This is a genomic window from Pseudomonas sp. GW823-FHT02C02, from assembly GCF_058797635.1.
Map to the genome: position 1 here is coordinate 345078 of NZ_JBXAJV010000002.1, position 55980 is coordinate 401057.

Below are 55980 nucleotides of genomic sequence, written 5' to 3' on the forward strand. Positions count from 1 at the left end.
ATCGCTGGCCGCCGTCGGCCACTTGCTGGAAATCAAGCTCAAGGAATTCGGCGTCGAAGTCTCGGTGGATTCGATCCATCCGGGCCCGGTCATTACCCGTTACGAAATCCAGCCGGCCGCCGGCGTCAAAGTCAGCCGCATCTCCAACCTGGCGAAAGACTTGGCGCGATCCCTGGCCGTGACCAGCGTTCGTGTGGTGGAAGTGATTCCGGGCAAGACCACCGTCGGTATCGAGATTCCCAACGAGGACCGCCAGATCGTGCGTTTCTCCGAAGTGCTGTCGACCCCTGAGTACGACAACTTCAAGTCGCCGGTCACCCTGGCCCTGGGCCACGACATCGGCGGCAAGCCGGTCATCACTGACCTGGCGAAAATGCCGCACTTGTTGGTGGCCGGTACGACCGGTTCCGGTAAGTCGGTGGGTGTGAACGCGATGATCCTGTCGATCCTGTTCAAGTCCGGCCCGGAAGACGCCAAGCTGATCATGATCGACCCGAAAATGCTCGAGCTGTCGATCTACGAAGGCATTCCGCACCTGCTGTGCCCGGTCGTGACCGACATGAAGGACGCGGCCAACGCCTTGCGCTGGAGCGTGGCGGAGATGGAACGTCGCTACAAACTGATGGCGAAGATGGGCGTACGAAACCTGTCGGGCTTCAACGCCAAGGTCAAGGAAGCTCAGGACGCGGGCACGCCGCTGACCGATCCGTTGTACAAACGCGAAAGTATTCACGACGAAGCGCCGCTGCTGACCAAACTGCCGACCATCGTCGTGGTCGTCGACGAATTCGCCGACATGATGATGATCGTCGGCAAGAAGGTTGAAGAACTGATCGCCCGTATCGCTCAGAAGGCCCGTGCGGCCGGTATCCACTTGATCCTCGCGACCCAGCGTCCGTCGGTTGACGTGATCACCGGTCTGATCAAGGCCAACATCCCGACGCGCATGGCGTTCCAGGTATCGAGCAAGATCGACTCCCGGACGATCATCGACCAGGGCGGTGCCGAGCAACTGCTGGGCCACGGTGACATGCTCTACATGCCGCCGGGCACCAGCCTGCCGATCCGTGTTCACGGTGCGTTCGTGTCCGATGACGAGGTTCACCGGGTGGTTGAAGCCTGGAAACTGCGCGGTGCACCGGAATACAACGACGAGATCCTGGCCGGTGTTGAGGAGGCCGGTAGCGGTTTCGACGGTGGCAGTGGCGGTGGCGACGAAGACAGCGAATCCGATGCGCTTTACGACGAAGCGGTGCAGTTCGTCCTGGAAAGCCGTCGTGCGTCCATCTCTGCGGTTCAGCGCAAGCTGAAAATCGGCTACAACCGCGCCGCACGCATGATCGAAGCCATGGAAATGGCCGGGGTCGTGACGTCCATGAATACCAACGGTTCGCGTGAAGTCCTGGCGCCTGGCCCGGTACGCGACTGATTTGATTTTGAAAGGATGGCGCAGTGATGCGCCACCCGAACTCCCACGAATGTTATGAGGACTCCCATGCGTCTTATCCGCATGCTGTTGCTGCCGGTACTGGCTTTGACCACGCTCTCGGCCCACGCCGATGACAAGGACGTGGCGCGTCTGACCCAACTGCTGGAAAAATCCCAGACCCTGACAGCGCGCTTCTCTCAGCTGACGCTGGATGGCAGCGGCACCCAGTTGCAGGAAACGGCCGGGCAAATGTCCCTGCAGCGTCCTGGCCTGTTCTACTGGCATACCGACGCACCGCAAGAGCAATTGATGGTTTCCGATGGCAAGAAGGTGTCCCTGTGGGACCCGGACCTGGAACAGGTCACCATCAAGACCCTTGACCAGCGTCTGACCCAGACACCTGCGCTGCTGCTGTCCGGCGACGTGTCCAAGATCAGCCAGAGCTTTGACATCAGCGCCAAGGAAGCCGGCGGCGTGATCGACTTCACCTTGAAACCTAAAACCAAGGACACCCTGTTCGACAGCCTGCGCCTGTCGTTCCGCAATGGCCTGGTCAATGACATGCAACTGATCGACAGCGTCGGTCAGCGCACCAATATCCTGTTCACCGGCGTGAAGGCCAACGAGCCGATCCCGGCGTCCAAGTTCAAGTTCGACATTCCCAAGGGTGCCGACGTCATTCAAGAGTAAGACGCAAAACCTGTTGGAGCTGGCTTGTGTGGCGAGGGAGCTTGCTCCCGCTTGGGGCGCGAAGCGCCCCCCGAAATGGGACTGCTGCGCAGTCCAGCGGGAGCAAGCTCCCTCGCCACAGGATTTCGCCAGACTTGAGAACTGCGTAATAAAGCGAGGTTTCAACCGCACGTGATGGACCTGTTTCGCAGTGCCCCGATCGCTCAACCCTTGGCCGCCCGCTTGCGCGCAGCCAATCTGGACGAGTACGTCGGTCAGGAACACCTGCTGGCTCGCGGCAAGCCTTTGCGCGAAGCCCTGGAGCAGGGTGCCCTGCACTCGATGATTTTCTGGGGCCCGCCGGGCGTGGGCAAAACCACCCTGGCGCGGTTGCTCGCGGAAGTCTCGGATGCGCACTTTGAAACGGTCTCGGCGGTACTGGCGGGCGTGAAGGAAATCCGTCAGGCGGTGGAAATCGCCAAGCAGCAGGCTGGCCAGTACGGCAAGCGCACCATCCTGTTCGTCGATGAAGTGCATCGCTTCAACAAGTCGCAGCAGGATGCATTCCTGCCATACGTTGAAGACGGCACGCTGATTTTCATCGGCGCAACCACGGAAAACCCTTCCTTCGAACTCAATAACGCGTTGCTCTCCCGGGCACGCGTTTACGTGCTCAAAAGCCTCGACGAAGCGGCCCTGCGCAAACTGGTGCATCGGGCGCTGACCGAAGAGCGGGGCCTGGGCAAGCGACAGCTGACCCTCAGCAATGAAGGCTTCCAGATGCTCCTGTCGGCTGCCGATGGCGATGGCCGGCGGCTGCTAAACCTGCTGGAAAACGCCTCGGACCTGGCAGAAGACAACAGCGAGATCGGCGTCGATCTGCTGCAAAGTCTGCTCGGCGATACCCGCCGGCGTTTCGACAAGGGCGGCGAAGCGTTTTACGACCAGATTTCTGCGCTGCATAAATCGGTGCGCGGCTCCAATCCCGACGGCGCGCTGTACTGGTTCGCGCGGATGATCGACGGCGGTTGCGATCCGCTGTACCTGGCCCGGCGCGTGGTGCGCATGGCCAGCGAAGACATCGGCAACGCTGACCCGCGGGCCCTGAGCCTGTGCCTGGCGGCGTGGGAAGTGCAGGAGCGCCTCGGCAGCCCTGAAGGCGAGTTGGCGGTGGCCCAGGCCATCACTTATCTGGCTTGCGCGCCGAAAAGCAACGCGGTGTACATGGGGTTCAAGGCCGCCATGCGCAGCGCCACCGAACACGGTTCGTTGGAAGTGCCGCTGCACTTGCGCAACGCACCGACCAAGCTGATGAAGCAATTGGGTTACGGCGATGAATACCGTTATGCCCACGATGAGCCGGACGCCTATGCCGCTGGCGAAGACTATTTCCCGGAAGAACTCGAGCCGCAACCGTTCTATCAGCCCGTGCCTCGCGGCCTGGAGCTGAAGATCGGCGAAAAGCTCAATCACCTTGCACAACTTGACCGTCTAAGCCCCCGGCAGCGGAGAAAATAAGTGATTCCTTTGGTTATTGCGGTCTCCGTTGGCGGTGTCGCCGGGACTCTGTTGCGCTTTGCCACCGGTAATTGGGTCAACGCTAATTGGCCGCGGCACTTCTATACCGCGACGCTGGCCGTTAATATCGTCGGCTGTTTGCTGATCGGCGTTCTATACGGTCTGTTTTTGCTACGCCCGGAGGTGCCGATCGAGGTGCGCGCCGGGTTGATGGTCGGCTTCCTCGGGGGGCTGACGACTTTTTCATCCTTTTCACTGGATACGGTGCGCCTGCTCGAAACCGGGCAAATGCCGCTGGCCCTGGGCTATGCTGCCATCAGCGTATTCGGCGGGCTGCTCGCCACCTGGGCTGGCCTGTCCTTGACCAAACTTTGATAACGAGAGACCGACATGCTCGATTCCAAACTGTTACGTAGCAACCTTCAGGACGTAGCGGACCGCCTGGCATCCCGTGGCTACACGCTGGATGTTGCGCGCATCGAAGCGCTGGAAGAACAGCGCAAGACCGTCCAGACCCGCACCGAAGCACTGCAGGCTGAACGTAACGCGCGCTCCAAATCCATCGGCCAGGCAAAGCAGCGCGGCGAAGACATCGCGCCGTTGATGGCCGACGTCGAGCGTATGGCGAACGAATTGAGTGCCGGTAAAGTCGAGCTGGACGGGATCCAGACCGATCTGGATTCGATCCTGCTCGGCATCCCGAACCTGCCGCACGAATCCGTGCCAATCGGTGATGACGAAGACGGCAACGTCGAAGTGCGCCGCTGGGGTACCCCGACCGCGTTCGATTTCCCGGTCCAGGACCACGTGGCCCTGGGCGAGAAGTTCGGCTGGCTGGACTTCGAAACCGCCGCCAAGCTGTCCGGCGCCCGTTTCGCCCTGTTGCGCGGCCCGATCGCCCGTATGCATCGCGCCCTGGCGCAATTTATGATCAACCTGCACACCAGCGAACACGGTTACGAAGAGGCCTATACGCCTTATCTGGTCCAGGCCCCGGCGCTGCAAGGCACCGGTCAGCTGCCGAAGTTCGAAGAAGACCTGTTCAAGATCAGCCGCGAAGGCGAAGCCGATCTGTACCTGATCCCGACTGCTGAAGTGTCGCTGACCAACATCGTCGCCGGCGAGATCGTCGATTCGAAGCTGCTGCCGATCAAGTTCGTCGCCCACACGCCGTGCTTCCGCAGCGAAGCCGGTGCGTCGGGTCGCGATACCCGCGGGATGATCCGTCAGCACCAGTTCGACAAGGTCGAGATGGTCCAGATCGTTGAGCCGTCGACCTCGATGGACGCGCTGGAAGGTCTGACGGCCAACGCCGAGAAAGTCCTGCAACTGCTGGAACTGCCTTATCGCACGATTGCACTGTGCACCGGTGACATGGGCTTCAGCGCAGTCAAGACTTACGATCTTGAAGTGTGGATCCCGAGCCAGGACAAGTACCGCGAGATTTCGTCGTGCTCCAACTGCGGCGACTTCCAGGCCCGTCGTATGCAAGCGCGTTTCCGCAACCCGGAAACCGGCAAGCCTGAACTGGTTCACACCCTGAACGGTTCGGGTCTGGCAGTCGGTCGTACCCTGGTGGCGGTGCTGGAAAACTACCAGCAAGCCGACGGTTCGATCCGTGTGCCTGAAGTGCTGAAACCTTACATGGGTGGCCTCGAGGTCATCGGCTAAATGGACTATCTGCCGCTGTTCCATAACCTTCGCGGCAGTCGTGTGTTGGTCGTTGGTGGGGGGGAGATTGCCTTGCGCAAATCCCGCCTGCTGGCCGAAGCCGGTGCGCTGCTGCGGGTGGTCGCACCTGAAATCGAACCGCAACTGCGCGAGCTGGTTGTCGGCAGCGGCGGCGAGTGCCTGTTACGGGGCTACGTTGAAGCGGACCTGGACGGTTGCGGGCTGGTCATCGCCGCCACCGACGACGAACCGCTGAACGCGCAAGTTTCCGCTGATTCCCATCGGCGTTGCGTGCCGGTCAATGTGGTGGATGCGCCGGCTTTGTGCAGCGTGATCTTCCCGGCGATCGTCGACCGTTCTCCCTTGATCATTGCGGTGTCCAGCGGCGGCGATGCGCCGGTGCTGGCGCGGCTGATCCGCGCCAAACTGGAAACCTGGATTCCGTCCACCTACGGTCAACTGGCCGGTCTGGCGGCGCGTTTTCGCAGCCAGGTCAAACGCCTGTTCCCGGACGTGCAGCAGCGTCGGGCATTCTGGGAGGATGTGTTCCAGGGCCCGATTGCCGACCGGCAACTGGCCGGGCAGGGTGCTGAAGCCGAACGCCTGATGCTGGCGAAGATCAATGGCGAAGCGCCGGTCGCCACCGGTGAAGTGTATTTGGTGGGCGCGGGCCCCGGTGATCCTGACTTGCTGACCTTCCGTGCCTTGCGCCTGATGCAGCAAGCCGATGTGGTGCTCTACGACCGCCTGGTCGCCCCGGCGATTCTCGATCTGTGCCGTCGCGATGCCGAGCGGGTCTACGTCGGCAAGCGTCGCGCCGATCACGCGGTGCCGCAGGACCAGATCAATCAGCAATTGGTCGACCTGGCCAAGCAAGGCAAGCGGGTCGTGCGATTGAAGGGCGGTGATCCGTTCATCTTCGGTCGTGGCGGTGAAGAGATCGAAGAACTGGCGGCCCATGGCATCCCGTTCCAGGTCGTGCCGGGTATCACCGCCGCCAGCGGTTGCGCGGCATATGCCGGGATTCCGCTGACCCATCGCGATTACGCGCAGTCGGTGCGATTTGTCACCGGGCACTTGAAGGACGGTTCCACCGATTTGCCGTGGGCCGAGCTGGTTGCGCCGGCACAAACCCTGGTGTTTTACATGGGGCTGGTGGGCTTGCCGATCATCTGCGAGCAACTGATCAAGCACGGTCGCGGGGCGGACACCCCAGCGGCGCTGATTCAGCAGGGCACCACGGTCAATCAGCGGGTATTTACCGGCACGCTGGCTGATCTTCCTCGACTGGTGGCGGAGCATGAAGTGCATGCGCCGACGCTGGTGATCGTTGGGGAAGTGGTGCAATTGCGCGAGAAACTGGCCTGGTTTGAAGGGGCTCAGGCGCAAGTCTGATCGGACCGAGTCGGTCGAGCGCGACCCCGGCCCATCGCTGGCAGGCTAGCTTCCACAGGGGATTTGAGAACGACAAAAATCCAGTGTGGGAGCTAGCCTGCTAGCGATTGGGGGCCTCAAAAACGGCACAAACCTCAGGCCCTGCGCCAAACCCCTTTCCCGTTCAACCGCGCCCGATCATGGGTTGCTGTGAAATCCTGCGCCGGCCCTTTCGGCACAATCCCGGTCGGGTTGATGGTCTTGTGGCTGCCGTAGTAATGATTTTTGATGTGCTGAAAATCCACCGTCTCGGCAACGCCCGGCCATTGGTAAATCTCCCGCAGCCAGTTCGACAGATTCGGATAATCGGCAATCCGCCGCAGGTTGCACTTGAAGTGGCCGTGATACACCGCATCAAAGCGAATCAGCGTGGTGAACAGCCGAATATCCGCTTCGGTCAGGTACTCGCCGACCAGGTAACGGTTGGCGCCCAGCAGTTGCTCCAATCGATCCAGTTCGGCAAACACATCATCAAACGCTTCTTCATACGCCTGCTGTGACGTGGCAAACCCTGCGCGATAAACGCCGTTGTTCACGGCCGGATAAATCCGCTCATTCAACGCATCGATCTCGCCGCGCAGGGGGGCCGGGTAGAAATCCAGGTCATTGCCGGTCAGGTCATCGAAGGCGCCGTTGAACATGCGGATGATCTCCGCTGATTCATTATTGACGATGCGGTTTTGCTGTTTGTCCCAGAGCACCGGCACGGTGACGCGGCCGGTGTAGTCGGCGGTATCGGCGGTGTAGCGCTGGTGCATGAAATCGAAATGATCGAGTTTGTCGCCGGTCGAGCCCAGGTTCTGGTCGAAGGTCCAGCCGTTTTCCAACATCAACCAGCTGACCACCGAGACGTCGATCAGGTTTTCGAGGCCTTTGAGTTTGCGCAGGATCAGCGTGCGATGCGCCCACGGACAGGCGAGGGATACATAAAGGTGATAGCGGCCAGCTTCGGCTGCAAAGCCACCGACGCCCGTCGGGCCGGGCTTGCCGTCGGCGGTCAGCCAGTTGCGACGTTGCGCCTGTTCGCGCTGGAACGCGCCATCCTTGCTGCTTTCGTACCACTGGTCCTGCCAGCGACCTTCAACTAACAAACCCATGTTCAAGACTCCTCAATCAATAAGCGTTGGAGAGGAGTCTATTCATATAGGTTCGATTAAATAGCGCAAAGGTTCGTGGGTTATGATCGGTTAAATCGATCTGTCCCGAGCGTCCCAATACTGCTGCGCCGTTTCGAAGGCGTGTTCTCGGGTCTGACCGAGGCCACGCAATGCGAGGGCCATGGTCGAGATCAAGGCCATTTGCGGGTAGCTGTCGACCACGTCACCGCGCCAGACGGCTTTCAAATGTTCAGGATCGAGCGAGGCGGGTTTGACGTGGCGTTGACTCGACAACTGCGGCCATTCCTCGTCCCAGCTTTCGCCGCCGGTGGTGCCGTACAGGTGGCTGTCGGCATCCGGGTTGATCTCGATTTCGCCACCGTCGCCCTTGACCACAATCGCGGTGTCGCCGAGCAGGCCGCTGGCATCGCGATGCACCGCCTGGTAACCCGGGTGGAAAATGCTTTGCAGGCCGCAGCGAGCACCCAACGGGTTGAGAATGCGGGTGAGGGAGTGGATCGGCGAACGCAGGCCCAAGGTGTTGCGCAGGTCGATCATGCGCTGCAACTGCGGTGCCCAATCCTCCAGCGGCATAAACGCCAGGCCTCCGTTATCGAGCGCCGAGCCGACCTGTTGCCAGTCGCGGCACAACGGGATGTTCAACCCTTCCAGCAGTTGTTCGCTGTAGAGCCGGCCGGCCGTATGGGCGCCAGCGCCGTGCATGAAGATGCGCACGCCGTTTTGCGCCAGGCATTTGGCCGCCAGCAGGTACCACGGCAGGTGACGCTTCTTGCCGGCATACGTCGGCCAGTCCAGGTCTACCGCCAGGGCTGGCGGGTTCAACCGTTCGCGCAGGGCTTCGGTGAAACCGGCCATTTCCTCGGCGCTTTCTTCCTTGTGCCGCAACAGCATCAGGAACGCGCCGAGCTGGGTGTCCTCGACTTTGTCGTCGAGCACCATGCCCATGGCTTCACGCGCTTCGGCCCGGGTCAGGTCGCGGGCACCGCGCTTGCCTTTGCCGAGGATCCGCACGAACTGGGCGAATGGGTGTTCGGCTGGCGTTTCGAGGGTCAGCGCTGGAAAGTCAGTCATAAGCAATTCGTCGGTTTGGGCAGGCCCGCCAGTTTCGCGGCGAGTTTGGCAGGGGTGCCTTTGAACAGTCGGTTGAGGTGCAAGCTGTTGCCTTTTTCCGGGCCGAGCTTCAACGCGGTGTACTTGATCAGCGGACGGGTGGCCGGGGATAGCTGGAATTCGGCGTAGAAGTTGCGGAGCAATTCGAGGATTTCCCAGTGCTCCGGGCTCAACTGGATGTCTTCGGCGGCGGCGAGGGCGCTGGCCACCTCGCTCGACCAGTCACTCAGTTCGACCAGGAAACCGTCCTTGTCCAACTCGATGGCGCGTGCGCCGACTGTCAGGGAATTCATAGCCAACTGTTCACCTTGTCGTAGTGAATCGACAACTCGACGAAGGCGGGGTAATCAATGGCTTTGGCCGCGTCAGGAACCGCCAACGCACGGGCCTGGGCGTCTTCGGCCAGTACGAACAGTTTCAACGGGCGGGCATTCAGCGCGTTGAACGGCGCGGTGCCCGGTTGCAACGCATAGACGGCGTCGCCGGTCAGCAGCAACGCGTCGTTTGTGCCGATCACGCGCAGGCAACTGGTCAGGCGGTCATCGCCGAACGGGGAATGAGACAACACATGCAAAGTCGACATCAGAGGGTGATCACCTGGTCGTAACGGTCAATAAGTGCAGTGACTTCCTGGGTGGCCAGCACCCGGGCTTCTTCAAGCGACCGACCGTTGAGGTCCAGACCTCGTTCGGCAGCGCTGTGGCCACAGACATACAGGTCTTCCACACCGAACATCGGCAACGCTTGCAGGTTGGCGCTCAGGTCTTTTTGTTGCAGGGCCTTGGCGTCCTGTTTCGCAGCGAGCTGGAACACCCCGTCATCGAGAAACAGCAAGCCAATCGGCAGGTCGAACGCACCGCCAGCCAGCACGATGTCCAGCGCTTCCCGAGCGTTCGGCCCGGACCACGGGGCCTGGCGGCTGATAATCAACAAGGATTTAGCCATCTCACGCGCCTCCGAAACAGATCAGGCGGTCAGCGTCTTGCACCGCGTCATGCAACTGGCCGAGGCCGGACAATTCCCACGGCGCGCCCACGGCAACGGCGTCACGCTGATAGCGTCCGGCTTCCTCTGCGTTCAACACGCCACGGCGCAGGGCGGCGGCAATGCACACGACGCCATCCAGCTGATGCTCGGTGACAAAGGCGCGCCATTGCTTGGGCAGGTCCTGCTCATCCTGCGGCGTGACCACGCTGCCGGAGGCGTTGTAGACGCCGTCCTGATAGAAAAACAGCCGGACAATCTCATGCCCGCCGGCCAGCGCTGCCTGGGCAAACAGCAAGGCACGGCGCGAGGAGGGCGCATGGGCGGCGGAAAACAGCGCGATGGCGAACTTCATGACGGACTCGATCAGCAAAACTGCGGTCATGATAAAGCTTTATCGCGAGTGCGGCGAAGGGGGTTTACTCGTAGACCGAGTCGCGGCCATCGCGAGCAGGCTCGCTCCTGCAAGGTATTTGGTGGTGCATGACACTGAAATCCACCACAGAACCCTGCGGGAGCGAGCCTGCTCGCGATAGCGGTCTGTCAGGCGACATCAATGCGGGACGTGATAACCCGCTCAACGCGGCATATACCCCAACTGCCATCGCCGCGGAATCTTCAGCGACAGCAATCCAATCGCGCCCGCCAGCAACCCGCTGACAAACAACGCGTTGAGCCCAAGGTGGTGTTCCAGCACCGCGCCGAGCACTGCACCGGCAAACATCCCCGTCCAGGGAATCAACTGAACCCGCCAGCCATTACGCCGCTCACCGAGCATCCAGCGCCCCAGCCCACGCCCGAAGCGCGACAGGGCGCCGGTGACGTAAGTGAGGCCGACCGGCAAGCCGTTCACTTCCTCCACCGCCGCGTTGAGCATGCCCATGGCGATGATTGTTGCCAGCAGTGCCGGCAATTGTTCGTCAAAAGGCCAGGCCGCGGCGCCGCAGAGCAGCATTGCGATGCCCAGCAGCAAGGGCAGCGCCCGGCGGCCACCGAGGCGGCTGACGACAATGCCCAAGGCGTTGCCGACAATGAAGGTGGTCACGAGAATCAGCAGGCGCAGGGTCAGCCCGAGATCGCCGTCGCTGATGGCCACGGCGAGGCGGGTGGTGTTGCCGCTCATGAAGGAGACAAAGTCGCCGCTGGCCATGAAGCCGATGGCGTCAGTCATGCCGGCGAGCACCGAGAGCGCGGCCACCAGCACCATGCCGATGCGTCCGCGCCATTTCTGGATATGAAGATGGCCCGGGCTGGCGCGAGAAGTCGAGAGGGATGGCAACATCGGCGAAAGTCGTCCTCAGGCAGCGACCATCAGGGTCACTTGATCAATCCATGTAGTTCGCAATACTCCAGCCAGTCCATACCGGCCATCTCGGCCACTTCCTTGTGCACTTCAAGACGCTGAGAATCGTAGTCTTCAGGCGTCACGGCGGTCAATTGCAATGTCAGCTCCCAGGCAAACAGACCCAGGCGCTCGGCTTCGGCCTCGAAGGCCTCATGCAAGCGCTCGTCACGATATTGCGCCGCGGTCTCGCCTTTGGCCTGGGCCAACAGCGGGTTGAGGTTGTCGAGCTCATTGCGCAGCTCAGGACGCTCATCGAGAAACTTCTTCAGCGCTTTCTCGTGTTGCTGTTCGGTTGCCGCCATGGTCGCTCCTTGAGGCCCGGGTTTACGAAGATTGCTTCTTGCTGGCTTTGGCCGCAGCCGCCAGGCACTCGAGGGCAAACTGCTCGGGGTAGGTCATCTGGATCGGCGTGGTTTCGCCTTTGACGGTGCGTTCGCCGTCGAGGATGTAACGGATTCGTTTGTCGGTGACGCCAATGCGCTTGGCGATCCAGGACGGCGTCTGACCGATCTGGCTGATCAGCTTGTCAGCGTATTCGGCGGTCGGTTTGTAATACTCGGCGTTGGGTGTCATGACCTTTCCAGAAAATGAGCCCGGAAAAAACGGGCGATGCGACGTTAATGGCGCGACAGGGTGCGCGAATCGTCACGCGATGTCGCGGTATAAATGAAGTAAAGCAGAACGATACGCCGTGCCACGGTGATACAGTCCGCTTTTTCTTGATGAGCGAACACAATGCGAATTCTGATGGTGGCGCTGGCCGTGACGTTGCTGGCGGGATGCGCCGGCTCGGTGATGAACGATGCCCGCACCAAAGCCCCTTACAAAACCCTGAAATCGGACAAGCCGGAAAAAGTCGTCGCCCAGTGCGTGCAGTTTTCCTGGCAGGACGAGGCGGTGTTCGGTGTCGATGCCGGCGCGTATTTGCAGCCGGGAGAGAAGGGTGGGTCCACCGTTTACACGCGTTCTGCGGAGTCCTTTGTCGACGTGACCACCGATGCGTCAGGCACCGTGTTGAGTTACTACGCACAGCAAGATAACTTTGTGGCCAAGCGCCGCCTGGCGGCGCTGGCGACCTGCCTCTGACCTGAGGCGTTGACCCCCATCCCCTGTAGGAGTGAGCCTGCTCGCGATAGCGGCGGGTCAGTCGACATCAATGTTGGATGTCACTCCGCGATCGCGAGCAGGCTCACTCCTACAGTTGGATGGTGTGGATCATACGAGCAGGTTATGCGTCGTTGATCAGGCGCTTCTGGAAAAAGAAGCGCTTATGCCCCGGCGGGTAGTCGACAATCTGCCCCACCTCGCTGTAGCCCAGCTTCTTGTAGAACTCAGGCGCCTGGAAGTCGAAGGTGTCGAGCCAGACCCCGATGCATTCCTTCTCCCGCGCCACGTCTTCGGCCATCCGCATCAACTTCGAGCCTATGCCTTGTCCCCGACCCTGTTCCGGTACCGATAGCAACTCGATGTACAACCACTTATAAAAAACCCGACCATACAGACCGCCAAGAATCTCGTCATGCTCGTCGCGAATCAGCAAGGCAATGGGCTCCTGCTTCGAAACGCCGGCCTTTGAAGCGTTATAGGCGCGCAACGGCAGCAGGATCGCCTGCTCCTCGGCTTCGGTGGGGTTTTGCGACTGTTCGATACGCAGTTCCATCAGCTCAATCCTTATGGCCATGAGGGGCAACAGCCGCAAGCCTAACGCGACCCCCTGCGGTTGTTCCAGCCCCTTGAGTGGAACCCTCGCTCGCGCCCGGATGTCTAGCCTGAAGAGCGTCCTTCCGGAACGCGGCCAATGAGGATCACCCGTGAATATTTTTGAAGCCCTGCGTGAAAGTCACGACCGCCAGCGCACCTATGCCAAAGCGCTCATCAAGACCAGCGGCGACACCGCGGAGCGGGTCGAGGCTTACAAGCAGCTCAAGTCTGAACTCCAGGCCCACGAAACCGCCGAAGAGCGCCATTTCTACATCCCGCTGATGGCGTTCGACAATGGCGTCGATCTCAGCCGCCACGCCATCTCCGAACACCATGAGATGGACGAAATGATGGAAGAGCTGGATGAGACACAAATGTCCAGCCCGGCCTGGCTGGCGACCGCCAAGAAGCTGTCCGAGAAGGTTCATCATCACTTGGAAGAGGAAGAGCAGAAGTTCTTCCAGATGGCCGGCAAGCTGCTCGACGACAAGCAGAAAGAGGCCCTGGCCGGCCAATACGAAAAGGAATACAAGGCACAGCTTCCCTAGTCGGTACGATGCCCCGATTGCTACCTGGTGATGTAATCCTTTTGCTACACAGGACGTAGGACTTGGATCAGGGTACTGGTTTTATATCCAGTATTTGCGAGTGATCTGCGAAGGCGGGTTCATTCGGGGCTCAAATGGGCTGATGGACAAAAAAAACAGCGCCGTTAGGTTGGAGGCCTCTCCTCAGGAAGGAGAGTTCTCAAAATCAACGGAGTGAAAAAATGAACCAACCACAGACTCAACCTCAACTTCGACACGGTCGTGTCACCTCCCCCTCCAGCCGCGGTGCGGTCGCCGTAGAGCTGGGGTTGCTGAGTAGCTGGCAAGTCAACGAAATGGAAGGCGGCAAGAACTTCCCTTCGCTGACGGCGGGGCCCTTCGCGGCGCCGTATCAAACCGACAGCGACAGTGTCACGCCACCTGCCGACCGCTACATCCTCAGCGGTGGCAAGACGGATGCCCGAGACTGCATCAACTTCACCAACAAGGAAATGAGCGTCAGGCTCGGCCGCCCCTTCACCTGGCCCTTGTTGAACGTCGATCCGGGCCAGACCTTCAAGGTCACCTGGGAATACACCGCGCCCCATGTCACCCGTGGCTACAGCTGGTTCATCACCAAGGATGGCTGGAGCCCGGAACAGCGCATCGGCCGTGGGCAACTGGAGCCGACATCGTTCTTCGACGACTTCTACACCCAGGTCCCGTACTACAGCCATTCCGCCGAGATGAAAGCCAAGATCAACCACGAAGTGAAATTGCCGGGCAACAAGAAAGGCCATCACGTGATCGTGCTGATGTGGATCGTGGCCAACACCGGCAACGCCTTCTACCAAGCGTTTGACGTGGACTTCAAGTAAGCCCGCAGTGTTAATCCCCCCACACGTTCTGAAGGAATAGAACATGTCAAAATTCGACTTTACGTTATTGAAATCGCCACTCGCCGACGCCGCTTCGTTGATGCCGAGTATTGCCGGCAAAAAGATCCTCATGGGCTTCTGGCACAACTGGCCCGCCGGGCCGAGCGACGGTTATCAGCGTGGCCAGTTCGCCAACATCGCGCTGCAGGATGTGCCCAAGGATTACAACGTGGTGGCCGTGGCCTTCATGAAGGGCAACGGCATCCCGACCTTCAAGCCGTACAACTTGTCCGACGCCGAGTTCCGTCGCCAGGTCGGCGTGCTGAACAGTCAGGGCAGGGCGGTGCTGATTTCCCTCGGCGGCGCCGACGCGCACATCGAGTTGCACAAAGGTAACGAACAGCCGCTGGCCAACGAAATCATCCGTCTGGTGGAAACCTACGGCTTCGATGGGCTGGACATCGATCTTGAACAGAGCGCGATTGATTTCGCCGACAACAAGAGCGTCCTGCCTGCCGCGCTGAAGCTGGTCAAGGACCATTACGCCGGTGAAGGCAAACACTTCATCATCAGCATGGCGCCGGAGTTTCCGTACCTGACCACTGCCGGTAAGTACGTCGGTTATCTCCAGGCCCTGGAAGGCTATTACGACTTCATCGCCCCGCAGTATTACAACCAGGGCGGCGACGGAATCTGGGTGCCGGAAGCCAATAACGGCAATGGCGCGTGGATTGCGCAGAACAACGACGCGATGAAAGAGGACTTCCTGTTTTACCTGACCGAAAGCCTGGTGAGCGGCACTCGCGGGTTCACGAAGATCCCGGCGGACAAGTTCGTGATCGGCCTGCCTGCCAACGTCGACGCGGCGGCCACCGGTTACGTGATCAATCCGGCGGCAGTGGTGAATGCCTTCAAGCGTCTCGACGCCAAGGGGCTTTCGATCAAAGGCCTGATGACTTGGTCGGTGAATTGGGACAACGGGGTCAATAGAGACCACGTACCTTACAACTGGGAGTTCAGCCGTCGTTACGGGCCGTTGATCAATGGCAAGCAGCTCTCTTCACAGGAAGACAGCGCGATACCTGACGTCGTCAGCCAGCAGTAAAAAGAAGCCCGGCAGAGATGCCGGGCTTTTTGGTTTTCGCCTACCATGGGGACCTTCTGACGAAAAAAGGATGCGTTGTGATGGCGAACACAGCCGAGCGGGTCAACATCATCGAGTCCCAGGTGTTGTCCCACGACTGGTACTTGCTGAAGAAAATCACCTTCGACTATCTGCGTAACAACGGCGACTGGCAGCGCCAGACCCGCGAGGTGTATGACCGTGGCAATGGCGTGGCGATTCTGTTGTTCAACCGCGAGAAAAGAACCGTCGTCCTGACGCGTCAGTTTCGGTTGCCGGTGTTTGTCAACGGCCACGATGGTTTGCTGATCGAAGTGGCGGCGGGGCTGCTCGAAGGCGCGGCACCTGAAGAACGCATCCGCGCCGAAGCCGAAGAGGAAACCGGTTATCGCGTGCACCACGTGCAAAAGGTGTTCGAGGCCTACATGAGCCCAGGCTCGGTCACCGAAAAACTGCACTTCTTCATCGCTGAATATGACGCGGCGTCGAAAGTCAGCGAGGGTGGCGGGCTGGAAGAAGAAACCGAAGAACTGGAAGTGCTGGAGTGGACATTCGACGAGGCGCTCGAGGCGTTTTATCGCGGGGAGATCTGCGATGCGAAGACCATCATGCTGCTGCAGTATGCGGCGATGAAAAATATCTTCACCGCTACCTGAGACCTGAGTCCCGAGATCTGAACCCTTAACCCTGTGGCGAGCGAGCTTGCTCGCGCTGGGCTGCGAAGCGGCCCCAAAATACTGGCTTAGTCGGAGATTTTTGCCAGTGCTGCGCACTGGAGCGGGAGCAAGCTCCGTCGCCACAGAGATCGGGGGGGCAGTCGGCTTAAAACAGCTCGCCCGTCCGGCTAGCCCCGGACCACTCGCAACCTTCCAGCGTCAACAACCGTTCCTTTGCCTCAAGTCCGCCGGCAAACCCCGTTAACTTCCCCGACGCCCCAATCACCCGATGGCACGGCGCAACAATCGAAATCGGGTTCTTGCCATTCGCCGCGCCCACCGCCCGGACTGCGCTTGGATTGCCGATCTGCTCGGCGATCTCGCTGTAACTGCGCGTCTCGCCAAACGGAATGGTCAGCAGCGCCTGCCACACCTTCTTCTGAAAGTCCGTCCCGGCAAAATCCAGTTCCAGATCGAAGCTATTGCGCGTGCCGGAAAAGTATTCCTGCAACTGCTGAACGGCGCGTAGGAGGATCGGGTTATCCGGTGCCTCGCTCATCGGGCCAAGCCGAACCCGGTTCGGCTTGTCGTTTTCCCAGAGGATGGCGGCCAGTCTTGAATCTTTCGCAACCAGTTTCAGCTCGCCGACCGGGGACGCCAGAGTGGTGAAGGTGTAAGTCATGCCGGCGAACTCCTCAGAAGGGCTGAACAGAGGCCAAGCATACTGCCTCGGCGAGGAGGCGCAAAACGCAATCCCGGCCATACTTGCGTCTGCTTTGAAGCGTTTTCTCCGTTTTTAAACAGAGCCTAAAAACAAAAAGAGACCGACTCATGAAGTTCGAACCTTTTGCCAAATCGCTGATTGCGACCTCATTGGCGCTCAGTTGCCTCAGTGCTTACGCAGCCTCCGTGGCCCCGGTCGCGGCCGAAAACGGCATGGTTGTCACGGCCCAGCACCTGGCCTCCCATGTAGGCGTCGATGTGCTCAAGAACGGTGGCAACGCCGTCGATGCTGCTGTCGCCGTGGGTTATGCGCTGGCGGTGGTTTATCCCGCTGCGGGTAACCTGGGGGGCGGTGGATTCATGACCGTTCAACTGGCGGACGGGCGCAAGACTTTCCTCGATTTCCGCGAAAAAGCGCCGCTGGCCGCGACAGCAGACATGTACCTCGACAAAGAGGGCAACGTCGTGCCGGACCTGAGCACCCGTGGTCACTTGGCCGTTGGCGTGCCCGGCACCGTGTCCGGCATGGAACTGGCGCTGAAGAAATACGGGACCAAACCGCGCAAGGAAGTAATCGCCCCGGCGATCAAACTTGCCGAAGACGGTTTTGTGCTGGAGCAGGGCGATGTCGAATTGCTGGAATACGCCACCGACGTGTTCAAGAAGGACATCAAGGATTCCGGCGCGATCTTCCTCAGCAATGGCGAACCGATGCAGGTCGGGCAAAAACTGGTGCAGAAGGATCTGGCCAAGACCCTGCGGGAAATTTCCGAGAAGGGCGAAGACGGTTTCTACAAAGGTTGGGTGGCCGACGCCATCGTCACTTCCAGCCAGGCCAACAAGGGCATCATCACCCAGGCCGACCTCGACAAATACAAGACCCGCGAACTGGCGCCGATCGAGTGTGACTACCGCGGTTATCACGTGGTGTCGGCACCGCCGCCCAGCTCCGGTGGTGTGGTGATCTGCGAGATCATGAACATTCTCGAAGGCTACCCGATGAAGGATCTGGGCTACCACTCGGCCCAGGGCATGCATTACCAGATCGAAGCGATGCGCCATGCCTATGTGGACCGCAACAGCTACCTCGGCGACCCGGATTTCGTTAAAAACCCGATCGAGCACCTGCTGGACAAGAACTACGCGACCAAAATCCGCGCGGCGATCAATCCGCAAAAAGCCGGCGTGTCTCGCGAGCTCAAACCCGGCGTAGCGCCCCATGAAGGCAGCAACACCACGCATTACTCCATCGTCGATAAATGGGGCAACGCGGTGTCAGTGACCTACACCCTCAACGACTGGTTCGGTGCCGGTGTGATGGCCAGCAAAACCGGGGTCATCCTCAACGACGAAATGGACGACTTCACCTCGAAAATCGGCGTGCCCAACATGTACGGCCTGGTGCAAGGCGAAGCCAACGCCATTGCGCCCGGCAAGGCACCGCTGTCGTCCATGAGCCCGACCATCGTCACCAAGGACGGCAAAGTGGTCATGGTTGTCGGCACCCCCGGCGGCAGTCGCATCATCACCGCCACCTTGCTGACCATGCTCAACGTGATCGACTACGGCATGAACATCCAGGAAGCGGTCGATGCGCCCCGTTTCCACCAGCAATGGCTGCCGGAAGAGACCAACCTGGAGACCTTCACCACCAGTCCGGACACGGTGAAGATGCTTGAGAGCTGGGGCCACAAGTTTGCCGGGCCGCAGGATCCCAACCATTTGGCGGCGATCCTGGTGGGCGCGCCTTCGCTGGAAGGCAAACCGGTGGGCAAGAACCGCTTCTATGGGGCCAACGACCCGCGCAGGAATACGGGGTTGTCGCTCGGCTACTAAGCCGTAAGTCCATGGCCACCCTCAAGCTGCGAGGGTGGCCCGGCCGACAAGGTTATTCGTCGGGCTTGGTGACGAGGTTATCCGCCTCGTCCACCTGATACGGCACATGCGCTTCCACGCCATCCCTGCCGGTCTGCGCCACGACATTCTTGAATCGCTTGCCGTTCCAGCATCGGAAAATCAACGTCGCATTCTCGCCTCCGGTCAACGTTGAACCCAGGCTGCCAATCAGCTTGCTGCGGGCGCCGCCCACCAGAATGCTGTTTTTGCCCGCCGTCAAAACGCTTTTATCGCCGCCCATCAACGTACAGTCATCGCCCGCCGTCAGCTTGCTGCGATCACCGGCCGTGAGGTGGCTATTGCTGCCCGCCAACAGCTTGCTGCGGTCGCCGGCGATTTGGGTGCTGTCCTTGCCGGCTATCAATTTGCTGCGATCACCCGCCGTCTGGACGCTGCCGGCGCCCGCGATGAGGGTGCTGCGATAACCCGCGGTCTGTGAGCTGTCCTTGCCGGCAATCAACATGCTTTTGTGCCCGGCAATTTGCGTGCTGTCGGGACCGGCGATCAATGAGCTTTGATAACTGGCGATCTGGTTGCTGCCGTATCCGGCGGTCAGGGTGCTGTGCATGCCGGAGGTCAGGCTGCTGCCATAACCGGCGGTCAATACACTGCGCAATCCGCTGATCAATGTGCTGCCGTATCCAGCCGTGAGGAAGCTGCGGATGCCGCTGGTCAGGCTACTGCCGTAGCCGGCGATCAAGGAACTGTCCTGGCCCGCCGTTTCGGTGCTGCCATAACCGGCGGTAAGGGAGCTGCTGTCCTGAGCGGTGAGGGTGCTGCCGTAACCCGCCGTCAGCGTGCTGTCGTAACCGGCGGTTTGCGTGCTGCCGTAACCGGCGATCAACGAACTTTCGTAGCCGGCGGTTTCGGTGCTGCCATAACCCGCGGTGAGGGAGCTGTTGTCCTGAGCGGTGAGGGTGCTGCCATAACCTGCCGTCAGCGTGCTCTCGTAGCCAGCGGTTTGCGTGCTGCCGTATCCGGCGATCAGCGAACTGTTGCTACCGGCGGTTCCCGTACTGCCGTAGCCGGCGGTGAGAACACTGCTTTCCCGTGCGGTTTGCGTACTGCCATAACCAGCGGTCAGAGTGCTTTTGTAACCCGCCGTCTGGGTGCTGCCGTAGCCGGCCGTGAGTGAACTGTTTTCCCGAGCGGTGAGGGTGCTGCCGTAACCTGCCGTCAGCGTGCTGTCGTGGCCGGCGGTTTGCGTGCTGCCGTAGCCGGCGATCAGCGAACTCTCATGCCCGGCGGTTTCCGTGGTCCCGTAACCGGCCGTGAGAGAACTGCCGTCCTGCGCGGTGAGGGTGCTGCCATAGCCGGCGGTCAGACTGCTGTCATAACCGGCGGTCTGAGTGCTGCCGTAGCCAGCGATAAGCGAACTGTCGCCGCCGGCGGTTTCCGTACTGCCGTAACCGGCGGTAAGGGAGCTGCTTTCCTGAGCGGTGAGGGTGCTGCCGTAACCCGCCGTCAGACTGCTTTCATAGCCTGCGGTCTGGGTCGTGCCATAACCGGCGATCAGGGAACTGGCGTACCCGGCGGTTCCGGTGCTGCCATAGCCTGCCGTCAGGGAACTGCTTTCCTGGGCAGTCTGAGTGCTGCCGTAGCCGGCGGTCAGCGTGCTCTCATAACCGGCCGTTTGCGTACTGCCGTATCCGGCGATCAGCGAACTGTCGTGCCCGGCCGTTGCGGTGCTGCCGTAGCCTGCGGTGAGCGAACTGCTTTCCTGTGCGGTCTGGGTGGTGCCATACCCGGCGGTTAGCGTGCTTTCATGACCGGCAGTTTGTGTACTGCCGTAACCGGCAATCAACGTACTGTCCGATCCCGCCGTGGCGGTGCTGCCGTACCCGGCCGTGAGGGAACTGTTTTCCTGAGCGGTTTGGGTGCTGCCATACCCGGCGGTCAGGGTGCTTTCGTGGCCGGCTGTTTGGGTGCTGCCGTAACCGGCGATCAAGGCGCTATCCGATCCGGCTGTTTCGGTGCTGCCGTAGCCGGCGGTGAGGGCGCTGCCCTCTTGGGCGGTTTGAGTGCTGCCATAGCCTGCGGACAGCGAGCTGTCGCTTCCCGCCGTTTCGGTACTGCCGTAACCGGCGGTGAGGGTGCTGCCGTCCTGGGCGGTCTGGCTGCTGCCGTAATCGGCGGTCAGTGTGCTTTTCTGCCCGGCGATCTGGGTGCTGCCGTACCCGGCGATCAGCGAGCTGTCATCGCCAGCCATTTCCGTACTGCCATACCCGGCGGTCAATGAGCTGCTGTCGGCGGCGGTCAGGGTGCTGCCGTAACCGGCAATCAATGAGCTCTGACCGCCGGCTGTTTCCGTACTGCCGTAACCCGCCAGCAGATAACTTTGATGCCCACCCGTGAGCGTACTGCCGTACACAGCAGTTTCGAAAGTTTGCGAGGCGTCGGTTTTAGCGCCGATGCCGAAAGGACTGTAACCCTGTGCTCGCCGACTTTCGAATTCGCGACTGGAAGTTTTATTTGGTGATTCAAGTGGGGTGTCGATTAAAGGGATGTTTGCTGATTGATAGTGTTCAATGTGCGCTGCAATGTAATTGATCGAACTGTCTTGAGTGCCCGTGTGAACAACTTCCGCCTCCGGGAACTTGATCATGCCGTCTTCATCAAGTTTTATAATGTGACCAATGTGAACTTCGCACACAACCCATTTGGCATCGGCTCGCAAACTCAGTTGAGTAGAGGAACCTTCTCCCCACAATAAGCCGACCAGGCCGTTCTCGAGTTTCTTGCTGGGCTTCCAGTGCTTGCACACCACCAGGCCGGCGTCCGGCCAGACTTGGCCGGCATGGTCCGACATGTCGTTGGCGCAAGTGCGCAAGACAAGGACTTTGTTGTCACTCATATCATATGTGCTCAATGAATATAACGGCATCAGCGGGAATCAGGATTGTAAGTACCCATAGCGTTCAAATAGAACGGTCAGGTATTACTTACACGTCACTGGCTGAAATCCATTAAGAGCCAGTGGCAAAGCCGCAGTCCTGTCATTAAACAGGTCGCAGTCCCTGGCGAAACTTCTCGATATCGAAGATTCACCCTAAAGCAATGACTCGGGTATGACCACACTTATTGTGCTTTGGAAGTGTTTAATGTTGTTCGTTACAATAGATAAAGTAATACCGTAATAGTTGATGTGGTTTAATGAATTTTCAATTCAGCTTAGCGGTGTTGGGGCGGGCTGTGTCCGACTGGATAAATTCGCGGACAGGCAGCGATTTCAAGCTATTCCATCGTAGGTGTTTTACGGCATTATCGACGGTACGCACTCTTTGCTCGGCCCCAGGGAGCAGGTGGCGTACCCCTTAATCTGAAGGACTACTTTAAGGCCTGAGCCCATGACCACTGCATTGCTGATCATCGACGTCCAGCACGCCTTGTGCACTGGCGAGTACGAATGTTTTGAGATCAAACGCGTCATCGAGAATATAAACGGCCTGAGTGCCAAGGCCAGGGAGGCAGGGATTCCGGTCATCCTCATCCAGCACGAAGAAAAGGGCGACCAGCTGCAACATGGTTCTGAAGGCTGGCAACTGGCCGAAAGCCTGAAGACTTCACCGCAAGACCGTCGGGTGCGAAAAACCAACCGAGATTCGTTCTACCAGACCCACTTACAAGCCCTACTGCAAGATTTTGGCTCCGACCGCCTGATCATCTGCGGGCTTCAAACCGACTATTGCGTCAACGCCACCGTCCGCCAGGCCCTGAACCTGAGCTATGACGTGGTGCTCGCCGCCGACGCGCATTCCACCGTCGACAACGGCAACCTCGCCGCCGAAGACATCATCGCCCAGCACAACGCGGAGTTGGCGCACTTGACGGGGCCCGTGGCACGGATCGACGTCATCCCGGCCAGCGAGATAGCGATTAAGAACTGAAAATATCGATTAGCTCATTCAGGAACGCACTCACCAGATCCCGCTGCCGCGCCGAATGCCGAACCGCCGCATGAAACCCCACCTCATAACGCAGCAGCTCGGGATTCAGCGGATGCAACTGCCCCAGCTGTTCATGCTTCGCCGCATAGTGCTGCGGCAAAAAGCCTAAATGCTGCCCCGACAGAATGAGCAGCGCCGCGCCGTCCATGCTGTCGGTGAGCACGGTCAGGCGTTCGATCGAGGTGGGTGCAGGCATTTCCGGCAAGGGGTGACTGGGCCATACCCAGTCGTAATCGCGGACGTCATCCCGGGTCAGATCCCCCACGTGCTCAAACAGCGGGTGAGCCGGGGCGCAGTAGGCGATCTGGGTTTCCTGGAACAAGGGGAAGTAATCGATGTTGGGCAAGCGGTGCCAGAAGTAACCGATCGCCAGATCGATATGGCTATTGATGATTTTCTCTTCCAGCAGCGACGAAGACAGTTCCGTGAAGTGGAAATACAGGCCTTCATGACGAGCCCTTAAACGCGCGATGGCCAGGGCGATTTTCTTGTTGGCAACAGGATCGATCTGGCCGAGCAAACCGATATTGATGTTGCCCGACACTTTGCGATTGATGTGCTGGACCTCAACCCGGAAACCTTCGGCTGCCGCCAGCAATCGGCGGGCCGCTTCGACAAACTGACCGCCCTTGGGCGTCACCGAAAATCCGCCGCGACCGCGCTCGCACAGTCGAAATCCCACCCGCGCTTCCAGCGTCGCCAATTGCGCACTGATGGTCGGTTGAGTGGTGTTGAGCGCAGTTTGCGCGGCCGAGATGCCGCCCGCTTCAACGACGGTCAAAAAGACCCGGATCAAACGCAGATCCAGTTCCGATACAGTGCCCAGCATGGGTATCCCTCAATGTTCATTCACATAGACGCGGATCTATGTAAACAGTGTGCCTGCGATATTTTATAGCCCTGACCCAGGCCCTACATTGCAATGAAACCGGCGCTTTGCCCATAAAAACAACAATCAACTGCATAGGAACAATCGTATGTCAGGGTCTCCTCATTCTGCGCACGCCCTCGAGGCGAGTGGCGGGTTGGCCATCGAAGGCCACTCGATCGATTACATTCCGGAAAACGAACGTCACGCCAAGCTCAGCAGCCAGGGCCCTTTCTGGTTTTTAGGCAACTTCCACTTCTTCACCATCTCCATCGGTTTTGTCGGCCCAAGCCTTGGCTTGTCGGCGCTGTGGACGATGCTGGCCGGTGCGCTCGGGATCATGTTCGGCACCATCTTCATGGCTTTTCACGGCTCGCAAGGTCCCGAAATGGGCCTCCCGCAAATGATCCAGTCCCGTGCCCAGTTCGGGTATCGCGGAGTGATCCTGGCCTTGATGGCGACGATGTTTGTGTTCGTCGGCTTCAACGTGGTGAACATCTCGCTGATCATGAACGGCCTTGAACACGTCTTCGGCATCGACCCGACCATTGTCGCCATCGTCGTGGTGGTGATCGGCGCGCTGCTGTCGATCTACGGCCACGACCTGATGCACAAAGCCTTCAAATGGGCGTTGCTGGCGACCTTGCCGCTGTATGCGCTAGTCACCATCGCCCTGATGTTCGGTGCAGGCCAGGAAGGCGTCGCCCCGGCGACCGACCTGGGCTTCAGCTGGGTTGCGTTCGCCACGCTGTTTGCCATCGGCGCGAGCTACAACATTTCCTACGCGCCCTATGTCTCCGACTATTCCCGTTACCTGCCGAAAAACACCAGCCGGCCAAAACTGATCGCCGCCGTGTTCATCGGCGCATCGTTGTCGGGGAGCTGGATGATCGGCCTCGGCGCCTGGCTCGCGCAGCAGTTGAAAGCGGCGGATGCGCTGGTGGCGCTTAACCAGGTCGGATCGTCGATGATCCCGGGCCTGGGCAACGTGTTGGTCATCGTCTCCGTGGCAGGCTTCCTGCCGATCATCGCGCTCAACACCTACAGCGCGATGCTGACGTTATTGACCGGCGTCGACTCGATCAAAAAAATCACGCCAACCCCTCGCGCCCGGGTCATGTCGATCTCCGCGATCAGCGTCATCCTGTTGACCTGCGTGCTGTCGATCAAGGGCGATGGCATCGCGCTGTTGAACACCTTCCTCGTGCTGCTGTTGTACTTCCTCGTGCCCTGGACCGCGGTCAATCTGGTCGACTACTTCTTCGTGCGCAAAGGCCGCTACGCGATCCCGCATTTCTTCACACCGAAGGGCATCTACGGCGCCTGGCAATTCCGAGGGATCGTTTCGTACCTGATCGGATTTGCCGCGATGGTGCCGTTCTTCTACATCTTCGATGCCGCCGCCGGCAAAGAAGTGTTCGTCGGGCCGCTGGCGCGCATGCTCGAAGGGGTGGACATCGCCTGGCTGGTCGGCCTGGTGGTTTCGGGCCTGGCGTATTACCTGCTCAGCCGTTCGATCGACCTTGAATACGAACGCCGAATCATCGACTCGATCACCGAGAGCGACATTGTTGCCATGGCTCATCAGTCAGTGGAGGAGGGACGTTGAACAGCGTGAAAAATACCGTGGTCGCCTGCTGCCAAGTGGCACCGAAAATAGGCGACCTCGCTTACAACCGGACACTGACAGAACGAGCGATTCGCTCGGCGGCGTTGCAAGGCGCCCAAGTGGTGGTGCTGCCCGAACTGGTGCAGAGCGGCTACCTGTTTGCTGACCGCGACGAAGCGTTGTCCCTGTCCGAAACAACCGACGGACCGGCCCTGCGCCTGTGGACGGCGTTGGCGAAAGAATTGAACGTCGTTGTAGTGGGCGGATTCTGCGAACGACTGCAAGGCGATGCACTGGCCAACAGCGCGGCGATGATAGACCCCCAAGGCCTGCGCGCCGTGTATCGCAAGGCACACCTGTGGGACGCGGAAAGCGAAATCTTCAGCCCCGGCAACGAAGCGCCGCCGGTGGTCGAAACGGTCCATGGACGGATCGGCATGCTGATTTGCTACGACCTGGAGTTTCCGGAATGGGTACGACTGCCGGCGCTGGCGGGTGCAGAATTGCTCTGCGCTCCCGTCAATTGGCCCGATGGACCGAGGCCACCAACCGAGCGCCCGGCCGAGGTGGTGCGGGTTCAGGCCAATGCGTCGGTGAACCGGATGTTCATTGCCGCGTGTGATCGGCATGGGCATGAACGCGGGGTTGGATGGGTGCAAGGTTCGGTGATTGTCGATGCTGATGGTTATCCGTTGGCGGGGCCGGCGGAGCAGGGGGGAGAGCAGATTTTGTTGGCGACACTTAACCTCGCTGAGGCGCGGAATAAGCGGATTAGTGCGCGTAATGATTTGCATCGGGATCGGCGGTTGGGGTTGTATGGAGGCGGCGAGGAGTGAAGCGGTAGGCTGTGCCTATTGGCTATCCGCCCATACTGCTTCTGGCCGATTTTCTGCCTGGTACGAAGGACAGCAATCGGCCAGACGTTCAAACATAGACCGGGGATGTCTACCAGAGCGGAACAGTTCAAGCAGTCATTCAGTACATCGACAAAAGTAGGGGCGATTCAGCTGGATGAGTGTTTTTGATTTCAAACCCTTGCCAATGCTAATAGATTATTTATTGAACATTTCGTAAAAAAGCGTAGCATTGCCGACCATGATACTCGAACAGCTCAAAGCCCTGGCCAATGACACTCGCATGCAAATGATGGAGTGGCTCAAAGACCCACTTAATAATTTCCCACCTCAGGATCATGGAGATCCTGCGATAGGGGTGTGCGTAACCCATTTGCAGCACAAGGCAGGGCTTTCACCTTCTACCGCGTCCGCACACTTAGCTATCCTGCAGCGCGCAGGCTTCGTGCTAACCACCCGCATCGGAAAGTGGACTTACTACCGGCGCAACGAGCAGGCGATTGACGACTTTGCGGCCAAGTTGATCATCGAATTGTAATTTTTAAACTTTCATTTCGTTATTTTGCGTAATTAGAAAACATAAGGAATTCCCCTATGAGCAGCAAAACGATCTTCGTCCAACCCGGTGGCGGCTATGAAAACGTTGTGGTTGGCAGCAGCGAAGTCCAAGCCGCAGCGCTTGGCGAAATCACCGTACGACTTCACGCCAACTCGCTCAATTACCACGACTTCGCGGTGGTCAGCGGTATGTGGGGCCCTAGCGTAAAACGCATCCCCATGGCCGATGGTGCAGGTGAAGTCATTGCTGTCGGCCCTGATGTCACTGAATTCAAGGTGGGTGACTCGGTCGTCAGCACCTTCTTCCCGGAGTGGATCGACGGTGTGCCACTGGTTGAAGGCTTTGTCAGCGTGCCAGGCGACGGCATTGACGGCTACGCTCGTGAGCAAGTGACGGCCAAAGCCACATCGTTTACCCTCGCGCCTACTGGCTACAGCCATGCTGAAGCGTCGACGCTTACCACCGCTGGCCTTACTGCATGGCGCGCCCTGATGGCCGATGACTCACTCAAGCCGGGCGACACCGTGCTCGTCCAAGGCACTGGTGGCGTTTCAATTTTCGCCCTGCAGTTCGCTAAAATGGCCGGAGCTACCGTCATTGCGACCTCTTCAAGCGACGAAAAACTTGAACGTCTGAAAGCTCTAGGCGCTGATCATGTCATCAATTACCGCAAAGACCTTAACTGGGGCGAAACTGCACGCGCTCTAACGGGTGGCCGTGGTGTTGACCACATCATCGAAGTCGGCGGCCCTGCGACGCTTGAGCAATCGATGATTGCAATTCGGGTTGCTGGTCACATTTCCGTCATAGGGATATTGAGTGGCGTAAGCGGTGCAATGAATTTTGTACCGGCACTGATCAAGCAAGTGCGTCTGCAGGGTGTATTGGTGGGTAGCCGCAGCCAGCAGCAAGACATGATCCGGGCCATCAATGCTAATGGCATGCGCCCGATTATTGATCGTCATTTCCCTTTGAGCGAGATTGTCGAAGCGTTCAAGTATCAGGAAACCAACCAGCATTTCGGCAAAATTTGTCTGGATATCTAAGCCGCATGAATGGGCATGATCCATATGCCTATCTCAAAGAGCCCATTGCTCCCTGTCGCACCGGCAGCCATGTGTAAAAGGGGGCTGATTTATTTGTGATCCAGGTGCCTGAAGCGCTGTTAAAAATAAATCCGTCCCCTTTTTTCAAAGGAAATTACTGGCGTGGGATGAGGTGATTTGTGAGGTAACGCTGTTGTTCCGAAAAGTTCGGGCCCGCCACATTACTTCCTGTCACGCCATCGACTTCGGGCGTGGAGATACGCCGTCAAATCGCTGTAGCCTAGTTGAGCTGCAATCTCCGTTAATGACTCTCCTTGCAATTCAAGATGCAGTTCCAATTCTGCGCGAATCTGATCGAGCAATTGCCTGAAGGTTGTACCTTCCTCTTCCAGTCGTCTCCGTAAGGTCCTTGGCGTCTGGTGCAGCGCCTTCGCCAGATTGTCCAGATTGGGAGTTTCACCTCTCGCTAGAGATCGTCGCGCTCCTTCAGCAACCTTGGCTGACCAACCGCTGAAATTCCGATGCACGGCGATCCGTCGATCCAGTTCCTGGGTCAATAACTCAAGCATCCCGTGATGACGTGTCTGCATCGGCAGGCTCAAGCTTCGAGCATCGAAATAGAAGCAGTTAATCGGACAGTCAAACTCGACACGGCCCCCAAACCATTGGGTGTATTGCTTGTAATACGACGGACGAGAGTGAGTAAATCTTGCCAGGACCGGCTGCACCTGCTGCCCTGTTCCACGCCGCAACTGCGCGATGGACATTGCGCCGTAGTGCTCAATGACATAGCGCGCCAGCTCACTGGGCGCATCGACGCACAGCTCGATGCCAACGCCGTTTTCATCATTGAGCAGTCTCACCGTGTCTGTGTCCGCCGCAAGCCGCGCGTACCGGGCCCAAAGCTTCATGGATGATAAAACGTCGGGGCTGTACAAGCACAGATAGGCCAGGACGTGCCAGTCCTGAGGCGTGAATAGCGTGAACAGTTTCAACCCGATCGCCGGATCGATGCGCGCCGCCTCGCGCCAAAGCTGATCCAGCTCGATCAGGCTGTAATCCCTGTTTTCTCTCAGGGCCTGGCTATCCAGGAAACGCTCCAGCACCTGGCCCAGTTTGCCGCGGTGAAAGCGCTGGGGGGAACGATTGACCTGTTCTCGCTCAATTTTGTCCGTTTCGCGCATAGGGACGGCTTACTCGTTGGCTTCTAATGAAAGGGCATTGCCCGCAAGGGCCTTAATCGAGAGTGCCATGAATACAATAATGCTCGCCAACAATCCTTCCGTAATAGTGGCCGGGATATTCCTTGCCTTCATCTTGCTGGAACTCGCGTGTTCTTCGCTCCGACACCCGTCGAGCGGGAAGCGTGACGTACTGATCGAAGTCATAGGCTCCGGGATCCTGGTTGCAATCACGTTCCCCAGTGTCATGTGGCTCAGTGGAAAAATCCTGAGCCTGGCTGTTCCGGAAATGAAAGGCGCCTTGGCCACCATTCCTTGGGTCGCAGGGTTCGTGTTGTTTCTAGTACTGGATGACATGACTCAATACTGGTGGCATCGACTGACACATCGGGTCCCGGCACTTTATGCGCTGCACCGCGCTCATCACTCCGCGCCCTACATGAGTGTCCGCATCGTTTATCGAAACAACAGCTTCTACTACATGCTGATGCCCGGCATCTGGCTGTCCGGCATACTGATCTATCTAGGGCTTGCGCATATTTACTATGTTTATCTGATCCTGAAGATGATCGTCATCTTCGCAGCGCACAGCAGCGTTGCGTGGGATGACAAACTGTATGGCATCCGTGTGTTGCGTCCTATTGTCTGGGTTCTGGAGCGAACGATCTCCACCCCCTCCACTCATTCAGCCCATCACGGCTTGACTGCCGAGGATGGTGTCACGCATTACAAGGGCAACTTCGGCAACCTGTTGTTCTTCTGGGACATCCTGTTCGGTACGGCCAAAATTACCCGCCGGCGTCCGCCCTTATACGGTATCGAACACTTGTCACCGATCAGCTGGAAAGAAGAGTTGTTCTGGCCCATCGTGCGTTCACGCCGTGTCACTCCCAAAGCACATAAGGCTAAACAGAAGGTGGCGCAATGAGCCGTCATATCGTTCTGCTGTCTGGATCGAATAGATCAAACAGCCAATCACTCAAAGTCGCAAAATACTTGCGCGACCGATTAGAGCAACTTGGTCTTTGTGATTCAGGCGAACTGCTGAACTTGGCTTCCAGTCGGCTACCGCTGTGGCCAGAAGAAGACATTGATGGAGTCTGGAATGTCCAGCAAACCATCCTCAAAAAAGCTACCGCACTGATCGTGATCAGCCCGGAGTGGAATGGCATGGCTTGCCCGGCGCTGAAAAATTTCTTTTTGTACGCAGGACTCGGTGAACTTGGACACAAGCCAGCGCTCCTGGTGGGGGTTTCGGCTGGGCTCGGGGGAGCCTATCCAATTGCTGAATTGCGTGCTTCGAGCTACAAAAACAGCCGGATCATGTATTTGCCTGAACAACTCATCATAAGAAATGTTGAATCGATGATGAATAGCGAAATTCCCTCAGACGAAAATGATATTCGCATCCGCACACGTATCGACTGGGCTTTGCATTTACTTTGTCAATACGATGACGCCTTACGCACGATACGAACTGCAATCAAACACCCACCTGAGTTTTCTACGGGGATGTAAAACTGTCGCACCTCAACGAATTGAATAAATAAACCTTGCGCTAATGTGTGCATTTCAACCACGTCGATGCAAAAACATTCAATATTGAGCGAGCAGGGTGTTGCATCGACGGGTTGATCTAAGTCAAACGGATACGCGGTTGGCATGGTTAAAAACCACCATCAACGCACCAGCAATTAAGATGCAGCGATTAATTACAAATGCGATTTTTTACAACTCAATCTTAATAGCTCATGACGCTGGAATAACTATTTCGCGACAGACAACCGTCGGCCAATAATTGCCTGTTATGAATGTCCGTTTAGGGCCGTTTTCTACCCGTCGCGAAGGGCAGTTATCGACCCAAAGCTGACCTTCAGATGGGTAAATTTTTGTCACCTCGTGAATGGCATCTTCAAGGACTTCGCGATCCGACCTAAAATTCTTATGCATTTTTCAGAAACAACGAGCGGTGGTTCGTTAATCATGTAAAGCAGGTGTTCGAACGCTACTCCAGCCTCGTTGTGATCGACATAATCCAGAACTATTTCACCACCATTCTCTAAACCTGCCTGAGCTAATGCATGGTCTTCCGGTATAGGGCCGAGCTGGTCGTATGCAATGGACATCAGCGTCGAGATTTCCTCAAGTGCCTCAACGAAATCGGCCCTCAAGTCGTTGTTAAGGTGGCTCATAACAAACATTCCTTCGATTATGGTGACCTGCGTTCCGTTCCCGTCTGGTCGATTGTTGCCCAAGACCTGGTCTTTGCGCACTGAGCCGATGGACCTGCGTGCCGGTACCGAGACGGCATTGGGCGGTGATCGCATTCTTTGGTCGCAAGGAGGCGATCGGCAAGTGAACACAGTATTGGCGCAATTGCTAAAAGCCAACGCTGAATCGGACTTGTGCAGTGTCTGGTTGGCTAGCGTCACCGATGAGTGTAATGCTGCTGTATGAAGTCGTGATCGACTTCGACCAGTCGAGGGTATCTGCTTTCGTCAAGCGTTTCGCGAAGTCGCCTAGAGTAGCTTGCCTGCTCAAAGGCAACCTGGCACCTGGCGCTGTCAAAGAATGACCGGAGATGGGCGAGTGCCTGATCAAATGCAGGGCTTTCAATACGCAGAAATAGACCTGTCAAATCTTGCTGGTCCGTGAGCTCTCGATACAAGTCGACTGTGAAAATACTGCCTCCGTTATTTTGAGCATGATACACATGCACGTCGCCGTAGCCGTTGTAAAGGTGGGCGAAATACAACTCGTGGAGTTCGATAATGTTGACGGGAATTTCAAGGGTGGTAAATACCGCCTGCAGGTCGGCGCTGGGAGCCTTCTGGTCACCTTCCCAGGTTACTAAATCTGACATCGATACACAGATGTCGAATTCTTTGGCATAGATGGTTTTTTTGGACATTCTCATTCCATCGCGGAGTGTTGGAATTTTAAGGGTGGAGCTTCATAAGGCATCGACTACGGGTTATGCCTGATATCGACCGGACGAAGCATCAGCTCATCACAGAAAGAACCAGCGGTCGCTATTCTATCTCCGCGAGAGGCCGGAAATGACCTATTGCTGCCTCACAAGAGGATCCCCTACGCTTGCAAAAATCGATCGGGCCGGCATGGGCAAAGGGAACTGGACGCCTTGTCATCGATGATCTCCTCGCTGGCCAGACGTCCCACTATCGCCGCCAAAGTAATTCCAGGGTGCATTGCACAAACATAGACGCCACCCACTTTGGGTAGATAACCGATGATGGGGATGCCATCGGCAGGCATGGGCCTGAGTCCGACACAAGCCCATTCCGGATCTATGGAAACAACACCATGGAGTTCGTTCTGGATTGTCTTGGCAGTTCGAAGCGCTATCGCTGCCGGCTGATTTTCCATGGCGTCGTCCAGGTAATCTTCTGCCGCCAGCAACGCACCATCCGAACTTTGCCTCACTTCCATTTCAGGGCTGGAGATGAGGGTGTGCACGAGGTTGGGTTGTGACTTGTAACGGATGAAAATGGCAGGCGAGGCCTCTATCGGCAGGGACACTCCAAGCATGTCTGTCAGCTTCGTGATGCCTGTCCCGGCTGCCAATACGACAATATCGGCATCGATGATGCCTATTGTTGTTTCGACTCCGGTCACCGTTGCACTCTGGGTTACAAAACCGAGCACTCGCGTCTGAGTGAGAATCTTCGCCCCATACGCCTGGGCACCTGCGATCAACGCATGCGTAGCTGCCACTGCGTCCAGCGCTCCTTCTTCAGCCGCATATAGAGCAGACTGGGGAGGGTTCTTGAGATTTGGTTCAAGGTCGAGAATCTGCGATCGAGACACCAGATTTGCCGAAGCCTGGTGACCTGGGATCGGCAGCGCTCCAATCGCCATCACGCTGTAAGACAAGGCACCTGTCCATCGTATCTCCAGACCAGGCAGCTGCGTTTCGAGTCGGCGGTACTCCTTGATGGCAGAGCCGCGCAGTTGCGCAATTGGATCAGGTTCGGGGTGTGAGGTATTGAGCCAAGCGAATGAGCTGCCAGTCACTCCCGAAGCTATATCTTCAGCCTCTACCAAGGTGACATTCGCGCCTTTACCGGCCAAATGATACGCCAATGACGCGCCAACGATGCCTGCACCAATGACAACGACTCGTCTGCCCTGACCATTTCCCATATCAACCTCCGTTCTGTCGATGTGACGATGGTACGACAGCTGGATGATTTCATGACATGAGAACCTGATCGTTCAGGACGCTTTTTGAGTGTCTGCTTTTGGTCGATAACAGGCTGATTCAAGAGACCACGTTGCTATCACACTTGCGACGGTCATCTTTTAAATACGGCAGTGGCTTCCTGAATTTTTTCGGAGCTTTCACCGCCTGTAGGAAACGCGTATCAGCTTTTTCAACAACCTTTGAGCGGGCATGTTTAAACGCCCTCAAGGTTACGTCCTGAAAGCTACAAAACCTTGCGCCGTTGCCTACGGCTGCACCAGAATCCGCCGGCTTGTGCGCTTTTGGGCTGCTCGGTAACTTGATTCCCGTCACTGCCCTTCAGTGATCGGGTTTAGCAGCCCGGGGTTACAAGCAAGCTGCACGAGCTCTTGTCAGTCAGGCATTCCCACGCCTGCACTTGATGGTGGTTGTGCGCAGGGCGCCTTCGGGCGCGCCGGCTTTGCTAGCTTCCCCGGTCTGCTAACCTGCGTACAGCTGCCTCCCTCTCGTTTAGCAGCAAGAAGGTTGGCGCTCAATTTGAGAAGCGAGCTTATGTTCAAAATTACACCCAACCCACCCGACACCGATCCAGTGTCCCCCTACGAACCCGATTCAAAAAAACTCAACGAAGCCGCCGAACGCGCCCTCGATTTCCACTTCCCATCAAGCGCCGATATCAAAGCCACCCCGCGTACCTCCAGCAAACTGTTTTCCGTGGACCCGGAGGCCACAGCCGAAACCCTGGCGGTTTTTTTGGTCGAGACGTTGGCGTCGGTCGACGTGATGGTCCATCAGTTGGTGGATCATCTGGAGGGGGAGTCGCGCTATGCCTTGCTGGGCATTTCAAACAGCATCATGGTGGCGGAGATCACGGCGAACCGGGTGTTGGATAGGGTTGAGCCGTCTAAGTAGTTGCTGACCTGTGGTGAGGGGGATTGCTTGCACTGGGTGGCGAGGCGGCCTTAACAGATGGGCCTGCTGCGCAGGCCAGCGGGAGCAAGCTCCCTCGCCACAGGTTGTTTGTTGTTTGTAATATTTGTGTTTGTAAAAACGGGACGCTTGGCGTCCCGTTTTTTAGGGGGGTGGTATCAGCCTCCGGCGCGTTTATTTAACGCCTCTGCCGCTGCAGCGATTCCAGCCTGGTGCCTGCGCGAGCCAGCAGTCAAGCAGCGGCAAGCCCGCCATCAATCAGGTAGATCGCAAAGGAGAACGTCACGATCGACAGCACGGTGCTGACCAGAATGGAGGTCGCGGCTTCGCTTTGATAGGCGCCGGTCTGGTTCGCAAACATCGCCGGGATCGTCGCCGATGGAAGGGCGCAAAGCAGGATCATCTGTTGTGCGTACAGGCCATGAGTGCCGAGCAGTACCGTGGCGCCGAACATTAACACCGGGTGAATGAGCAGCTTGAGCCCAAGGTTGCCCCAGACTTCACCGGACATTTTCAGTTTCTCCGACGACATGATCAGTCCCAGGCACAGCAGGGATACACCGGGCGTGGCCTTGCCGAGAAGGGTGAAAGACTCCGCCGCAAGCGCAGGCAACTCGACCTGCAGCACGGACAGTAGAATCCCCAGGGCCGGCGCCCACATCAGGGGACGACGTACCGCCCCTGAAAGGCTCGACAAAAACGCCTGGCCGCCACTGGCCTTTCCATCGGCGATGGTGAGCAACATGGTCGTCAGCGGGATCATCACCAGGCTCGCGACCAGGTTGAGTACCAGCACCGAGTAGATGCTGCCCGCGCCGAACATTGCACCCAGGATAGGGATGCCCATGAAGGCGGCGTCTGGATAACCGTTCACGAAGCCCTTGAGCGTTGCCACCTTGAGATCGCGAGTGCTGAACCAGCCGATTGCCAGCGCTATCGTGTACATGCCCATGATGCCGATGAATGTGGCCACGATGAACTTGAAGTCGAAGAGCTGTTCACGGGGCGTGCTCGCCATCCCGACAAAAAGCAGCGCCGGGAATATCCAGCCCAGCACCAGGCGGCTGATCAGCAGGCTGTCCGAATGGGTCAGCCGTCCGCGCTTGCCGGCGATATAGCCCAGCGCGATCACAAAGGCGACGGGCAAGATGGGTCCTACGATCCTGTCTAACATGTCATCAATCCTCGTATTTATTTTTATCAAGAATGTCGTCATGGCTGATCGAGGCCGACACGTCGGCGTCGATCAACGTTGCAATGAGCCAGCGGCTTATGGGGTCAAGGTTTGAAGCGGTAATCCCGGATGACGTCCTGGTCAGGCTCGATGCCGAGTCCCGGCCCTTGCGGTACGTCGATGCGTCCGTTACGCGGGATGATGGCGTCGCCATAGAGTTGCGCTTCGAGGTCGAAGTAACGCCATTCGACCAGTGACTTGGCGCCGCCCAGGGCTGCACTTCCATGCACCGCCGCCAGCAGGCCGGGGCCGTCATAAAAGGCGTGGACCATCACGGTGACGCCATGGGCGTTGGCCAGTGCATAGACTTTTTGCAGTTCGGTGATGCCGCCCATTTTGGCGGGGCTTGGCTGCACGAAATCCACCGCGCCGGCCTCAAGCAGGTGCTGGAAGTCCATGAGCGTCGAGGCATTTTCGCCAGCCGCAACCGGGATGCCGCCGTGCGCGCGCACCCTTGCCAGCCCTGAATAGTCTTCCGGCGGCCACACCGGTTCTTCGATCCAGCGCAGGTTCAACGGGCGAAGTTTCTCGGTCATGTCCAGCGCTTCGCGCACCGTCCACGGAGCGTTGACGTCGAGGGTGATTTCCACGCCGGGGCCAGCGGCTTCGCACGCAGCGCGGATGACGTCGATATCCACTTCGTGCAGCTTGAGGTGGCGGAAACCGCTGTTGACTGCGCGCTGCACATTGACGCGGATGAGTTCGGGGTCTGCATACCGGATCAGGCTTGCGTACGCCGCAAGAGACGTGGCCTCACTGCCGCCCAGCAACTGGTAAATCGGTTTTTCGGCGGCTTTGCCCGCGATATCCCACAGCGCGATGTCAATCGCCGAGAGGCCATAGATGAACGCGCCGCTGCGACCGAAAACGTGAAACTTCCTCTGCAGATCGCCCTGTAATTTCTCCCGTCGAGTGACATCGCTGCCAATCAGTTCAGGCGCAAGGATGGTGTCGATCACCACTTTTACCGCCGGGATTGCGGTGAAGCCGAAGGTTTCGCCCCAGCCAACGATCCCGTCGTCGGTGGTGATCTTGACCACGAGAGAGTCGACCATTTGCAGGTCTTTCGGCCCCCAGACCCCGCCGGCCGATGGGCCGCCCGTGGTGAAGGGAATACGAAGCGGAATGGTTTCAATGCTGGCAATTTTCATAGGATTGCGCCTCAAGCGGGTTGCGAAGCTGACACGGCAATTTTTTATTCGTCCGTGTCAGGTTGAGGGCAACGTACATCACATCCTGTTGTCCTTCAACAGAACAACTGCGGCATTTCAGCAGGCTTTAACCTATTTATTAGATAAGTCCTTGTTTTAACTTGATTAAATGTTTGATGTGTTTTGCGAATTTCAGTTTCAACTGTCAGGAACAAGTCTTCTGATGTAGATTAAGTAGACAAGTGAGGGGAGAAAAAAGAATGAGTGAAATGAATGTGCAACCCGTAACCCGCCGACCTCATCTGGCCGAGCACATCGCCCGCTCGCTGAGCGATGAGATTGCTTCCGGGCGGCTGCGGCCGGGAGACCGTTTGCCCACTGAACAGTTTCTCTCGCAGAACTTCGGCGTCAGCCGCAACGTGGTGCGCGAGGGCATCGCCACGCTGCGGGCGCAGGGGCTGATTCAGTCTCGCCAGGGCGTAGGCGTCTTCGTCTCCGCCGCCTCCCAAGCGTCAGAGCCTTTGGCACCGCAGGCGAGTGCGCCGATTCTGGACGGTGACAACACCATCCGAAACATGTTTGAAGTGAGGGCCGTCCTGGAAAGCCAGGCCGCCGCACTCACCGCCTCGCACATGACCCCAGCCAAGTTGAAAGTCATTCAGGCCGCGGTCCTGCGCATGCAATACGAAGGCGAACCGACCCTGGAAACAGTCAACGCCGACCTCGATTTTCACAGGGCCGTTGCGGCAGCGTCGGGCAACGACTATCTCGAGACGATGATTCGCACAGTGCTCGAGCCAATGCGCGCACTGATCACCATGAACTTCGCGCGGCGCGGCCCGGTGTTCAGCAACATTCCTCACGCGGCGCGCGGGGAGCATGAAGAACTCGTGCAGGCTTTTATCGATCGAAATGCGACGGCGGCACGCCAGATCATGGGGGAACATATCGTCAACGCAGCCTCGCGATTCGGCTACGAGATCACATTTTTCTGATGGTTTGAGCCGAGCGGATCTTGTTTCGTTGTTCTACAACCTGGTCAGGTTGTTCCTTTGGCCTTCCGAGCATCTCGAACGCGTCTGTTCCATCAGGAGAGAAGGCGAGGCAATAGGGATGACTTGTCTCTGGTCAGGCACTCGGCACTCCCGTATCAGACGCAAACATCGGCAAGCGCTGCAACATCCAGTTCAGTAGCTCTTGAGCAGGGGCGGCCAACGGTCGGCCGGATTTCACCAACAGTTTTGCTTCAACCCCAAGAAACAACGGATGGTCGATCGATACCGCCGCCAGGCTGCCGTTGGCGATTTCCCGATAGGCCGCGAATTCGCCGAGCAACGAAGCAAAACCGCCGTCCTCCACCATGCGCTTGAGCGCCGCGAGGGAGTTGCTGACGAGTACCGGGCGGATCTCGATTTTCTCGGCATACTCGAGCATCTTGATCGCATGACCGATACCGAACGTCGTGGGTGTCAGGACCAGTTGGCAGGCGAGGATATCCTCGACGGTTGCCGCCGCGCCCCGCGATGCCAACGGATGATCCGGGCGAACCAGCAGCATCACCGGTTGCGAAAACGTCGCGCGGTAGTCGATGTGCGGATGCGGCGGCGGATTGTACGCAAGGCCGATGTGCGCACGGTTTTCGGCGACTTCGTTGAGAACATCGTCGACGGGCAGAATGTCCAGCCGCACATCAAGCTTGGGGTACTGCTTGCAGAACGGCGCGAGCACGTTGTCGACCAACGCATCGACATAGCCCTCGCTGATGACGACGCGCACATGGCCTTGCTGCAGGCCCTTGATCGCTTGCAACTGATCTTCGAGTTTCTCCTGGTGCGATCGATAGCCGCGCCAGAACTCCAGCAAGTGCGCCGCGGCCTCGGTGGGCTGAACGCCGCGTGCCTGGCGCTCGAATAGTTTGGCGCCGATTTCCTCTTCCAGCAGCTTGATCTGGCGCGTGATCACCGAGGGCGACGTGTTGATGTTGTCGGCCGCGCCACGAATCGATCCGTGAGTCAGCACCTCATGAAAATACCGAAGCCGTTGTTGATTGATTTCGCGCATGCCGGGAACTCTCTCCAGAGATGTTGCGTTGCCTGTAGAGCAACACTACACGAACTTAGTTGCTCTTGCTGGTCATGAGGTGCCGGTGCAACATTCTCTGACACGAACTCGGACCAACAAGAATAACGGGAGATTCGCATGTCAATTCTTCAGGCGCCGGCACGAAGTGATGCCATTTCAGCCCTATACCGCAAGCTCAACTGGCGGCTGCTGCCGCTGCTGTTCATCTGTTACGTATTTGCGTATCTGGACCGGATCAACGTCGGCTTTGCCAAACTGCAGATGCAAAATGACCTTGGGCTTTCCGATGCGGCCTATGGCGCGGGCGCCGGTATTTTCTTTCTGGGGTACGTATTGTTCGAGTTGCCGAGCAACCTGATGCTGCCGAAGGTCGGCGCGAGGAAAACCTTCAGCCGTATTCTGGTGTGTTGGGGCATCACCTCGGCCTGCATGTTGTTCGTGCGCAACGTGCCGATGTTTTACGCCATGCGCTTTCTGCTGGGTGTGTTCGAAGCCGGTTTTGCACCGGGCATGATTTATTACCTGTCCTGCTGGTACGGTCCCAAGCGTATGGCGCGGGCCATTGCGATCGTGTTTATCGCCGGCCCCATTGGCGGCATTGTGGGCGGCCCACTGTCTGCGTGGTTGATCACCACGTTCGAAGGCGTTGGTGGTCTGGCCGGCTGGCAGTGGATGTTTTTGATTGAAGGCTTGCCGTGCGTTTTCCTCGGTGTGCTGACTTTTTTCATCCTTTCCAATCGACCCGCTGAGGCGCGCTGGCTGAGCCAGGAAGAAAAGGCCTTGCTGGCCAGTGAGCTGGGTGAATCGACCGGGCGCGTCCATTCGTTCCGTGCAGTGTTGCGCGACCCGAAAATCTACATTCTCGCCAGCGCCTATTTCTGCATCATCTTCTCGATCTACGCCATGAGTTTCTGGCTGCCGGCAATCCTCAAGGCCCAGGGCGTCAACGACACCATGCAACTGGGTTGGTACGCCGCGATTCCCTATGTCGCCGCCGCTTGCGGCATGTACTGGATAGGGCGCCGGTCGGACCGTGTCGGTGAAAGACGCTATCACTGCGCAGTGCCGGCGGGGATCGGCGCGATCCTGCTCCTTATGTACCCTTTTGCCGACGGCAACCTGATGGCCGCGCTGGCACTGCTGACCGTGGCAACCGCCATGATGTTCATGGCCTACACCGTGTTGTGGGCGATGCCCTCCGAACACATCAAGGGCGAGGCGGCGGCAGGGGGCATTGCCTTGATTAATACCATCGGTCTTTCCGGCGGCTTCTGGGGGCCGGCCATAATCGGCTGGGCAAAAACCGCAACCGGCAGCGCGAATCTTGGCGTCGTTATCGTGGGTTGCGTATTTTTGTGCGCAGCATTGGTGATCCTGTCGACCAAGCCGAAAACGCGTGACGGCGCGATTCCGGAATACAGTGCGGGTTGATCTGTTGCCACCCGCGTCCTTTGTCATGTTCCGCAAGGAACCCTTTAAAAGAGAGAACTCAAATGCTTTTACACCTGTCGACCTGGGCCGAGATCGGCCAATTTCTTCAACGCAGCCGCACCATCGTGATCCCGATTGGTTCGAATGAACAACACGGTCCTACCGGTCTTCTGGGGACCGACTGGATGTGCCCGGAAATCATTGCCGGTGAAGCGCAAAAAAACGCAGACATCCTGATTGCACCGACCTTCAATATCGGCATGGCCCAGCACCATCTTGGGTTCCCTGGAACCATCTCGCTGCGTCCGTCGACCTTCATTGCGGCCATTGGCGATTGGGTGCGCTCGCTGGCCGCTCACGGGTTTGAAAAAATCCTCTTCCTCAATGGCCACGGTGGCAACGTTGCATCGATTGAGGCGGCGTTCTCTGAGCTCTACGCCGAAGCCAGCTTCGCTCGACGCCCAGCAGGGTTCGCGCTCAAGTTGTGCAATTGGTGGGACCTTGAGGGGGTAGGGGAGCTTGCGCGCGAGCAGTTTCCTACGGGGCACGGCGTTCATGCCACGCCGTCCGAGATTGCGGTCACACAATGGGCCTACCCGGATTCGATCAAACCGGCTGAATACTCGCCGCAGATCGCCCCTTGGGGCCCGATCCGCGAAGCGATGGACTTCCGCGCACGCCACCCCGATGGCCGCATGGGTTCGGACCCGGCGCTGGCGACGCCAGACAAAGGTCGTGAACTGGTCATGCTGGCAGCACAGAGCCTGGTGCGGGAGCTGGACGCTTTCAGCCGCGAATCAATGCCTGGCTGAACAATCACAGTCTTTTCAATTGGCCAACGCCCGGTATTTCCGGGCGTTGGCACGTCCTGTTTGAGGAAATCCCTACGATCGTTGATACGGAGGGTTATCCATGCCCCGGAGTTTTCACCGAGAAAATTTCAACCACAGGCCTAGCACTTCAGCGACAGCAAGCTCCAACTATTGATTACCCAGTGTAATAAGTGAAATTCAATTCAGGGGCTCTATCACTCTCTGCTCTAGTAATAAGATGGCGCCAACAAACCATTGCTACTGGAGAATCGCGTGAAAAAAACCATTATTGCCGCCCTGCTAACCGCTGCCGCTAACTATGCCAACGCCGGCACGGTATTGGTTGTACTGTCGGATCAGGCTCAACTGGACCTGAAAGACGGCAAAGTCATGCAAACAGGCTTCTTCCTGAACGAATTAATGCAACCGGTGCAGACCTTCATCGAGGCGGGTCAAACCGTCGTATTTGCCACCCCTAGCGGCAAGGCGCCAACCGCAGACCAGAAATCCAATGATGTGAGCTTCTGGGGCGGCGATGAAAAGGCCCGTCAGGAAAGTCTTGCGCTGCTGGACACGCTGAAGCTGACCTCGAAGAGCGGCTCGCCGGCAATCAGCTTCGCGCAGGTTCAGAAAATCGGCTACGACAAGTTCGATGCCGTATTCGTGCCTGGCGGTCATATCCCGATGCAGGATCTGCTGAAGGACAAGCAACTGGGCCAACTGCTGACCAACTTCCACGAAAAAGGCAAGATCACCGGCTTCACCTGCCATGGCACCATAGCCATGTTGTCGGCGATCCCGGATGCGCACGGTTTTGTCTCCGCACTGGAATCGGGCAAACAGCCGGCAGCGCCAGCCAATTGGATTTACAAGGGCTACAAAGTCACCGCCTTCACCGACGCGGAAGAGGAGCAGGCCAAAGGTTTCCTCGGCGGCGGCCATATGAAACTGTTCCCGCAGGATGGCCTGACGGCAGCCGGTGCTAACTTCTCCGAAGCCAAGCCATGGAGCGAGAACGTGATCGAAGATCGCGAAGTCATTTCCGGCCAGAACCCACAGTCGGCCAAGGCAGTCGCCGTGGCCATGGTGGCGAAACTGAAGTAATCCTGGGCGGCCGTTCCGGGCAAACCGGGCCGTAGGTGCTGGGGTCGATCTGCATTGGCTCCAGCGCCACCGTCTATCCCGACACGCTGCACGCTAATGTGTCGGAAGACGATACCCGCACATTTCGTCCAAGCCCAAAGGCGGCTCGTAATGCCCTCGTTTAGAGATTTACCGCCCGATAGTTGTTGTTCCCGCCTTCCAATGCCCTGCATCAAAGGCGGTAACCGCATTCGATCCAACACAACCCCATCCCATCCGCCGCGTTAATAGAAAGCCTCACCGCGTAGAGCATTCAGAACGAGCGAGAAGGCTGGAGTTGGCAAACGACGGCTTGGGTAGTACAGGTGATAACCCGGGAATAAAGGGCACCAGTCTTCCAGTACCCGCACCAAGCGGCCCTCTTCAATGTGCGGTGCAAATTCTTCCTCCGGTAAGTATGCGATGCCCAAACCGTTAACTGCCGCTGCCGGGACATGTGCGCTGGTATTCACAATGACCTGGCCCACGACACGCACGTTGATCTTTCGACCACGCTTTTCGAATTCCCAGGCGTCAACTCCGCCAAGGGTTGGATAGCGTATGTCGATGCATGTGTGATTCACCAGATCCTGCGGTTTCTTGGGCATGCTGTTGCGTGCGAAATACGAAGGCGATGCCACCGCAGCCATTCGTACTTCAGGTCCGATAGGCGCGGCGATCATATCTTTATCGACGGTGTCGCCGAATCTGATGCCCGCATCGAAGCGATCAGCAACGATGTCCCGGAAGCCATAGTTGATATCAAACTCAACCTTGATATCGGGGTATTCGAGGAGCAAAGGCGTGAGTCGCGGAAGGAGAATTGTCTTCAGGACAAAATCACCGCAAGTAATGCGCACCGTGCCCGCCGGCTTGTCACGAAGCTCGGTCAAAGCATCCAGTTCGGCCTCGATCTCGTCAAAACGATGACCAATGGCTTGCATCAGGCGTTCCCCCGCGCTCGTCGGCGAAACGCTGCGAGTGGTACGCGTCAGTAGGCGAATTTTCAGGCGCTTTTCAAGCCCGGAAACAGTCTGGCTCAGGGCGGATTGCGTGACACCCAAGAGGGCGGCCGCTCGGGTGAAGCTGCCTTCCCTGGCGACCGTCACAAAGGCCAGAAGGTCGTTCAAATTATGTCGTGGCATCGGAGCCTGCCTATCGCAATTGATTAGCTGTGCTTATAACTTCAACAAGCTTTCATTAGATTATCAAGCACTGCGTATTCCCAGAGAATAGGGCAAGCCTCACCTGTGGTCACAGGCAGAGCCCACACGATCCGCTGATCCAGGCCCGGCAACCATGTCGATCAGCACCTATTCACTGATGGGAGCAGCACATGAGAAAACTCGTTATCTTGCTCGGCCTTCTGATGGCGTCGCTCTCTGCACTGGGAGCCGACATGTCTAACGGAGCCAATAATTTTTACAAAAGTGAGAAGGTCACGATGACGAAGGTGACCTTCAACAATCAGTACCAGATGAAAACTGCAGGGAATCTGTTTGTTCCTAAAGATTTGAAACCAGGCAGCAAAAGCGCAGCGATCATCGTTGGCCATCCCATGGGCGCGGTCAAAGAGCAGAGTTCGAACCTGTATGCCCAGAAACTGGCGGAGCAAGGTTTCGTGACCCTTGCCATCGACCTGTCGTTCTGGGGCGAAAGTGATGGGCAACCGCGCAACGCGGTCTCGTCAGAAATTTATGCTGAGGACTTCAGTGCCGCTGTTGATTACCTTGGCACACAGACGTTCATTGATCGGAACCGGATTGGTGTCCTGGGCATTTGCGGTAGCGGCAGCTTTGTCATCAGCGCTGCCAAGATCGACCCTCGGATGAAGGCCATTGCCACGGTCAGCATGTACGACATGGGCGCGGCCAATCGAAATGGCCTGAAGCATTCCGTCACTGTCGAGCAGAGGAAACAAGCGATCGCCGCTGCTGCCGAGCAGCGCTATGTCGAGTTCATCGGGGGCGAAACCCAGTACACCAGCGGAACTGTCCACGAGCTGACGGACAAGTCCAACGCTATCGAGCGCGAGTTCTACGATTTTTACCGCACGCCACGCGGTGAGTTCACCCCCCAAGGCCAGTCGCCGTTACTGACCACTCACCCGACGCTGGCCAGCAATACCAAGTTCATGAATTTCTATCCGTTCAACGATATCGAGACGATCTCGCCACGTCCGATGCTGTTTATCGCCGGTGAAAACGCTCACTCCCGTGAGTTCAGTGAAGAGGCCTATCGTCTGGCTGGTCAACCCAAAGAGCTTGTCATCATTCCAGGTGCGGGCCACGTGGATCTCTATGATCGGGTCGATCTTATCCCGTTTGCCAAGCTGACCTCGTTCTTCCAAACCAACCTTAAGTGACACTGATCGTTGGGCTATCAGGCCATGCGCTCTCAACAGGCGTTGGCGCTTTACGTATTGAAGGAAATCAGATGAGCAGCACTGCCTTACCTATTCAAGCCGCGAGCCGACAGGTATGGGGCGCCGTCCTGGCGATGTCGCTGTGCGCCTTTGCGTTGGTGACATCGGAGTTTCTGCCGGTGAGCTTGCTCACACCGATTGCGACGGATCTCGCGCTGACAGAGGGGCAGGCCGGACAAGCGATTTCAATTTCCGGCCTCTTCGCGGTCGTCACCAGCCTTTTCATCTCTTCAGTCATTCGCCAGCTCGACCGAAGACCCGTTTTACTTTTCCTGACGGCCTTGATGATTGCCTCTGGCACGCTCGTCGCTTTTGCCCCGAACTACTCGACACTGATGGTGGGTCGAGCCATTTTGGGGATCGCCATTGGTGGCAGTTGGTCAATGTCGACCGCCGTCATGATACGGATTGCTCCCGAAAGTTTTGTGCCTAAAGCCATCGCTTTGATTCAGGGCGGTACCGCACTCGCCACTGCAGTCGCAGCCCCCATTGGCAGTTTCATGGGCGGGCTGATCGGCTGGCGAGGTGCATTCTTCTGCGTGGTTCCGCTTGCCGCTCTGGCGCTCTGTTGGCAAGCATTCACGCTGCCGAAAATGCCTGGGCAAATTGAGTCTGGATCTGCACTTGATGTGTTTCGGCTGTTAGGTAGCGCCAACGTCTCGCTGGGCATGGCCGCAGTGGCATTTTTGTTTATGGGGCAGTTCGCGTTATTCACCTATCTGCGTCCGTTTCTAGAGTCGGTGACCCGCGTTGATGTGTCTGGACTGTCACTGCTATTGCTGATTATCGGAATGGCCGGATTGGTGGGCACCATGGTGATCGGCCCGGTGTTGAACAGAAGCCTTAATCGAGTGCTGATGATCATTCCAGTGCTGATGTCGGGGATTGCTGTGGCTCTACTCGTCTTCGGCAACTCGATGTGGGCGACAGCCGTTTTGCTGGGTGTGTGGGGCCTGATTGCTACGTGCGCGCCTGTGGGCTGGTTCACATGGCTATCACGCACGCTTCCCCGTGATGCCGAAACCGGAGGCGGTTTGATGGTGGCGGTTATTCAGTTGGCTATCACACTCGGCGCGACGCTGGGTGGGCTGCTTTATGACGGAGCTGGCTACCAGGCTACGTTCATCGCGAGTGGAGTATTTCTTCTGGTGGCTGCCGTGCTTGCACTGTTCGTATCACGATCGGATCTGCCCCCGTTGCGATGACAATGCCGCTGTTGCGTGGGGGGAAGTGTGAGAGGAAAAAAAGGGAGGAAAAAAGGAAAAAAGGGGACGGATTTATTTTTCCATCGAACGCCCGGTAGATCCGGGCGTTGGCACATCTGCTTGAAGGCATCCCATCACTGAACGCTTTTCCCGTCGCTGCATTGATTTTTGTCAGAAATGCCAATGCCATCTGGTGTTAGCGTTTTGATGAACAATGGCTACGGCCTTGCCCTGATATGGCTCATTACAACCGTGGTTGACTCAATGGTGCCCCAGAGAACAAAGGAGCGGACATGTCTCGCAACAAGCAGAGTCCTATCAAAGGTACGTTGAAGGACGCAAAAGGCATGGAGAACGATGAACCGATATTTCGCTCGCGCAAAGAACGACTGGAAGCAGGTGAGCGTTTATCCGAGAGCGTGCCGCACGCACTTCACGCCGTTTGGAAGCCGAAGCGTAAACACCGCGACCCGATTGAAATCCTGGAAGCGTCTAACCGATATCGCCTGCCCAATCTGATTCCGGTTCGCTACGGGCGCATGTTACGCAGCCCGTTTACCTTTTTGCGTGGCTCTGCCGGGGTGATGGCTCATGACTTGGCTAATACGCCGAACACAGGCATTCAAGTCCAAGCCTGCGGGGATTGTCATCTTTTGAACTTCGGACTTTTTGCCACTCCTGAACGCAACCTGATTTTTGACATTAACGATTTCGACGAAACGCTTCCAGCCCCCTGGGAATGGGATGTAAAACGCCTCGCAATCAGTTTCGTCGTGGCTGCCCGTGACAACCGGCTCAGCGACAAAGACGCCCAGGCGATAGCGGTTCAGTGTGTTCGTGCTTACCGCGAGCGCCTGCGCAAACTGTCTAAGATGAGCCCGCTGGACGTCTGGTATGACCGCCTGGACGCTCAAACGATCATCGACATGGCCCCCAACGCCAAAATCAAAAAGAACCGAGTTCAGCTGATTGCCAAGGCCAAAGCACGCATCGGCGAATACCTTTATCCGACAATCAGCAGCGTAGTAGCGGGACGTCGACGCCTGCTCGATCAGCCACCGATACTGTTTCATATCTATGAAAAGGACTTTGCACAACGTGTGCAGGTGGCGCTGCAAGACTATCGATTATCGCTACCGCTTGAACGGCGTGTGCTGTTCGATCGTTACCGTCTCGAAGACTTTGTCGTCAAGGCTGTCGGGATCGGAAGCGTCGGCACCTATTGTTTTGTCGGCCTGTTCTTTTCTGCTGAAAATCACCCGTTGCTCCTTCAATTCAAGGAAGCCTGTCCTTCGGTGTTGGCTCCTTTTGCGGGCAAGAGTGACTTTGAGAATCAAGGTGAGCGCGTGGTCACCGGGCAACGCCTGATGCAGGCCTCCAGCGATATTTTCCTGGGCTGGACACAGGGGGAAAATGGCCGGCATTTCTTCGTACGGCAGTTGCGAGACATGAAAATGGCGGCCCCTGTCGAAGGCGCGACGGTCGATCAAATGAAGCTGTATGCCGAGTTATGCGGGCTCACCCTGGCCCGTGCCCACGCCAAATCCGGGGATGCTGCGCTCATCAGCGGCTATTTGGGCAAGTCGGACACCTTCGATCTGGCTATTGGCGAATTTGCCCAGAGCTACGCCAAGCAAAACGCGAAAGACCATGCCTCGTTGGTGGCCGCTGAAAAATCGGGGCGCATCAAAGTGTTGAGAGAAGAAGACTTATGAAACCGATCCAGTGCGCAGTCATTACCTCGCGTGCTGAACCCGATTGCCCAGTGCAACAGAACAATACGTTGTGAGGCAAGGTCATGGATCACGATCTTTCAACGGCGAAGACCAGGCTATTGCCGGGCCGTACTCGTCAAGTAGCGCTCTTCTTCGTTGCCTGCTGCGTGACCGGGTGCACAACGATGGGACCGAACTCGATTCAGCGTGACCGTACAGATTACAGTGCAGTTATTGCCTCGACCTGGAAAGAACAGACACTGCTCAATATCGTCAAATTACGCTACGCAGATGCGCCCGTGTTCCTCGAGGTTTCCTCGGTCATTGCCTCCAGCGCGATGCAGAGCCAGGTCACCCTCGCAGCGAGTTGGTATTCTGGACTTCCCAGCGATGGAAACAGCCAGGCCATAGGGGCTTCCGGGGTGTACACGGATCGACCGACGATCAGCTACACCCCGCTTTCCGGGGAGAGATTCTCTCGCTATTTACTGCAGCCCCTATCGCCGGCTGCCGTGTTCTCCCTGATTCAGGCCGGCTATCCTATTGATCGCGTCCTGCAATTGACCACCAGCGCCGTTAATGGTGTCTATAACCGATCCACATCCCCCTCGCGTTTTCGAGCAGCAGATCCGCGTTTCTACGAGTTACTGGAGGCCTTCAGACGGATCCAGCGCTCTGAGTCGCTGGGGATGCGCATCAATCAACGAAGCAACGATGAAAGCATGCTCGTCCTGATCTCGCGGGACGTCTCCGACGACATCGAGAAAGATCGCCGAAAGGTGCGCGAACTCCTTCACTTGAGCCCCGATGCCAGCGAGCTGAATCTAAAGTTCGGCATGGTGCAGCAGGATGATACCGAGGTCGTGCTACTCACTCGTTCCATGTCGGAAATCTTCGTGGAGCTGGCCGCTACCATCGAGGTTCCACCTGCCCATGTGCAAGAAGGCCGTGCAAACCCGGCGCCTGTCGCGCCTGAGCATCCAAGCCCATGGGACGAACCATTAGTGCGCATTCACTCAAGCAGGGAGCGGCCAATCGATGCCTATGCAGCCGTTCGCTATCGCGACTATTGGTTCTGGATCGATGACCGTGACATGAAATCCAAATCGGAGTTCTTGTTTATTCTTGTCCTGTTTTCGCTGGCCGAAACGGGCGTGGCGCCACAGACGCCTGTGATCACCGTGCCCGCAAACTGAGTGACTGGGGGGGTAGCCTCAAGCCGCTTTTCCATAACGATGGTGCGCTCAGCCCCATGGAACTCGTCGCGGATGTTCTGATAACCCAACGCAGCGTAAAACTCCTCTGCTGTAATCGACGACGGTACCCGCACAGCGCCAACACACTTCGGGATTGCTGCCTGGGAACAGGCTCAGGCGGTAGTGGCTTTGTGGGCGTTGTCGAAGCTATCAGTGCCTGTAGGAAGTGAATGTCAGTTCATTAAACAACTCCTGATCTATCTGTTTTATGGTGGTGGTATCAGTCTCCGAAACGTTTGTTCAGCGCCTCTTCCGCCGCAGCGATTTCGGCCTGACGCCTGATGATCACGTCGCCCACCGGCGGCCCCTGGAAGCGGCGGGCTTCAAAACCGAACCAGACAATCGCCGTCAGCACCAGAAAGCCGATGGTGATATACAGCGCCCAATCGTTCGGTGGCTGGATGCCGATGATGAAGATGATCACCATCGAGAGGATCGAGAGGAGGGCGAACACGGTGAACCAGAAGCGTCCCATGTTCCACGGTCCCATGGTTGGCCACCTCGAGGTCCCGTAGGTGAACAGGCCGAGCACGATAGGGATGATGAAGGAGAAGAACAGGAAGATCACCGTGCAAGACACGACGATGGTGTAGACCGGTGTTTCACCGATTGAGATCACCGACGAGCCCCAGACGAACAACACCGCGAGGGTGGCGCCGGTCCAGATTGCCGCCACCGGGCTGCGCAGGGTTGGCGAGACCGATGACAATGCTCTGGAGAAGGGCAGGCCTCCGTCGCGGGAGAAGGCGAAGATCATGCGCGAGACCGAGGTCACGGTCGCCAGTCCGCAGAGGAATTGCGAGATGAAAATGGCCACGTACAGCGCCGTTTTTACCGTCGGGTTCACTTGCGTGTCCATCGCCCAGAAAAACACGGTCCAGCCATGCTTCGCCGCTTCGTCCATGCTCGGCAGCATCAGCACGAACGAGCTGAGCATCACCCAGCCGAACAGCATCGACCAGACCACCGACATGACCATGCCCCGTGGCACGGACAGGGCGGCATTGCGGGTTTCTTCGGAGGTGTGCGCGGAGGCGTCATAACCGGTGATGGTGTAGATCGGCAAGAGCAGGCCGAGCATGAAGATCCAGCCGTTCGAGACCTGCGGCCAGACGTTGCCGCCTGCTTCGCCGGAGTAGTTGCTGAAGGTCCATAACCGGGCAAACTCATAACTGGGCGCCGAGATCAGGCAGACGATGGTCAGCGCCAGTGCAGTGGCGAAGATCAGATAGCCCGAGAAATCGGTGAGCTTCGCGGTCAGGCCAATCCCCAGGTGGTTAAACAAGGCCTGCAACCCCGTGAGGATCGCCAGGAAAATCATCCGTGTCGTGATGGTGTCTTCCATCCCCAATGCGGGTCCGAAAGCACCAAAAAAGAAGTAGTAAGTGCCGACGTTGATCGCGCCGAGTACGGTCACCAGCCCCAACAAGTTGAACCAGGCCGTCAGCCACCCGGTAAAGCGGTTCCCGAGAATCGAGCCCCAGTGATAGAGGCCGCCAGCGGTTGGGTAGGCTGATGAGATCTGCGCCATGGCCATGGCGAAGACTCCGGAGATCAGGCAACCGATCGGCCAGCCGATGCCGATGGACGCACCACCCGCGCCCGAGGTGCCCTGGGCGAGTGAGTTGATGCCACCCGAGAGGATGCAGATGATCGAAAAGGAAATGGCAAAGTTGGAGAAAACGCCCATTCGTCGCGAGAGTTGCTGGGCATAGCCCATGCTGTGCAGCACCTTGACGTCATCGTCGTGCGACGCGTTGGTGCCGGCTTGGCTTGCTGGCTTCATGTTGTGTGCCCCTTCAGGTTTTGATACGCATCCATCCGTGTCCCGGATGGGCTGGCTTTCAACCCCTTGTCGTACTGCTCCTTTTCCAACCGGTACACCCTGTCCATGCCCGATGTCTGGACAGACAACTGCTCTAGATACGGCCGTGATAAGCCGCGTCGAAAATGCTTGCCGCGCCAGCCCGGGTCAATGGCAGCGGGTTACCGCCAGCAGAGGGGTCGACAATGGCCATGTCCGCGATCAGGTCGGCCTGTTGGTCATCCACGCCCAACTCGATCAGCGTGTGCGGCACGCCGATGTCTTTGCGCAGTTTGAGGATGAAGGCCAGAAAGCTGTCGAAGCCGGGCGAGGGCAGGCGCAGATAAGCCGCCAGGCGCGTGATGCGTTCTTCGATGGCGGGGCGATTGAATTGCAGTACGTAGGGCATGAAGGTGGCGTTGGTCATGCCGTGATGGGTGTCGTACAGCGCGCCGACCGGATGCGAGAGGGCGTGCATGCCGCCCAGGCCTTTCTGGAATGCGGTGGCGCCCATCGCGGCGGCGGCGAGCATTTGCGCGCGCGCATCGAGATCGGACGGGGTGTGGACAGCCCGCACCAGCGCGTTGGCCACCAAGCGGATGCCTTCCACTGCGATGCCATCGGCCAGCGGGTGAAAACCAGGCGCGCAGTAGGCTTCCAGGCAGTGCGCCAAGGCGTCCATGCCGGTGCCGGCGGTGACTTTGGCCGGCATGCCGACGGTCAGGGCCGGGTCGCTGATGACCACGCGCGGCATCATTTTCGGGTGGAAGATGATGCGTTTGGTGTGGGTGCGTTCATCGATAATCACCGCTGCGCGGCCGACTTCCGAACCGGTGCCCGCCGTCGTCGGCACCGCGATAACCGGAGCGATTTGGCTCTCGTTGGCGCGTGTCCAGTAGTCGCCGATGTCTTCGAAATCCCAGACCGGCCGGGTCTGGCCGCTCATGAAAGCGATGAGCTTGCCCATGTCCAGGCCGCTGCCGCCGCCAAAAGCCACCACGCCATCGTGTTTGCCGGCGCGCCAGGCATCGAGTCCGCCTGCGAGGTTGGCTTCGACAGGATTGGGCTTGAGGTCGCAAAACAGCGCGACGCCGAGGCCGGCGGCACGCAAGGAATCCAAAGCCGCCGTGGTGATCGGCGCGCGCCCCAGGCCGCTGTCGGTGACCAGCAACGGTCGCTGGATACCCTGGCTGCGACAGACCTCGGCCAGTTCGCCGATGCGACCGACACCGAAGCGGATGCTCGTGGGGTAGTTCCAGTTTCCGGTCAGGCTCATGGCTCAGATCTCATGGCGCAAATGGAAGGATTTTGCTCGGGTCAGATGCTCGTAGCCCAGGCGCGATAGCGTCACGCCGCGACCGCTGTTCTTGACACCGGTCCAGGCCAGGGCCGGGTCCAGGTAATCGCAGCGGTTCATGAACACGGTGCCGGTGTCGATCGCGTTGCCCAAGCGTTCGGCGGCGGCGAGGTCCTGAGTCCAGACGGAAGCGCTGAGCCCGAACTCGCTGTCGTTCATCAAGGCAATGGCCTGGTCATTGCTGGTCACCGGCATGATGCCGACCACTGGACCAAAACTTTCTTCGCGCATCACCGACATGTGATGGCTGACATCGACCAGCACCTGGGGCGCGAGGTAGGCGCTGCCGGGTGCGTCGAGGGGAAAGGCCTTCGGATCGATCAGCGCTGTTGCGCCCTTGGCCAGCGCATCGGCGATTTGCCCGCGCACAAATTCAGCCGCGCCCGGATTGACCAGCGGACCGAGTGTGGTGGCTTCGTCCAATGGATTGCCCAGTACGTATTGATTCGTCAGCGCGACGAATCGCTCGACAAACGCCGGGTAGATTTTTTCATCGACATAAATGCGCTCGACGGCACAGCAGCTTTGCCCGGAGTTGAAGAAGCTGCCGTCCACCAGGTTTTCCACCGCGTGGTCGAGGTTGGCGTCTGCGCGGACGTAGGCCGGGTCCTTGCCGCCGAGTTCCAGGCCCAGGCCGAGGAAGTGGCCTGACGCTGCGCTTTCCATCGTTTTGCCACCGCCGACCGAGCCGGTGAAGTTCACCTGCTGCACGCGGCCAGAGGCAATGATTGCGGCGGTCTGGTCATGATTGAGCAGCAGGTTATGGAACAGGCCTTCGGGCAGATTGGCGCGGCGAAACGCTTCGGCGAACCGTTCGCCCACCAGCAGCGTTTGTGAGGCGTGTTTGAGGATGACGCTGTTGCCGGCCATCAGTGCCGGAATGATCGTATTCACTGCCGTCAGATAGGGGTAATTCCAAGGAGCGACGACCAGCACCGTACCCATCGGCTCGCGCTTGATACAGCGGCGGAAACCGGCGACAGGCGTGGGTTCAATGGCTGCCAACGCTTCGGGTGCAATGGCGATCATATGCCGGGCGCGCTCTTCGAAACCGCGCAGTTCGCCCGCGCCAAAGCGCACGGGGCGGCCCATTTGCCAGGCCAGTTCCGGGACGATTTCGTCCTTCATGGCCAGCATCGCGTCAACGGCGGCACCGCAAAAGTCGGCGCGCTCGTTCAGCGGTCGGTGCTTCCATTGCGCCTGGGCCGCTGCGGCAGCCGCCAGCGCCTGCTCGATCTGCGCAGCATCGGCGCAGCGACGTTCGGCATAGACCCGGCCATCGACCGGTGAAATGAGTTGAATCGTTGCAGTCATGATGGCGGTCTCAATAGCGCTCGAAACCGCGCTGCAATTCCCAGTCGGTGATGCGCCGGTCGTACTCTTTCTGCTCCCACTCGGCGGTGTGCACGTAGTGGTCGATCACTTCATCACCGAATGCCTCGCGCAACATGGTGGAGCCCTGAAGGGCGGCGCAGGCTTCGCGCAGTGTCTTCGACACTTCAGGCAAGTGTTCGTCAACGTAGGCATCGCCTTCAAAGGGCGGCGTGAGGTTGAGCTTCTCGTCGATACCGGCCAGCCCCGCAGCGATCAACGCGGCAAAGGCCAGATAAGGGTTGAGGTCGGCGCCGCCGATGCGGCATTCGATGCGGATGGATTTGCTGCTTTCTGCACACAGACGAAAGCCTGCGGTGCGATTGTCGCGGCTCCAGACCGCACGGGTCGGCGCAAAGGTGCCGGCCTGAAAGCGCTTGTAGGAGTTGATGTACGGCGCGAGAAAGCAGGTGATGTCGTTGGCGTATTTAAGCTGCCCGGCCACCCAGGCACGCATCAACTTCGACATGCCGAACTCGGCCTTGGCATCGAAAAACAGCGGCTTCTTGGCGTTTTTGTCCCACAGCGAATTGTGAATGTGGCTGCTGGACCCGGCGGCGTCATACCGCCACTTGGCCATGAACGTGATCGCCTTGCCTTGCAGCTGCGCGATCTCTTTGCAGGCGTGCTTGATGATGACGTGGTGGTCCGCCATCGTCAGCGCATCGGCGTAACGAATGTTGATCTCTTCCTGGCCCGGGCCCCATTCACCCTTGGAGTTTTCCACGGGAATGCCGGACGCTTGCAGATGCTTGCGAATCGCCCGCAGCACCGGCTCCTCGCGGGTGGTCTGGAGGATGTTGTAATCCTCGATGTAGTGGCCGGCGGTTTTTGGCTTGTGGTAGTTGCGCTCGTGGATGGCCTCGTAGCTTTCGTCGAACAGATAGAACTCCAGTTCCGAGGCGAACATGCCGGTGTAGCCGCGTTCGCGCAGTCGCTCGATCTGCTTTTTCAGAATCGCCCGCGGGCTGTGCGGCAGGTCCCGCCGATGGTGGTGATCAAGGACATCACACAGTACCAGCGCCGTGCATTCCAGCCAGGGCACCCGCCGCAAGGTCGACATGTCGGGTTTGAGGACGAAGTCGCCGTAGCCTTTGCTCCAACTGGCGGCGGCGTAACCCGGCACGGGTTCCATGTCGATGTCGTCGGCCAGCAGGTAATTGCAGCAGTGGGTTTCTTCGTGGCCGCTGTCGATGAAAAACTCGACCTGGAATCGCTTGCCGACCAGTCGGCCTTGCATGTCGACCATGCAAACCAGAACAGTATCAATCTCGCCGGAGGCGGCAGCACGTTTGAGTTGATCAAAACTGAGGAGGGGCTCGGTCATCACGTAGTCCTGCGTGAATAGGTTGGGCCTGTCTGAAATAGCTGTTGCAGACGCTCTCCAGAACAACCCCAAACCTGCAGACGCGAGCATCGTGTGCAATAAGCTGCTCTAAGCTTAGCTTACGGTTGCTGAACGCAAGTTTTGTTGATCGACGCCGGGTAGAGGCCATTGCCGTGCATGCCCTCGGTGCAGGCTAATTCACTGCCGACCAGAGTTGGCGGTACGCGGCCACCAGTTGGTCAAGGGTGAAGGCGAGATTTCGCCCGCTCGGGTTGGGCAGGACCCAGACCTGGGCATTACCAAAGGTGTGTGCCTGAAGCCCCCAGGCAATGGTTCGCTGGCCGGATAGCGCGCTGTACGCCGACTTGCCGAGAAACGCGACGTAGCGTGGCGCATAGCGAGCGATCTTCTGTTCAAAACTCGCGGCGGCGGCGGTGAATTCGTGCAGGGATAACTGATCCGCCCGCGCCGTGGGCCGATCCACCACGGCGGTTAATCCGCAGTGATAATTCAAGATCGTTCGGTCGTTTTCCGGGCGCACCTCCTCCGGCGTGAAGCCTGCCAGATGGAGCGTGCGCCAGAAACGATTGTTTCGTCCGGCAAAGTGGTGCCCTTGAGCGGCGGCCGTCATGCCCGGGTTGATGCCGCAGAAAATCACCGCCAGATGTTCCGCCAGGATGTCTTCAAGTCCTTCACGCACCGCACATCACCCCGACCGCATTGCGTGCCAGTTCCGTCAATTCCTCTCGGGATTTGCCTGCCCGCGCGCGTATCGAAATGCTGTGCAGCAAGGAAGACGCGAGGACGGCGAGGGCGGCGGCGTCGACGTCGGCTTTCAGTTCGCCGGAATCAATGGCCGTGCGCAGGCGTGTTTCCAGATCGGCATCGAGCCTGCTGAGCCGGTCGGAAAGCACTTCACGAATTTCCGCATCCTCGACCGCTTCGGTGGTCGCCGTGCCAATCGCAAAACAGCCGCGCGGTTGGCCGTCACCCGAGAAGTAGATCGATAGCTGCCCCTCGTAAAAACGCATCAAGGCATCGCGCAGGGGCAGGGTGGTGTCCGTCAGCGCTTCATGCATCGCCGCCGCAGCAAATTCCCAATATTGCTCAAGCGCTTTTATGTAGAGCGCGTGTTTGTCGCCGAATGCGGCATAGAGGCTGGGGCGATTCATGCCCGCTGCCGTGGCGATGCTGTCCAGCGAAGCGCCGGAATAGCCGGTGCTCCAGAACACACCAAGCGCTTGCTGCAGCGCAGTCTGCGGGTCGTACGCGCGAGGGCGGCCGCGACCTTTTCCTTCGGTAATCTTTTTTTGTGCCATGTCGTATAAAAACCTTGATGGAGGGTGGGCGTGGGGATATTCTTACACCATCGCACAAAATTAAGGAACCAGAAATTCCTTGGTTTACGGTTTGTTGAAGCGGAACTCGAACTGAGTGTTGCGGCGACGAAACAGGTGCGGCGGAGCGATCCTCCAGTCCGTGCTCGGGCTTGATTCCTCACAGCAACTATTGACGTCGGGGCCGCCGCATTGTTTGCCGGCCCGATGTCCCGGTGAAAGGTGTATTCGATCATGACTAAACAGTTCGACATCCCGGCTTCGCAGAGCTTCGAGCACCCCGCGCCGAACCTTGGCGATACGCCTATCAAGAAACCCTTCAAACAGAAACTGCGGCCGTTGCTGATCATCGGGCTGCCGCTGATTGTCGC

Annotated in this window: 54 protein-coding genes and 3 pseudogenes (2 of these 57 running past the window's edge); 29 read left to right on the forward strand and 28 right to left on the reverse strand. The window is 58.2% G+C overall.

From position 1 onward, the window contains the following. The 6 genes from AC1ROI_RS04250 to cysG all read left to right on the forward strand — a co-directional run. On the forward strand, positions 1 to 1429 hold the 3' portion of the coding sequence (locus AC1ROI_RS04250; protein ID WP_010458906.1) for a DNA translocase FtsK. The gene continues 980 nt to the left of window position 1, outside the view; only the last 1429 of its 2409 coding nucleotides appear in the window; its start codon lies off the left edge, out of view; it ends in the stop codon at positions 1427 to 1429. Positions 1430 to 1495: 66 nt separating this feature from the next. Then, positions 1496 to 2119: an outer membrane lipoprotein periplasmic chaperone LolA gene (gene lolA, locus AC1ROI_RS04255; RefSeq protein WP_007904916.1), complete on the forward strand. Its 624-nt coding sequence runs from the start codon at positions 1496 to 1498 to the stop codon at positions 2117 to 2119. A gap of 174 nt (positions 2120 to 2293) precedes the next feature. Next, on the forward strand, positions 2294 to 3616 hold the full coding sequence (locus AC1ROI_RS04260) for a replication-associated recombination protein A (RefSeq protein WP_102595379.1): 1323 nt from the start codon (positions 2294 to 2296) through the stop codon (positions 3614 to 3616). Next, positions 3617 to 3991 carry a fluoride efflux transporter CrcB gene (gene crcB, locus AC1ROI_RS04265; protein WP_010458911.1) on the forward strand — a complete coding sequence of 125 codons (375 nt, stop codon included), beginning with the start codon at positions 3617 to 3619 and terminating at the stop codon, positions 3989 to 3991. Between the two features lie 15 nt (positions 3992 to 4006). Continuing rightward, the gene (gene serS, locus AC1ROI_RS04270) at positions 4007 to 5287 is read left to right on the forward strand and encodes a serine--tRNA ligase (RefSeq protein ID WP_010458913.1); all 1281 of its coding nucleotides are present in this window, start codon (positions 4007 to 4009) and stop codon (positions 5285 to 5287) included. Continuing rightward, positions 5288 to 6682: a siroheme synthase CysG gene (cysG, locus tag AC1ROI_RS04275; RefSeq protein WP_102595378.1), complete on the forward strand. Its 1395-nt coding sequence runs from the start codon at positions 5288 to 5290 to the stop codon at positions 6680 to 6682. Between the two features lie 134 nt (positions 6683 to 6816). Here the strand turns inward: cysG and AC1ROI_RS04280 are convergent, their stop codons facing one another. The 9 genes from AC1ROI_RS04280 to AC1ROI_RS04320 form a co-directional block, all read right to left on the reverse strand. Beyond that, positions 6817 to 7818 carry a glutathione S-transferase family protein gene (locus AC1ROI_RS04280; protein ID WP_102595377.1) on the reverse strand — a complete coding sequence of 334 codons (1002 nt, stop codon included), beginning with the start codon at positions 7816 to 7818 and terminating at the stop codon, positions 6817 to 6819. 90 nt (positions 7819 to 7908) lie between these two features. Beyond that, on the reverse strand, positions 7909 to 8910 hold the full coding sequence (locus tag AC1ROI_RS04285; RefSeq protein WP_102595376.1) for a glycosyl transferase family protein: 1002 nt from the start codon (positions 8908 to 8910) through the stop codon (positions 7909 to 7911). Beyond that, the gene (locus AC1ROI_RS04290; RefSeq protein WP_010458921.1) at positions 8907 to 9242 is read right to left on the reverse strand and encodes a TusE/DsrC/DsvC family sulfur relay protein; all 336 of its coding nucleotides are present in this window, start codon (positions 9240 to 9242) and stop codon (positions 8907 to 8909) included. The genes AC1ROI_RS04285 and AC1ROI_RS04290 overlap by 4 nt, the downstream gene beginning before the upstream one ends. Further along, a complete protein-coding gene (tusB, locus tag AC1ROI_RS04295) occupies positions 9239 to 9532 on the reverse strand; it encodes a sulfurtransferase complex subunit TusB (RefSeq protein WP_077748748.1) in 294 nt (97 codons plus the stop codon). The genes AC1ROI_RS04290 and tusB overlap by 4 nt, the downstream gene beginning before the upstream one ends. After that, positions 9532 to 9894 carry a sulfurtransferase complex subunit TusC gene (gene tusC, locus AC1ROI_RS04300; RefSeq protein ID WP_010458926.1) on the reverse strand — a complete coding sequence of 121 codons (363 nt, stop codon included), beginning with the start codon at positions 9892 to 9894 and terminating at the stop codon, positions 9532 to 9534. The genes tusB and tusC overlap by 1 nt, the downstream gene beginning before the upstream one ends. 1 nt (position 9895) lies before the next feature. After that, entirely contained in the window at positions 9896 to 10288 is a 393-nt protein-coding gene (tusD, locus tag AC1ROI_RS04305; RefSeq protein WP_010458929.1) for a sulfurtransferase complex subunit TusD, read from the reverse strand. Between the two features lie 222 nt (positions 10289 to 10510). Next, positions 10511 to 11215 (reverse strand): YoaK family protein, encoded by a 705-nt coding sequence (locus AC1ROI_RS04310; protein WP_102595374.1) that lies wholly within the window; start codon positions 11213 to 11215, stop codon positions 10511 to 10513. 35 nt (positions 11216 to 11250) lie between these two features. After that, the gene (locus AC1ROI_RS04315; RefSeq protein ID WP_077748751.1) at positions 11251 to 11580 is read right to left on the reverse strand and encodes a DUF6388 family protein; all 330 of its coding nucleotides are present in this window, start codon (positions 11578 to 11580) and stop codon (positions 11251 to 11253) included. Between the two features lie 22 nt (positions 11581 to 11602). Next, positions 11603 to 11851, reverse strand: coding sequence for a hypothetical protein (locus AC1ROI_RS04320; RefSeq protein ID WP_008154823.1), 249 nt, complete (start codon positions 11849 to 11851; stop codon positions 11603 to 11605). Positions 11852 to 12013: 162 nt separating this feature from the next. Here AC1ROI_RS04320 and AC1ROI_RS04325 point away from each other — a divergent pair, with 162 nt between their 5' ends. After that, positions 12014 to 12364, forward strand: a complete 351-nt coding sequence (locus AC1ROI_RS04325) for a hypothetical protein (protein WP_077748753.1) — start codon at positions 12014 to 12016, stop codon at positions 12362 to 12364. 142 nt (positions 12365 to 12506) lie between these two features. On the opposite strand, the gene AC1ROI_RS04330 is transcribed toward AC1ROI_RS04325, so the two are convergent. After that, the gene (locus tag AC1ROI_RS04330; RefSeq protein WP_077748754.1) at positions 12507 to 12938 is read right to left on the reverse strand and encodes a GNAT family N-acetyltransferase; all 432 of its coding nucleotides are present in this window, start codon (positions 12936 to 12938) and stop codon (positions 12507 to 12509) included. 151 nt (positions 12939 to 13089) lie between these two features. Between AC1ROI_RS04330 and AC1ROI_RS04335 the strand changes: the two genes are divergently transcribed. From AC1ROI_RS04335 to AC1ROI_RS04350, 4 genes and pseudogenes are all read left to right on the forward strand, one after another. Next, complete coding sequence (locus AC1ROI_RS04335) at positions 13090 to 13527, forward strand: hemerythrin domain-containing protein (RefSeq protein WP_010458944.1); 438 nt, start codon at positions 13090 to 13092, stop codon at positions 13525 to 13527. A gap of 221 nt (positions 13528 to 13748) precedes the next feature. After that, the gene (locus AC1ROI_RS04340; protein ID WP_102595373.1) at positions 13749 to 14384 is read left to right on the forward strand and encodes a lytic polysaccharide monooxygenase auxiliary activity family 9 protein; all 636 of its coding nucleotides are present in this window, start codon (positions 13749 to 13751) and stop codon (positions 14382 to 14384) included. A 43-nt stretch (positions 14385 to 14427) separates the two neighbouring features. Then, a pseudogene (locus AC1ROI_RS04345) lies at positions 14428 to 15462 on the forward strand (chitinase); the annotation flags it as partial. Between the two features lie 107 nt (positions 15463 to 15569). Continuing rightward, positions 15570 to 16163, forward strand: a complete 594-nt coding sequence (locus AC1ROI_RS04350) for an NUDIX domain-containing protein (RefSeq protein WP_077748757.1) — start codon at positions 15570 to 15572, stop codon at positions 16161 to 16163. A gap of 166 nt (positions 16164 to 16329) precedes the next feature. Here AC1ROI_RS04350 and AC1ROI_RS04355 read toward each other — a convergent pair whose 3' ends face one another. Then, positions 16330 to 16845, reverse strand: a complete 516-nt coding sequence (locus tag AC1ROI_RS04355) for a methylated-DNA--[protein]-cysteine S-methyltransferase (protein ID WP_010458952.1) — start codon at positions 16843 to 16845, stop codon at positions 16330 to 16332. A gap of 149 nt (positions 16846 to 16994) precedes the next feature. Between AC1ROI_RS04355 and ggt the strand changes: the two genes are divergently transcribed. After that, positions 16995 to 18722 carry a gamma-glutamyltransferase gene (gene ggt, locus AC1ROI_RS04360; protein ID WP_010458954.1) on the forward strand — a complete coding sequence of 576 codons (1728 nt, stop codon included), beginning with the start codon at positions 16995 to 16997 and terminating at the stop codon, positions 18720 to 18722. 52 nt (positions 18723 to 18774) lie between these two features. Here ggt and AC1ROI_RS04365 read toward each other — a convergent pair. Further along, a pseudogene (locus AC1ROI_RS04365) lies at positions 18775 to 21159 on the reverse strand (beta strand repeat-containing protein); the annotation flags it as partial. Positions 21160 to 22129: 970 nt separating this feature from the next. On the opposite strand from AC1ROI_RS04365, the gene AC1ROI_RS04370 reads away from it, so the two are divergent. Next, positions 22130 to 22669: a cysteine hydrolase family protein gene (locus AC1ROI_RS04370; protein ID WP_102595370.1), complete on the forward strand. Its 540-nt coding sequence runs from the start codon at positions 22130 to 22132 to the stop codon at positions 22667 to 22669. On the opposite strand, the gene AC1ROI_RS04375 is transcribed toward AC1ROI_RS04370, so the two are convergent. Further along, positions 22659 to 23558, reverse strand: a complete 900-nt coding sequence (locus AC1ROI_RS04375; RefSeq protein WP_010458960.1) for a LysR family transcriptional regulator — start codon at positions 23556 to 23558, stop codon at positions 22659 to 22661. The genes AC1ROI_RS04370 and AC1ROI_RS04375 overlap by 11 nt on opposite strands. A 148-nt stretch (positions 23559 to 23706) precedes the next feature. Between AC1ROI_RS04375 and AC1ROI_RS04380 the strand changes: the two genes are divergently transcribed. From AC1ROI_RS04380 to AC1ROI_RS04395, 4 genes are all read left to right on the forward strand, one after another. Then, entirely contained in the window at positions 23707 to 25206 is a 1500-nt protein-coding gene (locus AC1ROI_RS04380; protein WP_102595369.1) for a purine-cytosine permease family protein, read from the forward strand. Continuing rightward, the gene (locus AC1ROI_RS04385) at positions 25203 to 26042 is read left to right on the forward strand and encodes a nitrilase family protein (protein WP_102595368.1); all 840 of its coding nucleotides are present in this window, start codon (positions 25203 to 25205) and stop codon (positions 26040 to 26042) included. Before AC1ROI_RS04380 ends, AC1ROI_RS04385 begins: the two co-directional genes overlap by 4 nt. Positions 26043 to 26301: 259 nt before the next feature. Next, positions 26302 to 26598, forward strand: coding sequence for an ArsR/SmtB family transcription factor (locus tag AC1ROI_RS04390; protein ID WP_102595367.1), 297 nt, complete (start codon positions 26302 to 26304; stop codon positions 26596 to 26598). Positions 26599 to 26654: 56 nt separating this feature from the next. Continuing rightward, entirely contained in the window at positions 26655 to 27665 is a 1011-nt protein-coding gene (locus AC1ROI_RS04395) for a zinc-dependent alcohol dehydrogenase family protein (protein ID WP_077748763.1), read from the forward strand. A 221-nt stretch (positions 27666 to 27886) separates the two neighbouring features. Here AC1ROI_RS04395 and AC1ROI_RS04400 read toward each other — a convergent pair whose 3' ends face one another. After that, positions 27887 to 28849 (reverse strand): AraC family transcriptional regulator ligand-binding domain-containing protein, encoded by a 963-nt coding sequence (locus tag AC1ROI_RS04400; RefSeq protein WP_010458969.1) that lies wholly within the window; start codon positions 28847 to 28849, stop codon positions 27887 to 27889. 67 nt (positions 28850 to 28916) lie between these two features. Here AC1ROI_RS04400 and AC1ROI_RS04405 point away from each other — a divergent pair, with 67 nt between their 5' ends. Together AC1ROI_RS04405 and AC1ROI_RS04410 are read left to right on the forward strand one after the other, a co-directional pair. After that, the gene (locus AC1ROI_RS04405) at positions 28917 to 29774 is read left to right on the forward strand and encodes a sterol desaturase family protein (protein ID WP_102595366.1); all 858 of its coding nucleotides are present in this window, start codon (positions 28917 to 28919) and stop codon (positions 29772 to 29774) included. Continuing rightward, the gene (locus tag AC1ROI_RS04410; protein WP_077748765.1) at positions 29771 to 30364 is read left to right on the forward strand and encodes an NADPH-dependent FMN reductase; all 594 of its coding nucleotides are present in this window, start codon (positions 29771 to 29773) and stop codon (positions 30362 to 30364) included. The genes AC1ROI_RS04405 and AC1ROI_RS04410 overlap by 4 nt, the downstream gene beginning before the upstream one ends. A gap of 374 nt (positions 30365 to 30738) precedes the next feature. On the opposite strand, the gene AC1ROI_RS04415 is transcribed toward AC1ROI_RS04410, so the two are convergent. The 3 genes from AC1ROI_RS04415 to AC1ROI_RS04425 form a co-directional block, all read right to left on the reverse strand. Beyond that, the gene (locus AC1ROI_RS04415; RefSeq protein ID WP_102595365.1) at positions 30739 to 31038 is read right to left on the reverse strand and encodes a hypothetical protein; all 300 of its coding nucleotides are present in this window, start codon (positions 31036 to 31038) and stop codon (positions 30739 to 30741) included. A 236-nt stretch (positions 31039 to 31274) separates the two neighbouring features. After that, positions 31275 to 31757, reverse strand: a complete 483-nt coding sequence (locus tag AC1ROI_RS04420) for a hypothetical protein (RefSeq protein ID WP_102595364.1) — start codon at positions 31755 to 31757, stop codon at positions 31275 to 31277. 179 nt (positions 31758 to 31936) lie between these two features. Further along, positions 31937 to 33010, reverse strand: a complete 1074-nt coding sequence (locus AC1ROI_RS04425) for an NAD(P)/FAD-dependent oxidoreductase (RefSeq protein ID WP_010458982.1) — start codon at positions 33008 to 33010, stop codon at positions 31937 to 31939. A 592-nt stretch (positions 33011 to 33602) separates the two neighbouring features. Here AC1ROI_RS04425 and AC1ROI_RS04430 point away from each other — a divergent pair. After that, positions 33603 to 33962: a DUF6124 family protein gene (locus AC1ROI_RS04430; RefSeq protein ID WP_010458984.1), complete on the forward strand. Its 360-nt coding sequence runs from the start codon at positions 33603 to 33605 to the stop codon at positions 33960 to 33962. 250 nt (positions 33963 to 34212) lie between these two features. Here AC1ROI_RS04430 and AC1ROI_RS04435 read toward each other — a convergent pair whose 3' ends face one another. Then, positions 34213 to 35196 (reverse strand): AEC family transporter, encoded by a 984-nt coding sequence (locus tag AC1ROI_RS04435; protein ID WP_224795470.1) that lies wholly within the window; start codon positions 35194 to 35196, stop codon positions 34213 to 34215. 62 nt (positions 35197 to 35258) lie between these two features. Beyond that, positions 35259 to 36365, reverse strand: a complete 1107-nt coding sequence (locus AC1ROI_RS04440; RefSeq protein WP_083377142.1) for a mandelate racemase/muconate lactonizing enzyme family protein — start codon at positions 36363 to 36365, stop codon at positions 35259 to 35261. Positions 36366 to 36625: 260 nt separating this feature from the next. Between AC1ROI_RS04440 and AC1ROI_RS04445 the strand changes: the two genes are divergently transcribed. After that, the gene (locus AC1ROI_RS04445; RefSeq protein WP_102593327.1) at positions 36626 to 37360 is read left to right on the forward strand and encodes a FadR/GntR family transcriptional regulator; all 735 of its coding nucleotides are present in this window, start codon (positions 36626 to 36628) and stop codon (positions 37358 to 37360) included. A 133-nt stretch (positions 37361 to 37493) separates the two neighbouring features. Here the strand turns inward: AC1ROI_RS04445 and AC1ROI_RS04450 are convergent, their stop codons facing one another. After that, positions 37494 to 38426, reverse strand: a complete 933-nt coding sequence (locus tag AC1ROI_RS04450; protein WP_083377141.1) for a LysR family transcriptional regulator — start codon at positions 38424 to 38426, stop codon at positions 37494 to 37496. Positions 38427 to 38564: 138 nt separating this feature from the next. On the opposite strand from AC1ROI_RS04450, the gene AC1ROI_RS04455 reads away from it, so the two are divergent. The 3 genes from AC1ROI_RS04455 (at position 38565) to AC1ROI_RS04465 (ending at position 41794) form a co-directional block, all read left to right on the forward strand. Further along, positions 38565 to 39878, forward strand: coding sequence for an MFS transporter (locus tag AC1ROI_RS04455; RefSeq protein WP_077748771.1), 1314 nt, complete (start codon positions 38565 to 38567; stop codon positions 39876 to 39878). A gap of 62 nt (positions 39879 to 39940) precedes the next feature. Then, positions 39941 to 40690: a creatininase family protein gene (locus AC1ROI_RS04460; protein ID WP_102593328.1), complete on the forward strand. Its 750-nt coding sequence runs from the start codon at positions 39941 to 39943 to the stop codon at positions 40688 to 40690. Positions 40691 to 40963: 273 nt separating this feature from the next. Beyond that, complete coding sequence (locus AC1ROI_RS04465) at positions 40964 to 41794, forward strand: type 1 glutamine amidotransferase domain-containing protein (protein ID WP_083377140.1); 831 nt, start codon at positions 40964 to 40966, stop codon at positions 41792 to 41794. Positions 41795 to 42057: 263 nt separating this feature from the next. On the opposite strand, the gene AC1ROI_RS04470 is transcribed toward AC1ROI_RS04465, so the two are convergent. Beyond that, positions 42058 to 42957, reverse strand: a complete 900-nt coding sequence (locus tag AC1ROI_RS04470; protein WP_010459000.1) for a LysR family transcriptional regulator — start codon at positions 42955 to 42957, stop codon at positions 42058 to 42060. Between the two features lie 191 nt (positions 42958 to 43148). Here AC1ROI_RS04470 and AC1ROI_RS04475 point away from each other — a divergent pair, with 191 nt between their 5' ends. From AC1ROI_RS04475 to AC1ROI_RS04490, 4 genes are all read left to right on the forward strand, one after another. After that, the gene (locus AC1ROI_RS04475) at positions 43149 to 44177 is read left to right on the forward strand and encodes an alpha/beta hydrolase (protein ID WP_102593329.1); all 1029 of its coding nucleotides are present in this window, start codon (positions 43149 to 43151) and stop codon (positions 44175 to 44177) included. Positions 44178 to 44248: 71 nt separating this feature from the next. Beyond that, positions 44249 to 45442 carry an MFS transporter gene (locus AC1ROI_RS04480; RefSeq protein WP_102593330.1) on the forward strand — a complete coding sequence of 398 codons (1194 nt, stop codon included), beginning with the start codon at positions 44249 to 44251 and terminating at the stop codon, positions 45440 to 45442. Between the two features lie 539 nt (positions 45443 to 45981). Then, on the forward strand, positions 45982 to 47157 hold the full coding sequence (locus AC1ROI_RS04485; RefSeq protein WP_306461189.1) for a DUF2252 domain-containing protein: 1176 nt from the start codon (positions 45982 to 45984) through the stop codon (positions 47155 to 47157). Between the two features lie 83 nt (positions 47158 to 47240). Then, a complete protein-coding gene (locus AC1ROI_RS04490; protein ID WP_102593331.1) occupies positions 47241 to 48353 on the forward strand; it encodes a hypothetical protein in 1113 nt (370 codons plus the stop codon). A gap of 20 nt (positions 48354 to 48373) precedes the next feature. Here the strand turns inward: AC1ROI_RS04490 and AC1ROI_RS04495 are convergent. The 7 genes and pseudogenes from AC1ROI_RS04495 to AC1ROI_RS04525 all read right to left on the reverse strand — a co-directional run. Next, positions 48374 to 48496: pseudogene (locus AC1ROI_RS04495) on the reverse strand (GNAT family N-acetyltransferase); the annotation flags it as partial. A gap of 137 nt (positions 48497 to 48633) precedes the next feature. Beyond that, positions 48634 to 50199, reverse strand: coding sequence for an amino acid permease (locus AC1ROI_RS04500; RefSeq protein ID WP_102593332.1), 1566 nt, complete (start codon positions 50197 to 50199; stop codon positions 48634 to 48636). A gap of 133 nt (positions 50200 to 50332) precedes the next feature. Further along, complete coding sequence (locus AC1ROI_RS04505) at positions 50333 to 51493, reverse strand: iron-containing alcohol dehydrogenase (protein WP_102593333.1); 1161 nt, start codon at positions 51491 to 51493, stop codon at positions 50333 to 50335. Positions 51494 to 51496: 3 nt separating this feature from the next. Beyond that, positions 51497 to 52888 (reverse strand): aldehyde dehydrogenase family protein, encoded by a 1392-nt coding sequence (locus AC1ROI_RS04510; RefSeq protein ID WP_102593334.1) that lies wholly within the window; start codon positions 52886 to 52888, stop codon positions 51497 to 51499. Between the two features lie 10 nt (positions 52889 to 52898). Further along, positions 52899 to 54272, reverse strand: coding sequence for a glutamine synthetase family protein (locus tag AC1ROI_RS04515; protein ID WP_010459015.1), 1374 nt, complete (start codon positions 54270 to 54272; stop codon positions 52899 to 52901). A 193-nt stretch (positions 54273 to 54465) separates the two neighbouring features. Continuing rightward, the gene (gene mug, locus AC1ROI_RS04520) at positions 54466 to 54972 is read right to left on the reverse strand and encodes a G/U mismatch-specific DNA glycosylase (RefSeq protein WP_010459017.1); all 507 of its coding nucleotides are present in this window, start codon (positions 54970 to 54972) and stop codon (positions 54466 to 54468) included. Then, positions 54965 to 55591: a TetR/AcrR family transcriptional regulator gene (locus AC1ROI_RS04525; protein WP_102593335.1), complete on the reverse strand. Its 627-nt coding sequence runs from the start codon at positions 55589 to 55591 to the stop codon at positions 54965 to 54967. Before AC1ROI_RS04525 ends, mug begins: the two co-directional genes overlap by 8 nt. Before the next feature lie 252 nt (positions 55592 to 55843). Here AC1ROI_RS04525 and AC1ROI_RS04530 point away from each other — a divergent pair, with 252 nt between their 5' ends. Then, positions 55844 to 55980 carry the beginning of an HlyD family secretion protein gene (locus AC1ROI_RS04530; protein WP_083377133.1) on the forward strand. It continues 1000 nt past the right edge of the window, so the window shows 137 of its 1137 coding nt (coding positions 1-137); the start codon lies at positions 55844 to 55846; the stop codon falls past the right edge of the window.

What these genes read in the sequence shown, in the direction of transcription:
- AC1ROI_RS04480 (WP_102593330.1), top strand. Translation starts at nt 44,249, where the DNA reads ATGAGCAGCACTGCCTTACCTATTCAAGCCGCGAGCCGACAGGTATGG.
- tusD (WP_010458929.1), bottom strand. Translation starts at nt 10,288, where the DNA reads ATGAAGTTCGCCATCGCGCTGTTTTCCGCCGCCCATGCGCCCTCCTCG.
- AC1ROI_RS04485 (WP_306461189.1), top strand. Translation starts at nt 45,982, where the DNA reads ATGTTACGCAGCCCGTTTACCTTTTTGCGTGGCTCTGCCGGGGTGATG.
- AC1ROI_RS04355 (WP_010458952.1), bottom strand. Translation starts at nt 16,845, where the DNA reads ATGACTTACACCTTCACCACTCTGGCGTCCCCGGTCGGCGAGCTGAAA.
- AC1ROI_RS04440 (WP_083377142.1), bottom strand. Translation starts at nt 36,365, where the DNA reads ATGAAAATTGCCAGCATTGAAACCATTCCGCTTCGTATTCCCTTCACC.
- AC1ROI_RS04420 (WP_102595364.1), bottom strand. Translation starts at nt 31,757, where the DNA reads ATGTCCAAAAAAACCATCTATGCCAAAGAATTCGACATCTGTGTATCG.
- AC1ROI_RS04320 (WP_008154823.1), bottom strand. Translation starts at nt 11,851, where the DNA reads ATGACACCCAACGCCGAGTATTACAAACCGACCGCCGAATACGCTGAC.
- AC1ROI_RS04330 (WP_077748754.1), bottom strand. Translation starts at nt 12,938, where the DNA reads ATGGAACTGCGTATCGAACAGTCGCAAAACCCCACCGAAGCCGAGGAG.
- AC1ROI_RS04460 (WP_102593328.1), top strand. Translation starts at nt 39,941, where the DNA reads ATGCTTTTACACCTGTCGACCTGGGCCGAGATCGGCCAATTTCTTCAA.
- AC1ROI_RS04375 (WP_010458960.1), bottom strand. Translation starts at nt 23,558, where the DNA reads ATGCTGGGCACTGTATCGGAACTGGATCTGCGTTTGATCCGGGTCTTT.
- AC1ROI_RS04315 (WP_077748751.1), bottom strand. Translation starts at nt 11,580, where the DNA reads ATGGCGGCAACCGAACAGCAACACGAGAAAGCGCTGAAGAAGTTTCTC.
- AC1ROI_RS04370 (WP_102595370.1), top strand. Translation starts at nt 22,130, where the DNA reads ATGACCACTGCATTGCTGATCATCGACGTCCAGCACGCCTTGTGCACT.
- AC1ROI_RS04510 (WP_102593334.1), bottom strand. Translation starts at nt 52,888, where the DNA reads ATGACTGCAACGATTCAACTCATTTCACCGGTCGATGGCCGGGTCTAT.
- AC1ROI_RS04425 (WP_010458982.1), bottom strand. Translation starts at nt 33,010, where the DNA reads ATGGGAAATGGTCAGGGCAGACGAGTCGTTGTCATTGGTGCAGGCATC.
- AC1ROI_RS04395 (WP_077748763.1), top strand. Translation starts at nt 26,655, where the DNA reads ATGAGCAGCAAAACGATCTTCGTCCAACCCGGTGGCGGCTATGAAAAC.
- AC1ROI_RS04380 (WP_102595369.1), top strand. Translation starts at nt 23,707, where the DNA reads ATGTCAGGGTCTCCTCATTCTGCGCACGCCCTCGAGGCGAGTGGCGGG.
- AC1ROI_RS04325 (WP_077748753.1), top strand. Translation starts at nt 12,014, where the DNA reads ATGCGAATTCTGATGGTGGCGCTGGCCGTGACGTTGCTGGCGGGATGC.
- AC1ROI_RS04350 (WP_077748757.1), top strand. Translation starts at nt 15,570, where the DNA reads ATGGCGAACACAGCCGAGCGGGTCAACATCATCGAGTCCCAGGTGTTG.
- AC1ROI_RS04400 (WP_010458969.1), bottom strand. Translation starts at nt 28,849, where the DNA reads ATGCGCGAAACGGACAAAATTGAGCGAGAACAGGTCAATCGTTCCCCC.
- AC1ROI_RS04500 (WP_102593332.1), bottom strand. Translation starts at nt 50,199, where the DNA reads ATGAAGCCAGCAAGCCAAGCCGGCACCAACGCGTCGCACGACGATGAC.
- AC1ROI_RS04490 (WP_102593331.1), top strand. Translation starts at nt 47,241, where the DNA reads ATGGATCACGATCTTTCAACGGCGAAGACCAGGCTATTGCCGGGCCGT.
- AC1ROI_RS04505 (WP_102593333.1), bottom strand. Translation starts at nt 51,493, where the DNA reads ATGAGCCTGACCGGAAACTGGAACTACCCCACGAGCATCCGCTTCGGT.
- AC1ROI_RS04290 (WP_010458921.1), bottom strand. Translation starts at nt 9,242, where the DNA reads ATGAATTCCCTGACAGTCGGCGCACGCGCCATCGAGTTGGACAAGGAC.
- cysG (WP_102595378.1), top strand. Translation starts at nt 5,288, where the DNA reads ATGGACTATCTGCCGCTGTTCCATAACCTTCGCGGCAGTCGTGTGTTG.
- AC1ROI_RS04310 (WP_102595374.1), bottom strand. Translation starts at nt 11,215, where the DNA reads ATGTTGCCATCCCTCTCGACTTCTCGCGCCAGCCCGGGCCATCTTCAT.
- AC1ROI_RS04285 (WP_102595376.1), bottom strand. Translation starts at nt 8,910, where the DNA reads ATGACTGACTTTCCAGCGCTGACCCTCGAAACGCCAGCCGAACACCCA.
- AC1ROI_RS04445 (WP_102593327.1), top strand. Translation starts at nt 36,626, where the DNA reads ATGAGTGAAATGAATGTGCAACCCGTAACCCGCCGACCTCATCTGGCC.
- AC1ROI_RS04390 (WP_102595367.1), top strand. Translation starts at nt 26,302, where the DNA reads ATGATACTCGAACAGCTCAAAGCCCTGGCCAATGACACTCGCATGCAA.
- AC1ROI_RS04340 (WP_102595373.1), top strand. Translation starts at nt 13,749, where the DNA reads ATGAACCAACCACAGACTCAACCTCAACTTCGACACGGTCGTGTCACC.
- AC1ROI_RS04430 (WP_010458984.1), top strand. Translation starts at nt 33,603, where the DNA reads ATGTTCAAAATTACACCCAACCCACCCGACACCGATCCAGTGTCCCCC.
- AC1ROI_RS04405 (WP_102595366.1), top strand. Translation starts at nt 28,917, where the DNA reads ATGAATACAATAATGCTCGCCAACAATCCTTCCGTAATAGTGGCCGGG.
- AC1ROI_RS04435 (WP_224795470.1), bottom strand. Translation starts at nt 35,196, where the DNA reads ATGACGACATTCTTGATAAAAATAAATACGAGGATTGATGACATGTTA.
- AC1ROI_RS04475 (WP_102593329.1), top strand. Translation starts at nt 43,149, where the DNA reads ATGAGAAAACTCGTTATCTTGCTCGGCCTTCTGATGGCGTCGCTCTCT.
- serS (WP_010458913.1), top strand. Translation starts at nt 4,007, where the DNA reads ATGCTCGATTCCAAACTGTTACGTAGCAACCTTCAGGACGTAGCGGAC.
- AC1ROI_RS04260 (WP_102595379.1), top strand. Translation starts at nt 2,294, where the DNA reads ATGGACCTGTTTCGCAGTGCCCCGATCGCTCAACCCTTGGCCGCCCGC.
- AC1ROI_RS04455 (WP_077748771.1), top strand. Translation starts at nt 38,565, where the DNA reads ATGTCAATTCTTCAGGCGCCGGCACGAAGTGATGCCATTTCAGCCCTA.
- AC1ROI_RS04470 (WP_010459000.1), bottom strand. Translation starts at nt 42,957, where the DNA reads ATGCCACGACATAATTTGAACGACCTTCTGGCCTTTGTGACGGTCGCC.
- ggt (WP_010458954.1), top strand. Translation starts at nt 16,995, where the DNA reads ATGAAGTTCGAACCTTTTGCCAAATCGCTGATTGCGACCTCATTGGCG.
- AC1ROI_RS04280 (WP_102595377.1), bottom strand. Translation starts at nt 7,818, where the DNA reads ATGGGTTTGTTAGTTGAAGGTCGCTGGCAGGACCAGTGGTACGAAAGC.
- AC1ROI_RS04450 (WP_083377141.1), bottom strand. Translation starts at nt 38,426, where the DNA reads ATGCGCGAAATCAATCAACAACGGCTTCGGTATTTTCATGAGGTGCTG.
- tusC (WP_010458926.1), bottom strand. Translation starts at nt 9,894, where the DNA reads ATGGCTAAATCCTTGTTGATTATCAGCCGCCAGGCCCCGTGGTCCGGG.
- AC1ROI_RS04415 (WP_102595365.1), bottom strand. Translation starts at nt 31,038, where the DNA reads ATGAGCCACCTTAACAACGACTTGAGGGCCGATTTCGTTGAGGCACTT.
- lolA (WP_007904916.1), top strand. Translation starts at nt 1,496, where the DNA reads ATGCGTCTTATCCGCATGCTGTTGCTGCCGGTACTGGCTTTGACCACG.
- AC1ROI_RS04525 (WP_102593335.1), bottom strand. Translation starts at nt 55,591, where the DNA reads ATGGCACAAAAAAAGATTACCGAAGGAAAAGGTCGCGGCCGCCCTCGC.
- tusB (WP_077748748.1), bottom strand. Translation starts at nt 9,532, where the DNA reads ATGTCGACTTTGCATGTGTTGTCTCATTCCCCGTTCGGCGATGACCGC.
- AC1ROI_RS04410 (WP_077748765.1), top strand. Translation starts at nt 29,771, where the DNA reads ATGAGCCGTCATATCGTTCTGCTGTCTGGATCGAATAGATCAAACAGC.
- AC1ROI_RS04515 (WP_010459015.1), bottom strand. Translation starts at nt 54,272, where the DNA reads ATGACCGAGCCCCTCCTCAGTTTTGATCAACTCAAACGTGCTGCCGCC.